This window comes from Methylobacterium sp. E-065 (assembly GCF_022829605.1).
In the GTDB taxonomy this organism is placed as follows: Bacteria; Pseudomonadota; Alphaproteobacteria; order Rhizobiales; family Beijerinckiaceae; genus Methylobacterium.
Genome location: NZ_JAKSYD010000235.1, coordinates 1 through 56,684, shown reverse-complemented (window position 1 = coordinate 56,684; position 56,684 = coordinate 1). Strand labels below are relative to the sequence as shown.

Annotated in this window: 51 protein-coding genes and 2 pseudogenes (1 of these 53 running past the window's edge); 27 read left to right on the top strand and 26 right to left on the bottom strand. The window is 68.8% G+C overall.

The genetic code is table 11. From position 1 onward, the window contains the following. On the top strand, window positions 1-1,119 hold the 3' portion of the coding sequence (locus MKK84_RS27590) for an O-antigen ligase family protein (protein WP_243925222.1). The gene continues 207 nt to the left of window position 1, outside the view; the window shows 1,119 of its 1,326 coding nt (coding positions 208-1,326); its start codon lies off the left edge, out of view; it ends in the stop codon at window positions 1,117-1,119. 48 nt (window positions 1,120-1,167) lie between these two features. Here MKK84_RS27590 and MKK84_RS27585 read toward each other — a convergent pair whose 3' ends face one another. The 3 genes from MKK84_RS27585 to MKK84_RS27575 all read right to left on the bottom strand — a co-directional run bounded on the left by MKK84_RS27585 (window position 1,168) and on the right by MKK84_RS27575 (window position 4,681). Further along, a complete protein-coding gene (locus MKK84_RS27585) occupies window positions 1,168-2,301 on the bottom strand; it encodes a carboxylate-amine ligase (protein ID WP_243925211.1) in 1,134 nt (377 codons plus the stop codon). Window positions 2,302-2,465: 164 nt separating this feature from the next. Further along, on the bottom strand, window positions 2,466-2,894 hold the full coding sequence (locus MKK84_RS27580) for an acyl-CoA thioesterase (protein WP_243925202.1): 429 nt from the start codon (window positions 2,892-2,894) through the stop codon (window positions 2,466-2,468). Window positions 2,895-2,950: 56 nt separating this feature from the next. Continuing rightward, the gene (locus MKK84_RS27575; protein WP_243925257.1) at window positions 2,951-4,681 is read right to left on the bottom strand and encodes a pyrroloquinoline quinone-dependent dehydrogenase; all 1,731 of its coding nucleotides are present in this window, start codon (window positions 4,679-4,681) and stop codon (window positions 2,951-2,953) included. A gap of 148 nt (window positions 4,682-4,829) precedes the next feature. On the opposite strand from MKK84_RS27575, the gene MKK84_RS27570 reads away from it, so the two are divergent. Next, entirely contained in the window at window positions 4,830-5,123 is a 294-nt protein-coding gene (locus MKK84_RS27570; protein WP_243925201.1) for a type II toxin-antitoxin system RelE/ParE family toxin, read from the top strand. A gap of 10 nt (window positions 5,124-5,133) precedes the next feature. Continuing rightward, on the top strand, window positions 5,134-5,475 hold the full coding sequence (locus MKK84_RS27565) for an addiction module antidote protein (RefSeq protein WP_243925199.1): 342 nt from the start codon (window positions 5,134-5,136) through the stop codon (window positions 5,473-5,475). A 2-nt stretch (window positions 5,476-5,477) separates the two neighbouring features. On the opposite strand, the gene MKK84_RS27560 is transcribed toward MKK84_RS27565, so the two are convergent. After that, window positions 5,478-6,011 carry an ankyrin repeat domain-containing protein gene (locus tag MKK84_RS27560; RefSeq protein ID WP_243925197.1) on the bottom strand — a complete coding sequence of 178 codons (534 nt, stop codon included), beginning with the start codon at window positions 6,009-6,011 and terminating at the stop codon, window positions 5,478-5,480. A gap of 154 nt (window positions 6,012-6,165) precedes the next feature. Here MKK84_RS27560 and MKK84_RS27555 point away from each other — a divergent pair, with 154 nt between their 5' ends. Beyond that, window positions 6,166-6,372, top strand: coding sequence for a hypothetical protein (locus MKK84_RS27555; protein WP_243925195.1), 207 nt, complete (start codon window positions 6,166-6,168; stop codon window positions 6,370-6,372). A gap of 18 nt (window positions 6,373-6,390) precedes the next feature. Here MKK84_RS27555 and uvrB read toward each other — a convergent pair whose 3' ends face one another. Then, window positions 6,391-9,135, bottom strand: a complete 2,745-nt coding sequence (uvrB, locus tag MKK84_RS27550) for an excinuclease ABC subunit UvrB (protein ID WP_243925193.1) — start codon at window positions 9,133-9,135, stop codon at window positions 6,391-6,393. Window positions 9,136-9,443: 308 nt separating this feature from the next. Between uvrB and MKK84_RS27545 the strand changes: the two genes are divergently transcribed. From MKK84_RS27545 to MKK84_RS27515, 7 genes are all read left to right on the top strand, one after another. Next, complete coding sequence (locus MKK84_RS27545) at window positions 9,444-10,061, top strand: hypothetical protein (RefSeq protein ID WP_243925256.1); 618 nt, start codon at window positions 9,444-9,446, stop codon at window positions 10,059-10,061. Continuing rightward, complete coding sequence (locus tag MKK84_RS27540; protein WP_243925191.1) at window positions 10,048-10,437, top strand: transcriptional regulator; 390 nt, start codon at window positions 10,048-10,050, stop codon at window positions 10,435-10,437. Before MKK84_RS27545 ends, MKK84_RS27540 begins: the two co-directional genes overlap by 14 nt. Window positions 10,438-10,514: 77 nt before the next feature. After that, window positions 10,515-11,240, top strand: coding sequence for a di-trans,poly-cis-decaprenylcistransferase (locus tag MKK84_RS27535; protein ID WP_243925189.1), 726 nt, complete (start codon window positions 10,515-10,517; stop codon window positions 11,238-11,240). A gap of 44 nt (window positions 11,241-11,284) precedes the next feature. Continuing rightward, window positions 11,285-12,505: a bifunctional phosphopantothenoylcysteine decarboxylase/phosphopantothenate--cysteine ligase CoaBC gene (gene coaBC, locus MKK84_RS27530; protein ID WP_243925187.1), complete on the top strand. Its 1,221-nt coding sequence runs from the start codon at window positions 11,285-11,287 to the stop codon at window positions 12,503-12,505. A gap of 323 nt (window positions 12,506-12,828) precedes the next feature. Continuing rightward, entirely contained in the window at window positions 12,829-13,245 is a 417-nt protein-coding gene (locus MKK84_RS27525; RefSeq protein WP_243925185.1) for an FKBP-type peptidyl-prolyl cis-trans isomerase, read from the top strand. A gap of 35 nt (window positions 13,246-13,280) precedes the next feature. Continuing rightward, complete coding sequence (locus MKK84_RS27520; protein ID WP_243925178.1) at window positions 13,281-14,651, top strand: Wadjet anti-phage system protein JetA family protein; 1,371 nt, start codon at window positions 13,281-13,283, stop codon at window positions 14,649-14,651. Continuing rightward, on the top strand, window positions 14,644-15,270 hold the full coding sequence (locus MKK84_RS27515) for a DUF4194 domain-containing protein (protein WP_243925176.1): 627 nt from the start codon (window positions 14,644-14,646) through the stop codon (window positions 15,268-15,270). Before MKK84_RS27520 ends, MKK84_RS27515 begins: the two co-directional genes overlap by 8 nt. Window positions 15,271-15,279: 9 nt before the next feature. Here MKK84_RS27515 and MKK84_RS27510 read toward each other — a convergent pair whose 3' ends face one another. Further along, the gene (locus MKK84_RS27510; protein WP_243925174.1) at window positions 15,280-16,956 is read right to left on the bottom strand and encodes a methyl-accepting chemotaxis protein; all 1,677 of its coding nucleotides are present in this window, start codon (window positions 16,954-16,956) and stop codon (window positions 15,280-15,282) included. 165 nt (window positions 16,957-17,121) lie between these two features. Here MKK84_RS27510 and MKK84_RS27505 point away from each other — a divergent pair, with 165 nt between their 5' ends. After that, window positions 17,122-20,559: an SbcC/MukB-like Walker B domain-containing protein gene (locus tag MKK84_RS27505; RefSeq protein WP_243925173.1), complete on the top strand. Its 3,438-nt coding sequence runs from the start codon at window positions 17,122-17,124 to the stop codon at window positions 20,557-20,559. A 337-nt stretch (window positions 20,560-20,896) separates the two neighbouring features. Here MKK84_RS27505 and MKK84_RS27500 read toward each other — a convergent pair whose 3' ends face one another. From MKK84_RS27500 to MKK84_RS27480, 5 genes are all read right to left on the bottom strand, one after another. Next, a complete protein-coding gene (locus MKK84_RS27500) occupies window positions 20,897-22,195 on the bottom strand; it encodes a flavin monoamine oxidase family protein (protein ID WP_243925171.1) in 1,299 nt (432 codons plus the stop codon). Between the two features lie 47 nt (window positions 22,196-22,242). Next, complete coding sequence (locus MKK84_RS27495) at window positions 22,243-22,527, bottom strand: hypothetical protein (protein ID WP_243925166.1); 285 nt, start codon at window positions 22,525-22,527, stop codon at window positions 22,243-22,245. A 91-nt stretch (window positions 22,528-22,618) separates the two neighbouring features. Continuing rightward, window positions 22,619-25,105 (bottom strand): ATP-dependent Clp protease ATP-binding subunit ClpA, encoded by a 2,487-nt coding sequence (gene clpA, locus MKK84_RS27490; RefSeq protein WP_243925164.1) that lies wholly within the window; start codon window positions 25,103-25,105, stop codon window positions 22,619-22,621. Window positions 25,106-25,143: 38 nt separating this feature from the next. Continuing rightward, the gene (gene clpS / locus MKK84_RS27485) at window positions 25,144-25,533 is read right to left on the bottom strand and encodes an ATP-dependent Clp protease adapter ClpS (protein ID WP_409566552.1); all 390 of its coding nucleotides are present in this window, start codon (window positions 25,531-25,533) and stop codon (window positions 25,144-25,146) included. A gap of 190 nt (window positions 25,534-25,723) precedes the next feature. Then, window positions 25,724-26,044: a hypothetical protein gene (locus tag MKK84_RS27480; protein WP_243925162.1), complete on the bottom strand. Its 321-nt coding sequence runs from the start codon at window positions 26,042-26,044 to the stop codon at window positions 25,724-25,726. Window positions 26,045-26,400: 356 nt separating this feature from the next. Here MKK84_RS27480 and MKK84_RS27475 point away from each other — a divergent pair, with 356 nt between their 5' ends. Further along, the gene (locus tag MKK84_RS27475; protein WP_243925161.1) at window positions 26,401-27,876 is read left to right on the top strand and encodes a D-alanyl-D-alanine carboxypeptidase; all 1,476 of its coding nucleotides are present in this window, start codon (window positions 26,401-26,403) and stop codon (window positions 27,874-27,876) included. Between the two features lie 102 nt (window positions 27,877-27,978). Here MKK84_RS27475 and MKK84_RS27470 read toward each other — a convergent pair whose 3' ends face one another. The 3 genes from MKK84_RS27470 to MKK84_RS27460 are packed head-to-tail and all read right to left on the bottom strand — an operon-like array spanning window position 27,979 to window position 30,193. Continuing rightward, window positions 27,979-28,806, bottom strand: a complete 828-nt coding sequence (locus MKK84_RS27470) for a J domain-containing protein (RefSeq protein ID WP_243925160.1) — start codon at window positions 28,804-28,806, stop codon at window positions 27,979-27,981. Window positions 28,807-28,808: 2 nt separating this feature from the next. Further along, window positions 28,809-29,060, bottom strand: coding sequence for a hypothetical protein (locus MKK84_RS27465; RefSeq protein ID WP_243925159.1), 252 nt, complete (start codon window positions 29,058-29,060; stop codon window positions 28,809-28,811). Beyond that, complete coding sequence (locus MKK84_RS27460) at window positions 29,057-30,193, bottom strand: S1C family serine protease (RefSeq protein WP_243925157.1); 1,137 nt, start codon at window positions 30,191-30,193, stop codon at window positions 29,057-29,059. Before MKK84_RS27460 ends, MKK84_RS27465 begins: the two co-directional genes overlap by 4 nt. Before the next feature lie 414 nt (window positions 30,194-30,607). On the opposite strand from MKK84_RS27460, the gene MKK84_RS27455 reads away from it, so the two are divergent. After that, the gene (locus tag MKK84_RS27455) at window positions 30,608-30,823 is read left to right on the top strand and encodes a hypothetical protein (RefSeq protein WP_243925156.1); all 216 of its coding nucleotides are present in this window, start codon (window positions 30,608-30,610) and stop codon (window positions 30,821-30,823) included. Window positions 30,824-30,882: 59 nt separating this feature from the next. On the opposite strand, the gene MKK84_RS27450 is transcribed toward MKK84_RS27455, so the two are convergent. Genes MKK84_RS27450 through egtB form a run of 3 tightly spaced genes read right to left on the bottom strand, consistent with a single transcriptional unit; the run spans window position 30,883 to window position 34,190 of the window. After that, window positions 30,883-31,920, bottom strand: coding sequence for an adenylate/guanylate cyclase domain-containing protein (locus MKK84_RS27450; protein WP_243925154.1), 1,038 nt, complete (start codon window positions 31,918-31,920; stop codon window positions 30,883-30,885). Window positions 31,921-31,943: 23 nt separating this feature from the next. Continuing rightward, window positions 31,944-32,903 (bottom strand): L-histidine N(alpha)-methyltransferase, encoded by a 960-nt coding sequence (gene egtD / locus MKK84_RS27445; RefSeq protein WP_243925152.1) that lies wholly within the window; start codon window positions 32,901-32,903, stop codon window positions 31,944-31,946. 18 nt (window positions 32,904-32,921) lie between these two features. Beyond that, window positions 32,922-34,190, bottom strand: a complete 1,269-nt coding sequence (egtB, locus tag MKK84_RS27440; protein ID WP_243925151.1) for an ergothioneine biosynthesis protein EgtB — start codon at window positions 34,188-34,190, stop codon at window positions 32,922-32,924. Window positions 34,191-34,452: 262 nt separating this feature from the next. Here egtB and murI point away from each other — a divergent pair, with 262 nt between their 5' ends. Both murI and MKK84_RS27430 read left to right on the top strand, forming a co-directional pair. After that, entirely contained in the window at window positions 34,453-35,328 is an 876-nt protein-coding gene (gene murI, locus MKK84_RS27435) for a glutamate racemase (protein WP_243925149.1), read from the top strand. Window positions 35,329-35,455: 127 nt separating this feature from the next. Next, window positions 35,456-36,166: a cache domain-containing protein gene (locus MKK84_RS27430; protein ID WP_243925142.1), complete on the top strand. Its 711-nt coding sequence runs from the start codon at window positions 35,456-35,458 to the stop codon at window positions 36,164-36,166. Window positions 36,167-36,185: 19 nt separating this feature from the next. Here the strand turns inward: MKK84_RS27430 and MKK84_RS27425 are convergent, their stop codons facing one another. Continuing rightward, on the bottom strand, window positions 36,186-36,461 hold the full coding sequence (locus tag MKK84_RS27425; protein ID WP_243925141.1) for a hypothetical protein: 276 nt from the start codon (window positions 36,459-36,461) through the stop codon (window positions 36,186-36,188). A gap of 133 nt (window positions 36,462-36,594) precedes the next feature. Next, entirely contained in the window at window positions 36,595-36,819 is a 225-nt protein-coding gene (locus tag MKK84_RS27420) for a hypothetical protein (protein WP_243925139.1), read from the bottom strand. Between the two features lie 545 nt (window positions 36,820-37,364). Between MKK84_RS27420 and MKK84_RS27415 the strand changes: the two genes are divergently transcribed. The 3 genes and pseudogenes from MKK84_RS27415 (at window position 37,365) to MKK84_RS27405 (ending at window position 39,013) form a co-directional block, all read left to right on the top strand. Then, window positions 37,365-37,574 (top strand): hypothetical protein, encoded by a 210-nt coding sequence (locus tag MKK84_RS27415; protein ID WP_243925137.1) that lies wholly within the window; start codon window positions 37,365-37,367, stop codon window positions 37,572-37,574. Between the two features lie 147 nt (window positions 37,575-37,721). Beyond that, a pseudogene (locus MKK84_RS27410) lies at window positions 37,722-37,871 on the top strand (MFS transporter); the annotation flags it as partial. Window positions 37,872-37,936: 65 nt separating this feature from the next. Then, window positions 37,937-39,013 (top strand): tartrate dehydrogenase, encoded by a 1,077-nt coding sequence (locus MKK84_RS27405; RefSeq protein ID WP_243925136.1) that lies wholly within the window; start codon window positions 37,937-37,939, stop codon window positions 39,011-39,013. 162 nt (window positions 39,014-39,175) lie between these two features. Here the strand turns inward: MKK84_RS27405 and MKK84_RS27400 are convergent, their stop codons facing one another. Further along, window positions 39,176-40,231 (bottom strand): zinc ribbon domain-containing protein, encoded by a 1,056-nt coding sequence (locus tag MKK84_RS27400; protein ID WP_243925134.1) that lies wholly within the window; start codon window positions 40,229-40,231, stop codon window positions 39,176-39,178. Between the two features lie 327 nt (window positions 40,232-40,558). On the opposite strand from MKK84_RS27400, the gene MKK84_RS27395 reads away from it, so the two are divergent. Then, a complete protein-coding gene (locus MKK84_RS27395) occupies window positions 40,559-40,864 on the top strand; it encodes a hypothetical protein (RefSeq protein ID WP_243925132.1) in 306 nt (101 codons plus the stop codon). A 14-nt stretch (window positions 40,865-40,878) separates the two neighbouring features. Here MKK84_RS27395 and MKK84_RS27390 read toward each other — a convergent pair whose 3' ends face one another. From MKK84_RS27390 to MKK84_RS27380, 3 genes are read right to left on the bottom strand one after another with little or no spacing between them, the layout of a single operon-like run. Beyond that, on the bottom strand, window positions 40,879-43,047 hold the full coding sequence (locus MKK84_RS27390; protein WP_243925130.1) for a hypothetical protein: 2,169 nt from the start codon (window positions 43,045-43,047) through the stop codon (window positions 40,879-40,881). Then, window positions 43,044-43,757 (bottom strand): class I SAM-dependent methyltransferase, encoded by a 714-nt coding sequence (locus MKK84_RS27385; protein WP_243925129.1) that lies wholly within the window; start codon window positions 43,755-43,757, stop codon window positions 43,044-43,046. The genes MKK84_RS27390 and MKK84_RS27385 overlap by 4 nt, the downstream gene beginning before the upstream one ends. Further along, complete coding sequence (locus MKK84_RS27380) at window positions 43,754-44,860, bottom strand: glycosyltransferase (protein WP_243925127.1); 1,107 nt, start codon at window positions 44,858-44,860, stop codon at window positions 43,754-43,756. The genes MKK84_RS27385 and MKK84_RS27380 overlap by 4 nt, the downstream gene beginning before the upstream one ends. A gap of 596 nt (window positions 44,861-45,456) precedes the next feature. On the opposite strand from MKK84_RS27380, the gene MKK84_RS27375 reads away from it, so the two are divergent. Then, window positions 45,457-46,614: a hypothetical protein gene (locus MKK84_RS27375; protein ID WP_243925126.1), complete on the top strand. Its 1,158-nt coding sequence runs from the start codon at window positions 45,457-45,459 to the stop codon at window positions 46,612-46,614. A gap of 97 nt (window positions 46,615-46,711) precedes the next feature. Here the strand turns inward: MKK84_RS27375 and MKK84_RS27370 are convergent, their stop codons facing one another. Further along, window positions 46,712-47,359: a hypothetical protein gene (locus MKK84_RS27370; protein ID WP_243925124.1), complete on the bottom strand. Its 648-nt coding sequence runs from the start codon at window positions 47,357-47,359 to the stop codon at window positions 46,712-46,714. 790 nt (window positions 47,360-48,149) lie between these two features. On the opposite strand from MKK84_RS27370, the gene MKK84_RS27365 reads away from it, so the two are divergent. The 5 genes and pseudogenes from MKK84_RS27365 to MKK84_RS27350 all read left to right on the top strand — a co-directional run bounded on the left by MKK84_RS27365 (window position 48,150) and on the right by MKK84_RS27350 (window position 52,223). After that, complete coding sequence (locus MKK84_RS27365) at window positions 48,150-48,386, top strand: hypothetical protein (RefSeq protein ID WP_243925123.1); 237 nt, start codon at window positions 48,150-48,152, stop codon at window positions 48,384-48,386. A 517-nt stretch (window positions 48,387-48,903) separates the two neighbouring features. Then, window positions 48,904-49,818, top strand: coding sequence for a hypothetical protein (locus tag MKK84_RS27360; RefSeq protein WP_243925121.1), 915 nt, complete (start codon window positions 48,904-48,906; stop codon window positions 49,816-49,818). A 247-nt stretch (window positions 49,819-50,065) separates the two neighbouring features. Further along, on the top strand, window positions 50,066-50,422 hold the full coding sequence (locus tag MKK84_RS27355; protein ID WP_243925119.1) for a hypothetical protein: 357 nt from the start codon (window positions 50,066-50,068) through the stop codon (window positions 50,420-50,422). Between the two features lie 223 nt (window positions 50,423-50,645). Continuing rightward, window positions 50,646-50,906 (top strand): annotated as a pseudogene (locus MKK84_RS35565) (lactonase family protein); the annotation flags it as partial. Window positions 50,907-51,062: 156 nt separating this feature from the next. Beyond that, on the top strand, window positions 51,063-52,223 hold the full coding sequence (locus MKK84_RS27350; protein WP_313899372.1) for an Ldh family oxidoreductase: 1,161 nt from the start codon (window positions 51,063-51,065) through the stop codon (window positions 52,221-52,223). Between the two features lie 588 nt (window positions 52,224-52,811). Here the strand turns inward: MKK84_RS27350 and MKK84_RS27345 are convergent. Then, window positions 52,812-53,456: a hypothetical protein gene (locus MKK84_RS27345; RefSeq protein ID WP_243925118.1), complete on the bottom strand. Its 645-nt coding sequence runs from the start codon at window positions 53,454-53,456 to the stop codon at window positions 52,812-52,814. Between the two features lie 369 nt (window positions 53,457-53,825). Here MKK84_RS27345 and MKK84_RS27340 point away from each other — a divergent pair, with 369 nt between their 5' ends. Continuing rightward, window positions 53,826-54,326, top strand: a complete 501-nt coding sequence (locus MKK84_RS27340) for a hypothetical protein (RefSeq protein WP_243925117.1) — start codon at window positions 53,826-53,828, stop codon at window positions 54,324-54,326. A 99-nt stretch (window positions 54,327-54,425) separates the two neighbouring features. Here the strand turns inward: MKK84_RS27340 and MKK84_RS27335 are convergent. Beyond that, window positions 54,426-56,684, bottom strand: a 2,259-nt coding sequence (locus tag MKK84_RS27335) for a type IA DNA topoisomerase (protein WP_243925115.1), incomplete at its 5' end; no start/stop codon positions are given.

Genomic DNA, 56,684 nt, shown 5'->3' with positions numbered 1-56,684 from the left:
CTCTCCGCCGGCACCGCCATGGCATTGGCGATCCGTCGGATCGGCGTCCGGCACCTCCAACCGCTGATGACCCGGCCGCTCGTGCTCTGTGCCGTCTGGCTCGGCCTGACGACGCTGCTGTCCATCGAGCCGAGCCTGTCGCTGCGTCGGCTGGCGCTGTTCGTGATCGCCGCGATGCTCTCGGCGGGGGTTCTGATCGTCGCCCGGTCGCCGCGGCAGCTCGCCCTGAGCCTCGCCGGGGCGGCCCTGGTGATCGTGCTCTCGTCCTATCTGGCGGTCGCCTTCGTGCCGAGCCTCGCCATCCATTCGGCCTTCGACGTCAATTCCGATCCGAGCCATCCGGGCCTCTGGCGTGGGATCTTCCCGCAGAAGAACGAAGCCGGCGCCGCCATGGTGATCCTGGTGATCGTCGGCCTCTACGTCGCCACGGCCGCCAACCGGTTCCTCGGCTGGGCCATCGTGCTGCTGGCGGGCGGGTTCCTGCTGGCGAGCGGCTCCAAGACCGCCATCCTGCTGCTGCCGGTGATCCTCGGCGTCACGGGTCTCTGTCAGGTGCTGACGGGCGGGTTCGCCCGGCGCCTCCTGCTGCTGGGCCCGGTGGTCGGGTTCTCGCTGGTCTCGATCGGCTCGGTGCTGGTGCCGCCGATCCAGGAGGCGGTCGGGTCGCTGCTGACCGACGCGACCTTCACCGGCCGCAGCGAGATCTGGCAGTTCGCCATCGACAATATCCTGATCCGCCCCTGGCGCGGCTGGGGGATCGGCGCGTTCTGGATGACCGAGCGGACCATGTATGGCGGCTCCGAAGAGGTGACCTGGGTCAACACCGTCGATCACGCCCACAACGCCTATCTCGACACGGCGCTGATCGGCGGCCTGCCCTTCCTCGTGCTGACCGTGGCGGCCTTCGTGCTCGCGCCGATGCGCGATCTGCAGCGCGTGGCCGGCGGCGCCCGGCTCGACGCGGAGACGATGCTGTTCCTGCGGCTGTGGTTCCTCGGGCTGGTCTCGGCCTCGTTCGAGACGGTGCTGTGGAACGGCAACAACGCCACCTGCTGCCTCTTCATGATGGCGGTGTTCGGCCTGCGCCTGCGGACGCGCTACCCGCTGGCGGCGGGGTGAGGAAAATACGGCCCTGTCGCGACCCGTTCACCGCTCTCAATCGATCGGTCAGCCCAGGGGCGCCGTCTCCCGTGCAAGCCAATCGATGACCGCTTTCAACGCCCCGCCCTCGCTGGCGCCGCCGTCGCGGGCGGTGGTGTAGGCGGCGAGCTGGCCGGCTGCGCTCGAGCCGTTTCGGGCGATCACGGTGGCGTGCGCCACCTGTGCCGTGCAGCCCAGCGCGGCCGCGTCCTCGGCGATCAGGTCCAGCAGTGCGTCCAGGGCTTCGGTGACGGAGACGGCGCGCTCGGCCGTCTCGTCGATCAGCGACGCGCCCGTGCCGTCGCGTTCGGCCCGCCACAGGTTCTCCATCACGAACCCGCGCGAGGCGCCGGTCAGGCCGGCGTGGATGTCCGGGCGCCGGTCGAGCAGACGGACGAGGCAGCGATAGAGCTGGGCGACGGTCAGGGTGTCGTCCAGCCGCGTGCAGCTGTCGGCGACGCGCAGCTCCAGGGTCGGGTATCGGATCGATGGACGGATGTGCCACCAGAAGTACGTCGGATCGGGCACGGCACCCGCTGTGGTCATGATCCGGACATACCGGGCGTAATCGGCGTCGTCGTCGAACAGCTCGGGGAGGCCGGTGCGCGGCAACTCGGCGTAGGCCCGCAACCGGTAGCCGTGCAGGCCGGTGCGACGGCGGTCATAGAACGGCGAGGACGTCGAGAGGGCCAGCAGCAGCGGCAGGAACGGATAGATCCGCCGCATGATGTCGACCCGCTTCTCGGGGCGCGGCACCTCGACATGGACGTGCATGCCGGCGACCACGGAGCGTCGCCCGGTGATCTGAAGGTCGTCCATCATCCCGCGGTAGCGCGGCTTGTCCGTCTCCTTCTGGATCGACCAGATTGCGGTGGGGTGCGTGCCGGCGGCGAACAGCTTGAGCCCGTGCGCGCGGGCGGTCGCTTGGAGCTTGTCGCGCAGGTCGCCGAGCGCCGCCCGTGCCTCATCGACGCTCGCCGTCGGCTTCGAACAGATCTCCACCTCGTTTTCGAGGAGTTCCCGCTCGACCGAACCCAGACGTTTGGCCGCGTCGTGGAAACCCTGGATCGACGCGCGCGGCGCGCCCCGCGAACGGGCGCTGGCGAGGAAGAACTCCTCCTCGATGCCGAACTTGAAGTCGTGTCCCGACCGCTGCGCCATCGTGTGGTTCCGATCCCTGGACGTGCGGCCGCCGGCCACGCGCGCCGAACCGGCAGCGCTGCGAAAGCCGAACTGATCGACATCATGCGCGATCCGGGCCAACGTGGGTAAGAGGCGATCCGCGGATCGGGCCGGGGATGCCGCCGACGGCTCTGCTGCCAGGCTCAGCGCCCCACCACCTCCGGCGGCACCGCCCGCGGGCGGCGGTCGTCGCCGATCGCCACGAAGGTGAAGGTCGCCTCCGTCACCTTCATGGTCGCCTCGCTGGCCCGCTCGCGCCGCCAGACCTCGACCTGGATGCGCAGGGACGAGCGCCCGACCTGGACGAGCCACGCGTAGAGGCTGACCTCGTCGCCCACGAAGACCGGGTGATGGAAGGTGATCGCGTCGACCGCGACGGTGGCGCAGCGCCCACGCGAGCGCCGCGCGGCGACATTGCCGGCGGCCAGATCCATCTGGGCCATCAGCCAGCCGCCGAAGATGTCGCCGGCCGGGTTGGTGTCGGCCGGCATCGCGATGGTGCGGATCACCGGCGGCCCGCGATCCGTCGGCTGGGCCTCCGCCCGGTCGCCCGCGCTCTGCGCCTCTGTCATGGTCCGGAAGAGTCCCCGCCTATGGCTCGAATTCTTCCGGTCAAGCTCGGCCGTGGTCAATCGGGCAGTGCGAAGACCAGCACTGCGTCGCCGGTCCCGAAGCCCGACGCCTTGGTGTAGGACGCGCCGCCCGCCGCCACCGCCACGTATTGCTTGCCGTCGAGCGCGTACGTCATGGCCGGTCCGCTGATCCCCGCGCCGCACTGGAATCGCCAGAGCACGCGGCCGTCGCGCGCGTCGTGGGCGTCCAGATTTCCATCCTCCTCGCCGGAGAAGACGAGACCGCCCGCGGTCGCCAAAGTACCCCCCGAAAGCCGGCTCGCCGACCGCACCGACCACGCGATCTTGCCGCCGTGGTTGAGATCGACGGCGGTGAGCGTGCTGAAGGACGGCTCGCCCTTGGCCTCGCCGGTCTCGGTGTAGCGGATCTCCGGCCGCCCCGCGGCGGCCGGCACGGTCTTCACCGTGTAGGTCGTCGCTCCGTGGCGGACCTGCACGTAGGCCAGCCGCCCGTCATAAGCGGTCGGCGGCCACGAGACCGCGCCGAGGGGCCCGGGCGCCACGACGGTGCCCTGCGGCGTCGGCGGCGCGAACAGGTTCTTCTGGTCGAGGAGCGGCGCCGAGCGCTCCAGCAGCTTCCCAGTCGCGCGGTCGTGGACGTAGATCCAGCCGGTCTTGCTCGCCGAGGCCACGGCCTTGGTGCCGTTCGGGCCATCGAGCAGGAAGGGCGGCGCGGCGACGTCGTAGCCCCACTCGTCGTGCGGCACCTGCTGATAGTACCAGCGCAGCTTGCCCGTTTTCACGTCGAGGGCGACGAGGCACATCGTGTAGAGGTTGTCCCCCGGCCGCGACAGGCCGAAATTCTGCGGTGCCGGGTTGCCGGTGCCGAGGAAGATCAGGCCGAGATCGGCATCGTAGGCCGGTGTCATCCAGAGTGAGCCGCCGCCGACACGCCACGCGTCGCGGTTGGCGGGGGCCGCGGCCTTCTCAGCGGCGATGTCCCGGTGAAGCGGCGTGCCGTCGGCGGTCTTCTCCACGAAGCCACCCTCCCAGCTCTCCGAGGGTGTGACGTACCAGCGCCAGCGCTCCTCCCCGGTCTTGGCATCGTAGGCGGCGAGCCAGCCGCGTCGGCCATAGCCGCCCTCGATCCCGACCACCGCGCCGCCGTCGAGGCCGCCCGCCGCATCCTCGATATGGAGGCCATAGCCGGCGCCGGTGACGCCAATGATCACCAGCCCGTCGGCGACGAGCGGCGGCATCTTGAAGCCGAGCCGGCTCGACCCCTGCACCGGCTTGCCGCCGAGTGTGGCCGCCAGGCCGGAGGCGGTCTCGGTCTCGCCCTCCTCCGGGCGGACCGCCTCCTTGTCCCAGACCATCGTGCCGGTCTTCGCGTCCAGCGCGATCAGCCGCCCGTCCATGGTCGCCTCGAAGACGAGCCCGCCGGAGACCGCGAGCCCGCGGTTGGACGGCGGCCCGAAGATTTTTTCCGTGCGCGGCTTGTGGGTGTAGGTCCAGAGCGGCTTGCCGGTCTTCGCGTCGAGGGCCGCGACGTTGTTCTGCGTGGTGGAGAGGAAGAGCGTCCCGTCCACCATGACGGGCTGGGCCTGGAAGTAGCCGGTCACGCCCGTCTGGAAGATCCAGGCGGGGCGTAAGCGAGCGACCGAATCGCGGTCGATCTGGGTCAGCTCGGAAAAATTGCGGTTGCTGGAATCATGCCCGAAGGCTGGCCAGGGCGTCTCGGTGGCGGAAGCCGCGAGCGGCGTGGCGAACAGCGCCAGGCAAGCCAGGTAGCATCCCCTACCCCTCAGGATGGCGTGATGAGGCACGGCGTTTCATCTCCCGGGTTCGCGCGGCTGCCCGTGCCGGCGTTGGACGATCGCCCGCTTCGGCGTTGATGGCTTTGTGGCGAGACGTATCTTATGGGATACTTTCCAAGTGCCGCGGATCGTGACGACGGCTTACTTCGATCAGTGGATCGAAGGCCTGCGCGACCGCGTCGGCCGAGCGAGAATCCTCCGGCGGATCGTTCGGTTCCAGGAGGGCAACCCAGGGACGGTCGCCCCTGTCGGTGGCGGGGTCAGCGAGATGAAGATCGATAGCGGTCCGGGCTACCGCATCTATTTCGTCCAGCGGGACGATGGCACGATCGTGATCCTGCTGTGCGGCGGCGACAAGGGTAGCCAAGCGCGCGATATCGCGCGGGCTCGTGAACTCGCATTGACAGTTTGAGGATATGCCCATGGCGGCTTCCGAGTCCCCTTCCGAGTCCCCTCCGAAGACCCCGACGCGGCCCTTCGAAATCGCGCTGCATCTCCGCTCGCCCGAGGATGCGGCTGCCTACCTCTCAGCCGCTCTGGAAGAGAAGGACCCGGCGGCTTTCCGCCGGGCGTTGGGCGATGTCGCCCGCGCCGGACGCATGTCGGCCGTCGCCGAAGCCACCGGCCTCGGGCGCGAGAGCCTATACAAGGCCCTTTCGCAAACCGGCAATCCGAGTCTCGAGACCGTGCAGCGGGTTGTCGCCGCGCTCGGCTTCAGCCTTGCAGTCGTGCCGAACAACGAAGCACCGGTCGATCCCGGCTGAGCTCACCCTGCCGGCCGCGCCGCCCCGTCGAGCTGACCCGGCGTCGCCTGCGCGCCCATGGCCCGGGCCATGTCGGCGGCGCTCTGGCCGGAGCCGTCGCGCCGGTCCGGGTCGGCCCCGTGCTGGAGCAGCAGGTCGACCATCTCGGTCCGGTCGAACATGGCCGCCGTCATCAGGGCGGTGCGGGTGCCGTCGCCGGTGCCATCGACCGTGGCCCCGTGCTGCAGCAGCAGCCGCGCGATCGCCAGATCGTTCTTGAAGGCCACGCCGGCGAGCGGGGTCTGGCCGCGGTCGTTGGCGAGTTCCGGGTCGCCGCCGGCTTCCAGGATCACCCGGGTCGCCTCGGCCTGCCCGTTATAGGCGGCCAGCATCAGCAGGCTGTCGCCCTTGTCGTTGCGCAGGTTCGCCGGAAGCCCCTGGCCGAACAGCTCCGCGAGCTCTTCGGCGTGGCCCATCCGGGCGTACTGGAAGACCCGGGCCGCGAAGGCCAGGGTGTCGTCGTCGAGGGCGGGGCGTGCGTTGGTCTCGGCTGTCATCGCGTCTTCGCTGGGATGGTTTCGAGGTTTGAAGGTCTTGGGCCGATCCGGGCCGGTGCGTCATCCGCGTCCACCCGTGCTGGGAACTGTTGGGCTGCGCTGTTCGTTGCAGCGGCCACTCGGTCCGTGACGGCCCGGTTTTTCCGGAGCGACGATGCCCCGTCCTTATGAGCCCTATGCCGATGCGCTGCGCCTCGCGCGCCAGATCGCCCGGGACCGGGTAGGCGATATCGCGGAGGCAGCCGTTCGGGCGGATCCCCATGCCTATGACGAGGCGTGCCATGCCCTCGTAGCCTGCATCGCGCAGGCCATCATGGATGCGTCGGAGGCTGCCCGGCACCGCGATATCGAGGCCGCCTGAGACCGCGGAGGCGGCCGGTCAGCCCCGCTTGCGACCGCCGCCGCCCTTGTATTTCGGCTTCTGGCCGCCGAGCCCCTGGGTCGAGCGAGGCTTGGGCCGCTCCTGCCACGGCACCGCGTTGGCCGGCATCTCGCGGTCGGTGCCGGGGCCCATATTGTCGAGGTCGGGCTTGGAAATGCGGCTTCCCCCTGCCCCGCGCGGGGCTTTCCGGCCGAACTTGCCGGCCTCGCGCTCCACGTCGCCCTGCCGGGCCATCGGGTCGTCCGAGACCAGGAGCTCGGTCGCCTGAAGCCGCTTGAGCTCGTCGCGCAGGCGGGCCGCCTCCTCGAAGTCGAGATCCGCGGCGGCCGTGCGCATCCGCTTCTCCAGATCCGCCATCACGGCCTTGAGGTTATGGCCGATCGTGACCGCATCCTTGGCGAGCCCGGTATCGACCTGGACGTGGTCGCGCTCGAACACGCTGCTCAGGATGTCGGCGATGCCGCGCTTCACGCTCTGCGGCGTGATGCCGTGCTCCGCGTTGTAGGCGAGCTGCTTGACGCGGCGGCGCTCGGTCTCGGCCATCGCCCGCTCCATCGAGCCGGTGATGTTGTCCGCATAGAGGATGCAGCGGGCATCGGCGTTGCGGGCCGCGCGGCCGATGGTCTGGATCAGCGACGTTTCTGAACGAAGAAAGCCTTCCTTGTCGGCGTCGAGGATCGCCACCAGGGCGCATTCCGGAATGTCGAGGCCCTCGCGCAGCAGGTTGATGCCGATCAGCACGTCGAAGGCGCCGAGCCGCAGGTCGCGGATGATCTCGATCCGCTCCAGCGTGTCGATGTCGGAGTGCATGTAGCGCACCCGCACGCCGTTCTCGTGCAGGTACTCGGTCAGATCCTCGGCCATGCGCTTGGTCAGCGTCGTGACCAGCGTCCGGTAGCCGGCCTGCGCCACCTCGCGCACCTCGCCCAGCAGGTCGTCGACCTGGGAGCGCGCCGGGCGGATCTCGATCACCGGATCGACGAGGCCGGTCGGGCGGATCACCTGCTCGGCGAACACGCCGCCGGTCTGCTCCATCTCCCACTTGCCGGGCGTCGCCGAGACGTGGACCGTCATCGGCCGCATCGCGTCCCACTCCTCGAAGCGGAGCGGGCGGTTATCGAGACAGGAGGGCAGCCGGAAGCCGTATTCGGCCAGCGTCGCCTTGCGGCGGAAGTCGCCCCGGTACATGCCGCCGATTTGCGGCACCGTGACGTGGCTCTCGTCGGTGAAAACGAGCGCGTTGTCGGGCAGATATTCGAACAGCGTCGGTGGCGGCTCGCCAGGTTTCCGCCCGGTGAGATAGCGGGAATAGTTCTCGATGCCGTTGCAGGCGCCGGTGGCCTCGATCATCTCGATGTCGAAGGTGCAGCGCTGGTCGATGCGTTGCGCCTCGATCAGCCGGCCCATCTTGGTCAGCTCCTCGATCCGGCCGTTCAGCTCGTTCTTGATGCCCTTGATCGCCTGCTGCAGCGTCGGGCGCGGCGTGACGTAGTGCGAGTTGGCGTAGACCTTCACGAACTTCAGTTCGGAGAGGGTCTTGCCGGTGAGCGGGTCGAACTCGACGATGCTCTCAATCTCGTCGCCGAACAGGCCGATGCGCCAGCCGCGATCCTCCAAGTGGGCCGGCCACAGCTCGATCGAATCGCCGCGTACCCGGAAGGTGCCGCGGGCGAAATCGGACTGGATCCGCTTGTACTGCAGGGCCACGAGATCGGCGATCAGCTGGCGCTGCTCGATCCGCTCGCCGAGGGACACGGTGAACGACATCGCCGTGTAGGTCTCGACCGAGCCGATACCGTAGATGCACGAGACCGAGGCGACGATGATCACGTCGTCCCGCTCCAGCAGGGCGCGGGTCGCGGAGTGGCGCATCCGGTCGATCTGCTCGTTGATCGAGGATTCCTTCTCGATGAACGTGTCCGAGCGCGGCACATAGGCCTCGGGCTGGTAGTAATCGTAATAGGAGACGAAATATTCCACGGCGTTGTCGGGGAAGAACGACTTGAATTCCCCGTAGAGCTGCGCCGCCAGCGTCTTGTTGGGCGCCAGGATCAGGGCGGGGCGCTGGGTCTCCTCGATGATCTTGGCCATCGTGAAGGTCTTGCCCGAGCCGGTGACGCCGAGCAGCACCTGATCGCGCTCATGGGCCTGCACGCCGGAGACCAGTTCGGCGATGGCCCTGGGCTGGTCGCCGGCCGGCGTGAACTCGGATTTCAGCGTGAACCTGAGGCCTCCCTCGGATTTCTGCGGCCGATCCGGCCGGTGCGGCACCCAGGTCTGGCCGTCCTTGAACAGCGGGTTGCCCTCGATGAGCAGCCGCTCCAGGGCCGAGACCGTCGCCGAAGCGCCGCCATCGCCGCCGGGATCGGGCAGGTCGGCGCCTTCCGGCGCCGGCCCGTCCTCGGGCGGGGTCAGTCCGAGGGCCTGTGCGAGGCGCGGATCGACATCCGCGGCATCGCCCAGCGCGTAGCCGGCCTGCGGTGCCTCCGCGAAGCCGTCGCGGGCGATCTCCGCCCGGCGCGTGGCGGCTTGCGGAGTCCCGCCCTTGCCGCCGCGCCCCTTGGGCTTGCCCGGGCGCGCGGGCGGCTCGGGCGGCGCCTCGATCGGCGCCGGCCTGTTGCGGTTGAGCGCCGGGTTCAGCAGCGCGGCGAGATAGGTGTCGAGCGGCTTCAGCTCGGGCTTCGACGCCTTGGCGGACGTGCTCGACACGGACGCGGCGCGCGATTTCTTCGGAGCAGGCATGAGCCCAATATGGGCCGGGCGGCCGCCGCGCGGAAGCCTGTTGGCCGGAGAGTTTTGCCGCGCCGCGCCCGATCGGCCGGGGCCCGGAGGAACCGTCCGAGTCCCGGTGCGCTGCCGCTCATCCCGGAAGAGATCATCGGAATACAACCGTCAGGTAGTTTTCGCGTTATTTTCGGATCGCTTCGCTAATCTCATGTTTGGAAAACCGGCCGTTGAGCCGGTCGAATTGGCTTGCGACGGATTGCAAGGACCGTTACTTTGCGGTGCAAAGCACGATCAAGTACGGCGCAGCCCGGGGCGTGAGGCGGATGCAGGACCTGGACAAGGCCTTGGCCGACATCGTGGCGATCCGCTCCCAGATCGCCCGCGATACGGCGTTTCGCGGCGTGGGGGCGGCGACGGTCGCCGGCACCGGCGGGCTCGCGCTGGCCTGCGCGGCGGGCCAGGCCCTGTGGCTCGGCGATCCGGCGGTCCGGACCGGCCTGTTCTTCGGTCTCTGGGTCGCGGCCGCTCTGGCGGCCTTCGCGATGATCGGCATCGAGGCGGTGCGGCGGACACGCCGCCTGCATTCCGGCCTCGCCGACGCCATGGTGTGGAACGCCATCGAGGTCTTCCTGCCGGCGGCCGGCGCGGGGGCCTGCCTCGCCCTGGTGATCGCCCGGTTCGCGCCTCAGGAGGTCTGGATGCTGCCGGGCCTCTGGCAGGTTCTGGTCGGCCTTGGCCTGTTCGCCTCGGCGCGGATCCTGCCGCGCGGCGTTCAGGGCGTGGGCGCGTGGTATCTGCTCGCCGGACTGGGCGTGCTGGCCTTCTCGGCAGAGACGCGCGTCCTCTCACCCTGGGCCATGGGCCTGCCCTTCCTGGTCGGTCAGATCTGGCTGGCTGCGGTCATTCATTACGGCGCCCGGGCCTACGATGATGGCCTCTGATCGCGACGTAGGCCGCTTCTCCTACGAGGGGCTCCACCGGATCATCCACGAGCGGGCGCGGCTCTCCGTGCTGACCTCCCTGGTGGCCCACCCCAAGGGGCTGCCCTTCCCCGATTTGAAGCGGCTGTGCGGCTTGACCGACGGCAACCTGAGTCGGCACCTCGCGGTTCTGAGCGAGGCCGACTTCGTCACGCTGCAGAAGGGGTTGTCGCAGAACCGCCCGCAGACGGTGTGCCGGCTGACCGCGAACGGGCGGCAGCGCTTCATTGGTTATCTCGGCGTCTTGGAGCAGGTCGTCCGCGACGCCGCGGAGGCCGCCGAGTCCGGCCCGGAATCGGGCCGGCGCGGCCTCGATCCGGCCACGAAACCGGCGTGAGACCGTTACACCGTTCCAAGACTGTTAATGTCGTCCTGATAAACTCCATCGATACGCTCTGGCCGGGAGACTTTACGATGCAAAGTGAGGCGGCGCCGAAGGCCCTGCACGCCGCGATCATCATGGACGGCAATGGGCGCTGGGCGACGCAGCGCGGCCTTCCCCGGCTCGCCGGCCATCACCGCGGCGTCGAGGCGATCCGGCGGACCGCCGAGGCCTGCCCGGATCTCGGGATCGGCACGCTGACCCTCTACGCCTTCTCGGCCGACAACTGGCAGCGCCCGGCCGAAGAGGTCGGCGGTCTGATGCGGCTTCTGCGTTCCTATCTGCGCAACGAGACCCAGAGGCTCGCCCGCACCGGTACACGGCTCAGCGTCGTGGGCCGCCGCGATCGGCTCCCGGCGGGCATTCCGGAGGCGATCACGGCCGCGGAGGCCGCCACCGAAGCGGGGCGCCGCCTGCACCTGCGGATCTGCGTCGACTATTCCGCCCGCGACGCGATCATCGCGGCGGCACGGCACCTCCAGGAGCAGGAGCCGGTGACACGCGAGGATTTCGGCGCGCTCGTGGCCGGCCCGATGCACGGCTCGCCGGTCGAGGTCGATCTGCTGATCCGCACCGGGGGCGAGCAGCGCCTGTCCGACTTCTTGCTCTGGGAGGCGGCCTATGCCGAGCTGCACTTCACCGAGCGGATGTGGCCGGACTACGGCCCGGAGGATCTCGCCGCCGCGATGGCGGAATTCCGGAGCCGGGAGCGCCGGTTCGGTGGCCTGAAGACGGCAGCCGTCCCCGCGGCGGCCTGAGCGGCGCTTGACGCGCGCGTCGCGCCGCGCAGAGGGTTTCCGCTATGAACGAGACCCTCGCCGACCGTCGCGTCCTCCTCGTCATCGGCGGGGGTATCGCGGCCTATAAGGCCCTCGACCTGATCCGGCGCCTGCGCGAGCGGGGCGCCAGCGTCTGCCCGGTCCTGACCGCGGGGGCGCAGGAATTCGTGACGCCGCTGGCCGCCGCGGCGTTGGCCGGCGAGCGGGCCCATACCGACCTGTTCGACCGCGCCAGCGAGGCCGAGATCGGTCATATCAAGCTAGCCCGGCAGGCCGATGCCGTGGTGGTGGCGCCTGCCACCGCCAACCTGATGGCCCGGATGGCGGGCGGCCATGCGGCGGACCTCGCCACCACCATACTGCTGGCCACGACCCTGCCGATCCTGATCGCGCCGGCCATGAACGTGCAGATGTGGGCGCATCCGGCGACTCGCCGCAACCGCGCGACCCTGGAGGGCGACGGCGTCCATATCGTCGGCCCCAATGCCGGCCGGATGGCGGAGCCAGAGACCGGCCCCGGCCGCATGGCCGAGCCCCACGAGATCGCCGACGCCCTGGAGCGGATGCTCGGGGTGGGCGTCGATCGGCCCCTCGCGGGCCGCCGGGTGCTGGTAACCTCCGGCCCGACCCACGAGCCGATCGACCCGGTGCGCTACATCGCCAACCGCTCCTCCGGCCGCCAGGGCCACGCCATCGCGGAAGCCGCCGCGCGGGCCGGTGCCGCCGTGACGTTGGTTTCAGGGCCTGTAGCGATCCCCGATCCGCCGGGTGTCGCCGTCATTCGGGTCGAGACCGCCCGGGAGATGCTGGACGCCGTCGAGGCGGCGCTGCCGGCCGATCTGGCCATCTTCGCCGCCGCGGTGGCGGATTGGCGCCCGGCGCAGGAGGCCGGCGCCAAGAAGATCAAGAAGGACGGCATCGGCCCCGCGCCGCTGCCGCTCGCCGAGAATCCCGACATCCTCGCCACGATCGCCCGCCGGTCCACGGGGCGCCCGCCCCTCGTGGTCGGCTTTGCGGCGGAGACCGACGCCGTGCTGGACCATGCCCGGGCCAAGATCGCCCGCAAGGGTTGCGACCTGATCGTGGCCAACGACGTCTCGGCGGAGAGCGGTGTGATGGGCGGGTCCGACAACGCGGTTCACCTGATCCACCGGGACGGCGCGGTGGAGACTTGGCCGCGACTCGGCAAGGACGAGGTCGCTCGGCGGCTGGTGATTTATCTCGCCGGGATGTTGGCGGGGTGAGGCCCCTTTTCCGAGGCTCATGGCAGATTCGAATGCACCGGTCCCTTTCCCGGGTACATACAGCACCAGCGGAATGTGACCCGGGAGCCAGCACAAGACGTCGCGAAGCGTCGATCTGGATCGACCCGGGCCGCTTGCGCGGCGCTTTTGGTGCTCGATCCCGGATCCGGTTCCGCTGCGCTGCACCTGTCCGGGAAAAGGCGGCGGTGCGCGGCGATCCGCACTGCGCCCTGGAAAAGCGGCTGCCCTGGCCTCAACCTTTGCGAGTCGCTAGAAGGCGCGGCGACGGCCGGCGCGCATGGCGCCGGCTCCAGGGAGAAACCATGCCTCGCCTGACCCTCATCGCCGGAGCCGCGTTGATCGCCATGAGCACAGCTGCAACTGCCGAGACTGTCACCCTGCCCTCCGGGCTGAAGTACCAGGACGAGGTCGTCGGGACCGGACCTGAGCCGAAGGCCGGCCAGCAGGTCACCGTCCAGTATACCGGCTGGCTCGATGAGGGCGGCAAGAAGGGCAAGAAGTTCGACTCTTCCCGCGACCGCAACCAGCCCTTCAGCTTCCCGCTCGGCGCCGGTCAGGTGATCAAGGGCTGGGACGAGGGCGTCGCCACCATGAAGACCGGCGGCAAGCGCACCCTGATCATCCCGCCGCAGCTCGGCTACGGCGCCCGGGGCGCCGGCGGCGTGATCCCGCCGAACGCCACGCTGATCTTCGACGTCGAGCTCCTCGGCGCGAAGTAACGTCACCGCTGCGCGACGGCGAGAGTCCCAAGAGAATGCTGTTCGCGCAGCTGCCCGACGAGCTGTTCAAGCCGCTGGCCGCCCCGAGCCGCGGCTTCAACGCGGCTCTCCTGCTGCACCTGCACCGGCGCGTCCTCGGGGCCGAGCCGGTGCGCAAGGCCGAATTGCTCGCCGAGATCGGCGATTTCGCAGCCGGCTGGAGCGATCCCGAGGTCAGCGGCGACGAGCCGATCTCCGCCGATCCGACCGAGCGCCGCACCGCGCTCTACCGGCGCCTGCTCGACACCGGCTGGCTGATCGAGCGCCGTGAGCGCTACGTGCCGGTGGTGGAGTTCGACCCCGAGGCGCGGCTCCTGCTGGAGGAGCTGTCGCGGCTCGAACGGGGCGAGACCCGCTCGTATGGCGGCGCCGTGCTGGAGGTGCTGGGCGGGCTGGAGAGCGCCCTTTCGGATCCCGGCAGCCGGTCCGAGGCCCTGGCGAACGCCGCCCGGGCCTCGGCGGCCTTTCTGGCCCACGTGCGCGGCCTCGCCGCCGGGATGCGCAAGGTCGAGGAGCGCATCCTGCGCGAGCCCGACCGGGCCAAGACCTTCCGGTTGTTCTTCGAGGATTTCGTCGAGCGCCACCTGATCAGCGACTACCGGACGCTGCACACGCGCTTCAACCCGTTCCGCTTCCGCGCCAGCGTGGTCCGCGAGGCCGGGCGGGCGCTCCGCGACGCCCTCACGGTCCGGGCGCTCGCCGAGGGCCTGATCCGCGAGGGCCGGAGCCCCGGTCTCGACGCTGCCCAGCGGGCGGTGCGCGCCGACCTCGCCCAGATCCTGTCGGTGTTCGAGGGGCTCGACAACCACCTCGACGCGGTCGATGCCGTGGTGGCGCGGCTGGAGCGCCGGATCGCCGCGGCGCTCCACGTTATGGACCGGCCGAACCCCGGCGGCGTCGAGCGGGCCGCCGCGATGCTCCGGGCCGTCGGCGGCGCCGAGATCGCCCCCGACGTGCCGGCCGACGTGTCACTGCTGCGCCCGCCGATCGGCCACGCGCATCTTCAGACGCCTCGCGCCCGCAAGCTCGCCATCGACATGGAGCCCCTGCCCGACATCGAGGACGATCCCGTGATCGATGCCTTTGCGGCCGCCAAGGCGGAGTTCCGCCGCCGCACCACGGTGACGCCCGAGGGCATGACGGCCTTCGTGGAAGCCCGGCTCGGCAAGGCGATCCGGCTGCGCGGCTCCGAGATCGCGATCAAGGACGTCGACGACTTCATCGTGTTCCAGCGCCTGCGTGAGATCGACGTGCTGTTCGATGCGCGGCTCGGCGAGCGCTACGCCGTCAGCCGCCTGACCGAGCGCGTGGCCAATGGCTGGCTCGACTGCCCGGATTTCGTGCTGGAGCGCCGCCCCGGTGCTTGAGGGATTCCGCGCCATCATCGACGGCGACGAGCCTGCGCCCCCCGGCGCCCGGGCGCCGGACGCCGAGGAACTCAGCCGCGCCCTCCAGGTCCTGCTGAAGGGACAGGTGATCTACGCCGACACCCCGAATATCGGCCGCTCCTACGAACTCGCCCGGCACTACGCGCCGTTCTTCACCGACTATTTCGCCTGCCTGGGCTACGCGCTGACGGTCTCGCACCGGGATCAGATGGTCTCCCTGAGCCCGGCCGCCGACGCGCCACGCCACGACATCATGTCGGAGCGCCTGCGCAAGGACGAGACCCTGGTGCTGCTGGCGCTGCGGCTGCTCTACGAGGAGGGCCTGCGCGACCACCGTGTCGGCACGGACGGGATCGTCGAATGCACCACCGATGAGATCGTGGAAAAAATCCGGACGGTGGCCCGCAATGAGCCCCCCGAGGAGGGCCGACTGGCTGACATCCTGCGGCTCTACGCAAGGCGCGGTGGCCTGCGGCTGGGCGAGCGCGACCGGGTCGAGCGGGTGACGCCGCTGTCGCTCCTGCCCGGCGTGGCGGTGCTGGCCTCGGACGCGTGGCTGGAGCGCCTGCGGGCGTGGTCCGAGGCCGGAGAGACCTGACGGGCCCGATCAGGCCGCCCGAACGGTCGCAAGAAATTGCTCGACCTCGGACCCGAGCCGGGCGGCCTGCTCGGCCATCTCGGAGGCCGCGCTCAGCACCTGCCCGGCCGCTGCGCCGGTCTCGTCGGCCGCGCCGGCGACCTCCGTGATGTTGGCCGTGACGATGTCGGTCCCGGACGCCGCCTGGGTGACGTTGCGGACGATCTCCTGCGTGGCCGCACCCTGCTGTGCCACCGCGCTGGCGATCGTGGTCGCCGTGGCGTTGATTTCGCGGATCCGGCTGGCGATGCCGTCGATGGCCCGGACGGCGTGATCGGTCGAACCCTGGATCTGGCCGATCTGCCGGCTGATCTCCCCGGTGGCCTTCGCGGTCTGCTCGGCGAGCTGCTTCACCTCGGCGGCGACCACCGCGAACCCCTTGCCGGCATCCCCGGCCCGGGCTGCCTCGATGGTGGCGTTCAAGGCCAGCAGGTTGGTCTGCCCGGCGATCTCCGCGATCAGCGTCACCACCTCCCGGATCGTCCGGGCTCCGGTGCTCAGCTCCTGGACCAAGCCGGTGGTCGTGGCCGCCTTGCGGACAGCGACCTGCGCCAGATCCGCCGAGGCCACCACCTGACGGCCGATCTCATCCACCGAGGATCCGAGTTCCTCGGCCGCCGCCGCCACGGTGTTGACGTTGGCGGCGGCCTCCGCGGCGGCAATGCGCGCATCGCCGGAGCGGTCGGCCGTCCGGGTCGCCGTCGCGGTGAGGGCCTGGGCCGTTGCCTGAAGTTGCGTCGCCGCGGCCGTGACCGTGCGGACGATGCCGCCGATGGCGGTTTCGAACCGCTCCGCGAGGTCGCGCATCGCCTGCCGGCGCTCTCCCTCGGCCTCCGCGCGGCTACGGGCCGCCGCGGCCTCCAGGGCGCGGGTCTGGATCAGGTTCTGCCGGAAGACCTGCACGGCGGCCGACATGGCGCCGATTTCGTCCCGCCGCGCCGCATAGGGCACCGCTGAATCCGCATCGCCCCCGGCGAGGCGGCGCATGGCGTCGGTCATCACGGTGATCGGGCGCGAGACCCCGAGCAGCGCATAGAGCGTCGCCCCCAGCCCGACCACCAGCATGCCGGCCAGGATCGCGACGGTCGTCGTGACCGCGCTGGCTTGGCTCTCCCGGGCGGATCGGCCGGTCTCCTCGACGGTCCGGACATGCCGCTCCACCAGCGCATGCGCGGCCTTCGACGCGTCCTGGTAATGGGCGTTCATGGCGCCCCGGTAATAGGACATCGCCGCCTCGCGCTGGCCAAGGCTCATGCCGCGCAACCGATCCCAATCGTAGGTCTGGGTCTTCAGCTTGGCGATCAGCGTGTCGAAGAGCGCCTGCTCGTCCGGCGCGACGATCCGGGCCTTGTAGGCTTCGACCCGTGCGGCCCGATCCTTCAGCATGTCTTCCACCGCCGCGCGGCCCGCATCGCGGTCGGCCTCCGTGTCCGCCGTGGCGACCCGCACCTGCAGCAGACGCGCCTTGACAGTCAGCGCGCTGATGGTTTCCGCCGCCTCCAAGGATGGCATCGCCCTGTCGAGCAGTTCGGTCAATTGATGATCGACGAATTTCATTCGAGTGATCGTCATTCCGCCTTGTATCGCAGCTGCGATAAGCAGAAACAGGAACAGGCTGCTGAGTTTTGTTTTGATGTTTGTGGGCATGTTCTTGTCAGTTCTCTAGCCTCCGGCAACGATACCGGGGGTGCTGGTCCGAGCAAGCTGGCGGTTCGCGCAGAACTTGAGGCGCCGCGGCCTCTGTCACCGGCTTGCATACGCGGCCGAGTCCGGCCAACTGAACCGATCGTTCTCCGCCCCGGCCCCGACATCGTGTACGTCCTCACCGATATCGCCATCGCGAACTGGTATCTGATCCGCCGTGAGCAGATCCGGCTGCGGGGCGCTGCCGCCCTGGTCGGGCCGACCGGGGCCGGCAAGTCGACGATCTTCGACGCGGTCGGCACGGTGCTGGCCGGCAACAACGCCAGCCGTCTCGCGCTGAACGCCTCCGCGTCCGGCCGCAGCGCCCGCACGGTGCGCGACTATTGCCTGGGCTGGATCAGCGACCCCGCGGAGGGCGGACGGCCGACCCGCGAATCCTGCGAGACCGTGCTGGCGCTGGTGTTCGAGAACCCGGCCTCGGGCCGGATCGTCACGGTCGGGCTGGCGCTCGCGGCCCGGGCAGTCGAGCCGAAGGAGACGGTCCTGTCGCGCTTCATCGCGGTCGGGCACCGGTTCGAGATCGCCGATTACGCCCGCACCGCCCCCGGCGGCACCTACACGGCCCCCTGGAGCGAGATCGCCGGGGATCTGCGGGCCCGGGCGTCGAGCTTCACCGAGTACCGGACCTCCGGCGAGCGCTTCACGGCCGATGTGCTGGCCACCCTGCGCGAGGGCGCGCCGGCGCCGGAGCCGCGGCACTTCCTGCGCAGCTTCGCCAACGCGGTGGCGTTCAAGCCGATCTTCGACACCAGCGCCTTCGTGCGCGCCTTCGTGCTGGAGCCGGAGCCGCTCGACGTGGACCGCGTCCGCCAGTCCGTCGCCAACTGGCGCCGGCTGCTGGAGACCATCGGCGAGCTGGAGAGCCGGCTCGCGCGCCTGCGGCGCCTGCGCGACCGCTACGAGGCCTGGAGTGAGGCGATCCTCGATACGGCGGCGCACGAACTGCGGGCGGCCTCCGCCGAGTTGCGCCGCCGCAGCCTCGACCTCGTCGCGGTCCGGCTGCGCCTGCGCGAGGGGGGCGACGCCCTGCGCATCGCCCGGGAGCGCGTGGCGGCGAGCCGCGGCTTCGTGCGCGACATCGACGGGGAGATCGCCGAGAAGAAGGCGCTCGCCGCCGCCAGCGCGGCCGAGGGACGGCTCGCCGCCTCGACGCTCGGCCTCTCCATGCTGGAGCGTGACCGGAAGGAGCTGGCGGGCCGGATCGCCGACCTCGTCGCGCTCATCAGCCAGATGGGCAAGCTCCAGCCCGTCGCCCCGCTCCTGCGGCAGGGCTGCCCGCAGGCGGCACGCTTGGCCGAATCCTGCGCCCGCGCCGGCCTGCGCCGGGAATCGCCCCCCGAGGAAATCCTGCGCCCCGAGGGCCCCCTGGCGGAACTGATCGACGGGCTGACGCGGCTGCCTGAATTCGACGAGATCCTGGAGCGGGCCGCCGAAGATGCGGCCCTCAAGGCCCGCGCCCAGGAGAGCGAGGCCGAGCGCACCGCGCCCCGCACTGGCGCCGGCCCGGCGGCGCGCCTGTCCTCCGACACGGTGGCGTTCCGCGGCGAGCTGGAGCGGCGCGGTATCGACGCCCTGCCAATCTGTGAACTCGCCGAGATCGTCGATCCGACCTGGGGGCCGGCGCTGGAAGGGCTGCTCGGGCGCGCCCGGGAGGCCCTGGTGGTGGCACCCGACCGGCTCCACGAGGCTTTAGGCGTGCTCCAGGGGGGGCGCGACCGGTTCCACCGCTGCATCTTGGTCAAGACCACCGACACCGCCAAGCAGCGCGCCCGCCGCTACGATGACGGCCCGCTCACGGTGATCGAGACCCGCGATCCGCACGCGGAGGCGTTCCTGGGGGTGCGGCTCGGCGGCTACGATCTCGCCAAAGATGATTCGGAACTCGCCCGCCTCGCCCGGGCCGTGGCGCCGAGCGGGCGGACCACCGCCGGCATGGCGTATTCGGTGACGCGGAGTGTCGATCTGCTCATGACGCGTGGCCATCGCGGGCCCACGGTCGACAGCCGGCGCGTCCACGAGGCCGCGGTCGCGGAGGCGCGACGCCTGCGCGGCGAGGCGGCGGTCTTGCGCGAGGCCGCCCGCACCGCCGCGGCGATCCGGGCGCGCATCGCCCGGGGCCTCGACGATATCGACACGCTGCGCGCCGAGCTCGACGGTCTCGACGGCCGGCGGCGCTCCCTCCAGACCGAGCGCGAGGGCATCGAGAAGCGCGACACCGCCGGGCTCGCCGCCGAGATCGCCGCGCTGACGACGGAGCGCGTCGCCTATCTGCGCGAGCTATCGGAGGAGCTGGAGCCGAAGCTGGACCGCCTGCTGGCCGACGAGGCGGCGCTCCGCGCCCGGCTGGTGACCATGCGCGAGGCCGCGCGCGCGGCGCTGGCGGCCCGGCGCGCGGCTCTGCGCCAGGTCCTGGGCGGCGACGCCGCCCGGGTCCGCCTCGCCCGCTCGGAGGTGTTCGATCTGCGCGTGATCGCCGAGGCCCGGAGCGCACTGGCGGGCCTCGACGCCAAGGCCGCCGGGTCCCGGGCCACCGCCGAGCGCGGGCTCGCCAAGGAGGCCGCCGAGGCGGCCCGCTCGCACGGGCGGGTCGCCGAGCGGGAATTGGCGGAGGCCTGCGCGGCGTGGCGGGTCGAGAACCCGCTCAACCAGGGCGACGCGCCGGCGATCGACGGGTTCGCCTGGGTTCGGCGGGAATACGAGGCGGTCGAAGGCCACGAATTGCGGCGCTACCGGGCCCAGGCCGAGCGGGCCGAGGTCGAGATGCGCCGCCTGATGACCGAGGATCTTCTGACTCGCCTCGCCGACCGGTTCGAGCGGGTCCACGCCCGGCTGGAGGCGCTGAACGAGCGGCTCTCGGCCCGCAGCTTCACGGGCCAGACCTACGCGTTCGAGGCGGCGGTGGACCGCCGCTACGCCGCCGTCCACGCGCTCGCCACCGAGACCGCACGCTCGCCCGAGGCCGCGCAGGCGCTGCTCGACGGCGCCACCGAGGGCCCGATGGCGTCGGCCCTCGCCGAAATCACCGCGCTCATCGCCGGCGAGGAGGATGCGGCGCGGCTGGCGGATTACCGCAACTACTTCGTGTACGAGATCGGCATGCGCGACCGGGCGGGCAACCGCACCACCATGTCGGCCCGGGCGCTGCGCGGCTCGGGCGGCGAGGCGCAGGCGCCGTTCTACGTGGCGATCGCGGCCTCGCTGGCCAGTGCCTATTATCCGGGCGACCGGCCGGGGGACGAGAATCCGGGCTTGGGTCTCTGCCTCCTCGACGAGGCCTTCTCGAAGCTCGACGTGCGCAACAGCCAGGCGCTGGTCGATCTCTACCGGGCCTGGGGCCTACAACTCCTGATCGCCGCGCCCGAGGACAAGCGCACGACGCTCACCGAGGTGATGGACACCATCGTCACCGTGTACAAGAGTCCGGACCTGACCTCCGTCCGGATCGAGGCCGAGCACCCGCTGGAAGCGGCCCGGCGGGCGCTGCACGCGATCAACCCCGATCAGATCGGGATCGAGGGGTTTCGGCAGGCGGACGCGGCTGAGTGAGGTGGGGCGCCTACCCCGCGGGGCTGACGCTCTCTCCTCCCCGTGTGGCTATGGCCTGAACATGTTTGCGGTGTGTCTCCGCTGACAAAGCGCGACCGGCCCCCTCTCCCGTGCGGGAGAGGGTTGGGGTGAGGGACGAGAAGGTTCAGGATCGAGCGCGCCAGCGACGCGCGGTCAGGGTGCGCCTCTTCCGGACAGTTCTCCGCCCTCACCCTGTCCCTCTCCCGCACGGGAGAGGGGACCCGCGCCCGATCCTGAAGCGGAATCGCCGGAGCCGAAATGGAAATCTGGTAGTCCGCAGAGAGGAGAGGGAGAGACCCGGACGCGCTCGCTCCGATCACGCTCCCAGCACCTTGAGCACGTCCCGCGCCGCACGCTCGCCCTCCAGTGTTGCGCCACCGACCGTCATGGCGCCGCCGCCGGCTAGAGCTTCCCCGGCGAGGAACACCCGGCCACCCACCGGTGCGCGCAGGCGCTCGCGCGCCTCCGCGTGGCCCGGTGCCGCGATGGAATAGGACCCGTGGGCGTAGGGATCCGTCCACCACGCGGCGAGCCGTCCCGCCAGTACCGCGCCTCGGGCCTTGCCGCCCAGGATCGCGCCCAGGCGCTCGGTGGCGAACGCCACCGCCGCCGCTTCGCCGGCCCGGCATAGGTCGCGGGCGCCGTCGCCGCCGAGATTGGCCACCGCCAAGGGCCGCCCGAACGGGCCCATCTCGAAATACAGAGTCGGGCCACCGGTCGCGATCGAGACTGCATCCCCGAACGCCGCCGGATCGATCTTGGCCGGGTCGAGGCGAAGTCCGATCTTGGTGTAGGCGCCCATGTGCAGCCCATCGAGCGCCGTCCGGTGAGGCTCGGGCAGGCCGGGCGTGAACCGGAAGGCGCCGCTGTGCAGCACGCCCACTGGCACCGTGACGATGACGGCCGCCGCCGATCGGGTTCCCCGCGCGGTCTCGACGCGAACCTCCGGCCCTGACCAGTCGATCGCCTGAACTGGGCAGCCGAGCATCACCGGCAGGTCGGCGAAGTGGCGCGCGAGGAGGTTGCCGTAGCCGTCGACCCACAGGTCGGTTCCGGACCAGAGCCGGTCGTAATCGACCGCCGAGACCCGCTCGGGATCCTCGCCGAGCGACAGCCGGCTCAGGCCCGCCGCAGCTCGTTCGGTATCGGGACCGCCGGCCCGGGCCGCCTCGGCGAGCGACAGGTCGTCACCCTTCGGTTGCAGCAGCGCGTCGAGACCGGAAAACCCCGCCCGGCGGGCGGCCTGCTCGGGCTCCGTGGCGGGGCGGCCGTCGATCGTGAGGGTGCGCGCCCAGCCGTCCTCGCGGGCGAACCGCGCGCCGGCCGCCCGGGCGATCGGCGCCCAGGGATTGCGCTCGGCCCAGTGGATGTACTCGGCGCCGGCGTCGAACGGGCAGTCGGGACCCAGGGCCGTATCGGTGAAGGCCCGGCCGCCGATGCGGTCCCGCGCCTCCAGGAGCGTGACGCTCTGGCCCGCAACTCGCAAGCGAGACGCCGCCGCCAGACCCGCTGATCCGGCGCCGACCACCACCACGCTGCCGCCGCTCGCCGCCGTGCGAAGCGCCGGGGCCGCGAGCAGCGGAGCGGCGAGAAGCGCGCGTCGGGTCGGTCGCATGGCGGCTCCTCGATCAGACCCCGGAGCCGGCGAACGGAGGGCTGGCTCTAGCCTCGCGCGCCCGGGGTACTGGAGCGCTTCTCCATCATCGCCTTGACCTGCATCAACTGGTCCCAGACCTGACCCGGCGATGTCCCGAAGAAGCTGAATCCCGCGCTGACGCCCAGGTAGAGGCCGACGCAGATCAGCGGCACGAGAAACCAGGCCAGAATCTCTTCACCGCGCTTCCGACGGCGTCGGCGCAGACGCCGCTCCTCCTGCCAGGTCGGCTTCCTGGACGGTGCCGTCTGCGCGACGGGCGAGAGCGGACCCTCGTGCAGGTTGTCGGTCATCGGACGCCTCCTCGCCGCGGCGCTGTCGCGTCGCGGCGGTCATAGACCGGCAATTCCTAGTCTGGAAGGCCGCCGGCCGGCATGCACACCATTAGGCGCGCACGAGTGGCACCTTCGGCACGGTCCGGACGCCGCCGCCCGAGCCGCCACCGCCGCCCTTGTCGTCCTTGGGCGTCTTCTTCCGCGTCGCGGTGCGGGGCTTGGCCCGCTTGTGGCGCTTGGCGGCGTTGGTCACGTCGGCCTCCGGCTTGGGCGTCACGGGACCGGCCGGGAATTCGAAGCCCAGGCTGTCTTTGGCACCGGCCTTGGCCTCCTCGTCCTCCGGCTTGCGCACGATCACCCGGACCGCGCCGCCATCCTTCAGCTTGCCGAACAGCACTTCGTCGGCGAGCGGCGTCTTGATGGTCGACTGGATCAGCCGCGCCATCGGGCGGGCCCCCATGGCGTCGTCATAGCCATGCTCGACCAGCCACGCGCGGGCCTCGTCGGAGAGCTCGATCGTGACGTTGCGGTCGGCGAGCTGCGCCTCGAGCTGAAGCACGAACTTGTCCACCACCTTCGCCACCACTTCCTTCGGCAGGTGGCCGAACGAGATGATCGCGTCGAGACGGTTGCGGAATTCCGGCGCGAACAGCTTGTTGATCGCCTCCACGTCGTCGCCCGTGCGCTTCGTCTGGGTGAAGCCGTAGGCCGACTTCGCGAGGTCCGAGGCGCCCGCGTTGGTGGTCATGATGATGATGACGTTGCGGAAATCGACCTGCTTGCCGTTGTGGTCGGTCAGCTTCCCGTGGTCCATCACCTGCAGCAGGATGTTGAACAGGTCCGGATGCGCCTTCTCGATCTCGTCGAGCAGGAGCACGCAGTGCGGGTGCTGGTCGATTCCGTCGGTGAGCAGGCCGCCCTGGTCGAAGCCGACATAGCCGGGGGGCGCGCCGATCAGGCGGCTCACCGTGTGGCGCTCCATGTATTCCGACATGTCGAAGCGCAGCATCTCGACGCCCAGCGACGAGGCGAGCTGCTTGGCGGCCTCGGTCTTGCCGACGCCGGTCGGACCCGCGAACAGGTACGAGCCGATCGGCTTATCCGGGTCGCGCAGGCCGGCCCGGGCCAGCTTGATCGCCGAAGTCAGGGCCTCGATCGCGTTCGGCTGGCCGTAAACCACGCGCTTCAGGTTTTCGGTGAGATGCTGGAGCACCACCGCGTCGTCCTTGGAGACGGTCTTGGGCGGGATCCGCGCCATCGTGGCGATGGTCGCCTCGATCTCCTTGATGCCGATGACGCGCTTGCGGCGCGCCTCCGGCACCAGCATCTGCGAGGCACCGGTCTCGTCGATCACGTCGATCGCCTTGTCGGGCAGCTTGCGGTCGTTGATGTAGCGGGCCGACAGCTCCACCGCGGCCTTCACGGCCTCGGTCGTGTACTTGAGCTTGTGGAACTCCTCGAAATACGGGCGCAGCCCCTTCACAATTTCGATCGTGTCCGGGATCGACGGCTCGTTGACGTCGATCTTCTGGAAGCGGCGGACCAGGGCGCGGTCCTTCTCGAAGTACTGGCGGTACTCCTTGTAGGTGGTCGAGCCGATGCAGCGCAGGGTGCCGGAGGCCAGAGCGGGCTTGAGCAGGTTCGACGCGTCCATGGCCCCGCCCGAGGTCGCACCGGCACCGATCACCGTGTGGATCTCGTCGATGAACATGATCGCGTTCGGGTGCGCTTCGATCTCCTTCATCACCTGCTTGAGGCGCTCCTCGAAGTCGCCCCGGTAGCGGGTGCCGGCGAGCAGCGTGCCCATGTCGAGGGAGAACACGGTCGCATCGGCCAGGACCTCCGGCACCTCGTGCTGGATGATCTTGCGCGCGAGCCCTTCCGCGATCGCGGTCTTGCCGACGCCGGGGTCGCCCACCAGCAGCGGGTTGTTCTTCTGCCGGCGGCACAGGACCTGGATCGTGCGCTCGACTTCAGTATGGCGGCCGATCAGCGGGTCGATCTTGCCGTCGCGGGCCTTCTTGTTGAGGTTGACGCAGTAGGCGTCCAGCGCGTCGCCCTTCTTCTTGGCGCCGCGGGGATCGCCGTCGTCGCTCGGACGCTCCGCAGCCCCCTCTTCCTCGGCGCCGCGCACCGGCTTCGATTCGGAAGCGCCGGGGCGCTTGGCGATGCCGTGGCTGATGTAGTTGACCGCGTCGTAGCGGGTCATGTCCTGCTCCTGCAGGAAGTAGGCGGCGTGACTCTCGCGCTCGGCGAAGATCGCCACCAGCACGTTCGCCCCGGTCACTTCCTCGCGGCCGGAGGACTGGACGTGGATCACCGCGCGCTGGATCACCCGCTGAAACCCGGCCGTGGGCTTGGCGTCCTGCCGGCCGTCGCCGGTGAGGTTGGACAGTTCCGTGTCGACGTAGTCGATCAGGCTCCGCTTGAGCGTGTCGACCTCGACGTTGCAGGCGCGCATGACCGCGGCCGCGTCCTGATCGTCCACGAGGGCGAGCAGGAGGTGCTCCAGCGTCGCGTATTCGTGCCGGCGCTCTCCCGCGAGCGCCAGGGCGCGGTGGAGAGCTTGTTCTAGGCTGCGTGAGAAGCTTGGCAAAGCTGGCCTCTGTCCTTCGTGCCTACCGCGAACGGCGCCTACTTTTTTTCCATAACGCACTGGAGAGGATGTTGGTGTTTGCGTGCGAAGTCCATGACCTGCGTCACCTTGGTCTCCGCCACCTCGTAGGTGAACACCCCGCACTCGCCGACCCCGTTCTGATGCACGTGCATCATGATCTGGTAGGCGTCCTCGTGGCTCTTGTTGAAGAAGCGTTCGACCACCAGCACGACGAATTCCATCGGCGTGTAGTCGTCGTTCAGGAGCAGGACCCGGTAGAGGCTCGGTCGCTTCGTCCGGGTCTTGGTGCGGGTGATGATCGCGGTGTTGGACCGGTCGTCGCCGCCCGGCGCGCGCGAGCCGGAGGCCGTGACCGGCCGCGCAATCCCCATCGAACGTGCGGTGCCCTGTAGGGGGACCTGAGTCATGTGCGTCGAACCGATCCCTCGATCGGAGCGGGCGTCGCCGACTGCGAAGGCCGATCCCGTCCTGGCCCTGCCGGGAGCAACGCGCGGCTCCTCTGTCACTAATCTACAGACGGTGAGCCGACTTCGCCAGACGCCTGCGCGCACTTGTCCGTCCCGCTGAGCTTGCGACTGCCGCACGGCCGCCGATCCGCTAATGCGCCCGGGTGGGGTGGGGTGCGGGCGACCGCATCAGATCGGCGGTGAGCACCCCGTTCTGGTCTGCCGTCACGGCCGAACGCGCGGTCGGGTGTAACCTGGCCCGCTCGAGAGACGCGGACTGGACCGCTGGCATCTTGGCCGGATCGCGGGTTGCGGCGCGGGTCCGGGCCGTTGCCGCACGATCGTCGAGGCCCTGCTTGATGGAAGTGGCCCACGCGATCCCGAGGGTCCGTCCGGTGATGCCGAGCCGCCGCCCCGGCGCGCCGACGCTGGCCGGATCCGGAAAAGACAGGTGGCGCGCGCGCGTCAGCATGGCCGAACTCCCGGCCGCCGGCGGCTCGTCGGGGCCGGGTGGCTGTATCGGATCTGACACCGACTGTGTGCGCCGCGTCCGGCAGCGTCAAGCGGCGACAATTCGGGTGTAGCGCGGACTCGGCGGGGCGCACTTCGCCCTCCCCGTTCTGCGGCTGGGGGCGTGTCGCGGGTTCGCTGCCCGGCCCGCAACCATCAGCAGAAACGCAACAACCCGATACGCGCGGCGATCGCATTAACGGGCCTGTAACTGCACTTGCCTAACTCTGCGGTGATGCAGCGGGGCCACGCGACCGGCGCCGCTCCGCTCTAGGGACACGACCGGCGCGTGCCGGTCTCGCGAGGCAATCAGGCGTGATGCGTAGCGTAGTAGGCCGCTCTCGGACGATTCCCGCGCTGCCGGCCGCGATCCTGGCCGCCGCGGTTCTGTCCACCCTCGCCGCCCCGGCCGAAGCCCGGCGTGGACGGCACCACCACCACGCCCGCGCGGCCGGTGGCGGCTACAACCCGCCCTACGCCGCCATGGTAGTGGACGTGAAGAGCGGCAAGACCCTCCACGCGGTCAACGAGGATGCGCTGCGCCATCCCGCCTCGATCACCAAGGTGATGACCCTCTACCTGCTGTTCGAGCAGATGGAGCGCGGCAAGTTCGCCCTCGATTCCGATCTGACCATCTCGGCCCATGCCGCCGCCCAGGCCCCCTCGAAGCTCGGCCTGCGGCCCGGCCAGACCATCGCGGTCGAGGACGCCATCAAGGCGATCGTGACCAAGTCGGCCAACGACGTGGCCTGCGCCATCGGCGAGAACATCGCGGGCTCCGAGGAGCGTTTCGCCCAGATGATGACCGCCAAGGCCCATGCTCTCGGCATGAGCCGGACGCACTACGCCAACGCCTCGGGCCTGCCCGATCCCGATCAGCTCACCACGGCCCGGGATCTCACCGTGCTGGCCCGGGCGATCCAGGACCGCTTCCCGCACTATTACCGCTACTTCCAGACCCGGTCCTTCGTGTTCCGGGGTCGGGTCATCGGCAACCACAACCACCTGCTGGGCAACGTCCAGGGTGTGGACGGGATCAAGACCGGCTACACCCGGGATTCCGGCTTCAACTTGATGACGGCGGCGAGATCCGAGGGCCGTCAGATCGTGGCGATCGTGCTGGGCGGCAAGTCCGGCGCGGGCCGCGACCGGATCATGGCCGACCTCGTCCGCTCCAGCCTGCCGCGCGCCTATGCCGGTGCCCGGATCTCGGCGCCCACCACCGAGGTCGCCGAGCGCGCCCGCCCGGCGGTCGTCGCCGACGGCGTGTCGCGGACCCGCACGCAGGTCGCCTCCGCGGACGACGAGGATGTCGAGACCACCGGCACCACCGGCGAGCCCCTCGATCTCGCGCCGAAGGGCACCACCACCACGCCCGGCGGCACGTGGAAGGTTGGACCGCAGGGCATCCCGAAGACCGCCCAGGCTTATGCCGGCGCGAGCAGCGCCCAGGCGCCCTTCCCCGGTGCCAGCAAGACGGTGGCGCGCGTGGCCTCGGTCGAGCGCGACGAGCCGCCGAAGGCGGTGTCCGGCGCCCGCGTCGTGCCGACCGCCTGGGTGATCCAGCTCGGCGCCATGGACGACGAGACCAAGGCCCGCTCGATGCTCTCGGAGGCCCGCGCCAAGGTCGGCGGCAGCCTGTCGAAGGCGGCCCCCTACACGGTCAAGGTCGAGCACGGCGGCACCACCCTGTTCCGCGCCCGCTTCTCGGGCTTCGCCGAGCAAGATTCCGCGCAGGACGCCTGCTCGGCCCTGAAGCGCAGCGGCTTCAGCTGCTTCGCGACCCGGAGCTGATCGACGAGGACCGGCCGGCGCGTCCAGCGCCGGCAGGATGTGCCGCGACGCTGTTCGCCCGCGGCCGAGACCCATCCATTTTCTGACAACGCGCGTGGAGTATCAGCGATGTCGGTTCAAAAGCCTGTCCCGGGCGGCGTTGACGCGCGCCGCACCCTCGGCGCTTCCCCCCTGGTCGGGGTGGGCGCGCTTCATCAGCGACCGGTGGGCCGTCCGGATCTGCTCAGCGGTCGCCCCGCGCTGAAGCCCCAGGATCTGGTACGCCTCCTCCTGCGTCAGCGCCCCTGGGTTCGGCGGGCGGCGCGACCCCGGGTCGCCATCACGCTCAGCGTCTACACGCCAACCGGGCGCCCGGCGGTCGAGATACGGCTCTAGCAAGGCGACGCCCATCGGGTCGCGAACCCGGCAGAGCCGCAGCAAATTGACGACCGCGTCGGTCGGCATGGCGTCGAGCCACACCCCCGCCTGAGGCCCACCGGTCACGCGGCCGGTGCGCAGGCTGCCGTCGGGGCGCAGATGCGCCTCGATCAGCGTCGTGCGGAAGCGACGATCCTGGGACTCGTAGGGATCGCGCGGCGCTTCGGGATCGCGCGGCGCCGGGGCCGTGTCGGAATAAAGGGGATTCTGAGGATCACGGGGATTGTTCGCGGCCCCCGACCGGATCAAGCGGCGCAGCCGCGCCGTCATCGAGTCCTGTCCCTCGATCATCCAGACGCCGCTCAGGCCGAGCAGCGCCGCCAGGACGAGGTTTCCGTGCAGGAGCAGAAAGCCGCCCGCCAGCAGCGACACCGCGCCGAGCGTCCGCGTTCCGCCCATCACGGCACCGAGCCCCTGGCCGAGGGCGCGTCTCAGCCGCCGGCCGAGGCCGTCTTTGTTCTTCGACAGCCACCAGAGCGTCAGGCATGCGAGCAGGCCGGCAAACAGCGCCATGGTCAGCGCCGCACGCCGTACGTGGCCGAGGCATGGCCGCCGATCCGCACGGTCGTGCCGTCGCCCAGATCGTAGACTCCCTCCCGGCGGGTCGGTGCGGGCCGGGTGCCGGCCGCGCAGCCGGGCTGCGGCGGCAGCCGCACGCCCTCGGGCAGGTCTTCCGGGCATAGGCGCGAGCGCGCCGGTTGCTCGGCGGCGCGCGCGGCTCCGGCGGCGCCGAGGGCGAAGAGGATCGGGAGCAGCAGGGCCTTCACTGGCGATTCTCCGCCACATCCGTCGTGGTGATCCGGACCTGCCGGATCCGGCCGTCGCGCTCGACCTTCAGGGTGACGGCCGCGCCGAGCCCCGCCTCCTCGATCGCCGCGGTGAGGTCGGCCAGCCGATGGACCGTATTGCCGTTGGCTTCCACGATCACGTCTCCGAGATCGCCGGTCTGCGAATTGACGCCGCGCAGGCCGGCCTGGGCGGCGGGCGAGCCGGGCAGGACCCGCACGATCACCACCCCGTCGATGCCGAGCCGCGCGGTTGCGGCCTCTTGGGCGGCGATGATGCCGATGCCGGGATTGCGCACCCGGCCGACCTTGATCAGCTCCGGAACGATCCGGTTCACCACGTCCACGGGGATCGCGAAGCCGATGCCGGCGCTCGCCCCGGAGGGTGACACGATCGCGGTGTTGACGCCGATCAGCCGGCCCGCGGAATCGAGCAGCGGCCCGCCGGAATTGCCGGGGTTGATCGCCGCATCGGTCTGGATCACGCCCGACACCTCCCGCCCCTCGCTGGTCGGCATCCGCCGCCGGACGGCGCTGATGACGCCGGTGGTCAGGGTGTGGTCGAGGCCGAACGGGTTGCCGATCGCGAAGGTCGATTGCCCGACCTTGAGGTCCGCCGAGGCGCCGATCGCCAGCGGCGGCGGCATGTGCGTCACCCGGCCCAGCCGCAGGACCGCGAGATCGTAGCTTGGCGCGAGCCCGACCAGGCTCGCCGACGCCACGGTGCCGTCGCTCAGCCGGACCGAGACGGAGCCCCCGCTCTGCGCCGCGTTCTGGACGACGTGGGTGTTGGTGACGATGTGGCCGGCCCCGTCCCAGACGAAGCCGGTGCCGGTCTGGGTGCCGCCGCCCTGCTGCTCGCCGCCCTCGTCGTCGAGGTCGAGCAGGTCGCGGTTCTGCGCCGCGCCTTGCGCGAAGACGTGGACCACCGACGGGCTTGCCTGCTCGAACAGCCGGATCGTGGCCTGCTCGGACTGCGCGAGATCGCCGCGGGCGGTCACGGCCCGGGGCGTGTCCGCGGAATAGAGCAATGGCTGCAGGTAGGGCTGGGCCACGTACAGCGCCAGCAGGACCAGAACCGCGGCGAGCACGAAGCGCACGGTACGATCCGGCACGGATGTCTCCGAGAGAGAACCGGAGGTCGGCTCCGGCAGGCGCGGGTCTTAAGTGCGCGTTCAGGATCGAAGCGTCAACACAGGTGCGTACCGCCGCCTGTGAGCCTCAGACGTGTTCTGGCACACACGGGCAGGCGGAACAGACTGGCTAACGAAATGGTCATCATTCGAGGACCACAATTCTCGCAAGTTCTCGGCAACGTGTACGCGCTTAATACGGACTGGGAAAACGCGACCGCTGCGTCCATCGTGCTTACGCGGAGGACGCTGGTTTCGAAAACCGCCCGAATTGATCGCAAAGCCGCCGCAGAGATGCTTGCTTTGACGCTCAGACCCTCGATCCCCGCGTCGAGCTGGCTCAGGCCGGCGGTGGGTATCTGAACGGTCGCACACGGTTCGGAAGGACGAGTACCGATGGAAACCGAAGCTCTGGAACGGCCCGCCGATCTGACGATCTGGCGTACGGTCCCGGCGAGCGCCCCGCTGGCGCAGCCCGAGCGGTTCAACACCCTGCGCGAGGCGATCAAGGCCGCCGCCGGCGCCCTGGGCGACCCGGCCAAGCAGCCCTGGATCATCACCGAGGAGGGCGAGATCCTGTCCCCCAACTGGATCCGCACCTACCTGAACTGACGGCTCCGCGCCGCTGACAGCGGGGATACCGGGGACAGGCACGTGCGCCCTCCCCGGCCTCACCTGGCCCTGACGACCTCGGATGGGCGGCGCCTGCTCGCCGCGACCGTCAGGGGTGCCTCCCGCCCGCGCAGGGTGTGGTCGCCGAGATCCTCCGCGACAAGGTTGCCGGGCAGCGGCCCGATCCGGTCGAGGAGATCGGCCGAGACCAGCACGTGGACTCCCAGCGTCTTGGACAGGGCCTCCAGCCGCGCGGTCGTGTTCACCACGTCTCCGAAATACGCGATCTTGTGTCGCTCCAGTCCGATCTCGGCGGTGACCACCGGGCCGCAATGCAAGGCCGCGCGGAATTCCGGCACCTGCCCGAAGCGGTTGCGCCATGCTTCGGCCTCGGCGGCGAGGCGTGCTTCGAAATCGAACACGCAACGCAAGCAGGCGGCATCGCGGACACCGCGCTCCATCGTCCACGTCACCAGCGCCAGATCGCCGATATAATCGTCGATCGAGCCGCGGGCCCGGGAGACCGGTAGCGCCAGGGCGTTGAACACCTGTCCGAGATAGGCCTGCGCCTCCCGGTCGCCGTGCTGGTCGGCGAACTGGGTCGAGCCGGTCACGTCGAGGAACAGGAAGATTCGCTCCTCGTTGATCGGCCGGTGGTAGCGCCCGATCAGCAGGTTGGCGAACACCCCCGGACCGATCAGGTCGCGGACCCTAAACACGAACACCACGACGGCCGAGATGGCGAGCGCGTAGAGCAGCCCGGTATCAGTCATCAGCATCGCGTTCCGCTCGCTGTACATGAAGCGGAACAGGCGGTTGAGCACGGTGCTGGCGAGCGCGTTCCCGGCCACGATCAGTGCGACGTAGAGCGCCACGGTGGCGAGCAGGAACAGCGGCGTGGCAAGCCCCCGGATCCGCTCCCGCAGGACCGGAAACAGGAGCCGCCGCTCGTACAGCATGATCGGCGTGCCGATGATCGCGCCGCGGATCGCCGCGCCGGCCAGGGGGCCGACGTCGAAGATCGCCCCATAGAGCAGGCCCGCCAGCGCACCGAGTGCGGGGGCGACGAGGATGAACCCGGGTGGCCCGAACCTCATCGGCCCGGCCGTGGCCCCGATTCTCAATCCAGCCGCAGGGCGTGGACCGAGAACAGGCCGTCCGCGTCCGTCCAAACCTGGATCCACCGCCAGCCGGCGCGCTCGGCCAGGGCCCGGAAGGTCTCGACCGTGTACTTGTAGCTGCTCTCCGTGTGGATCGTCTCGCCGGCCGCGAACGCGAAGGTGTCCGAGCCTATCGCCACGTCCTGGGCGTCGCGGGCGACGAGGTGCATTTCGATCCGCGAAGCCTGCGGGTTGAACACGGCCCGATGGGTGAAGGTGTCGAGGTCGAAGCCGCCCCCGAGCTCGCGGTTGATGCGTGTCAGGAGGTTGAGATTGAACGCCGCGGTGACGCCTTCGGCATCGTCGTAGGCGCTTTCAAGGGTGCCTGCGTCCTTCACGAGATCGACACCCACGATCATGTGAGCCCCTGATCCCAGGATCCGCCCGAACCGGGCGAGCAGCGCTTCGGCCTCCTCGGGCTCGAAGTTGCCGATCGTCGAGCCGGGGAAGAAGCCGGCCCGCGGCAGGCCCGCGAGGCTCTCGGGCAGGTCGAAATCCCGGGTGAAGTCGGCCACCACCGGCTCGACGCGCAGGTGCGGGAAATCGGCGCTCAAGGTCTCTGCCTGCGCGCGTAAAAACTCGCCGGAGACATCGACCGGCACGTAGGCCGCCAGCTTGTCGAGGTGCCGCAGCAGGCGGCGCAGCTTCACCGTCGAGCCGCTGCCGAACTCGACCAAGGCGGCGCCCGCCGGCAGCAGCGCGGCGATCTCCGGCCCGCGCCCGTCCAGGATCCCGATCTCGGTGCGGGTCGGGTAGTATTCCGGCAGCCGGGTGATCTTCTCGAACAGGTCGGATCCGGCCGCGTCGTAGAAGTACTTTGGCGAGAGCGCTTTCTGCGGGCGGGACAGACCTTCGCGCACGTCATCGAGGAAGGCCGGTGCGACCGGTGTCGGATCGGAAAACGTCGGGTTGATGGTCACGGGTCGCTCCGGGGCGCGTCAGGCGGCATCGGCGAGGCGCAGTCCGGTGAACTGCCAGCGCTGATGCGGATAGAAGAAGTTGCGGTACGGCAGCCTTGCATGACCGTCCGATGTGGCAACCGAAGAGCCGCGCAGCACGAACTGGTTATTCATGAACTTGCCGTTGTACTCGCCCAGGGCACCCGGCAACGGCCGGTAGCCCGGATAGGCGACGTAGGCGCTGCGGGTCCATTGCCAGACGAGGCCGAACGCGTCCGGCAGGCCGCCGTCCCGGGCCGCGACCTCCCACTCGAACTCGGTCGGCAGGAAGCGGCCGGCCCAGCGGGCGTAGGCGTCGGCCTCGTAGTAGCTGATGTGGGTGACCGGCGCGTCGAGATCCACCGGGCGCTCGCCGGCGAGCGTCATGGTCGCCCAGCCGTCACTGGTCCGGCGCCAATAGCCCGGCGCCTCCCAGCCCTCGGTCGGACCGGCATACCAGCCGTCTGACAGCCACAGCTCGGGCTTGGCGTAGCCGCTGTCCTCCATGAAGGCGAGCCACTGGCGGTTGGTCACCAATGCCCGGTCGATCCGACCGGCCTGAATCAGCGTCTCGTGGCGGGGCGATTCGTTGTCGAAGGAGAAGCCCGGTCCCTCGTGCCCGATCCAGCCGATGCCCCGGTCGAGCCGGGTCTGGCCCGGGTGCGCCGCAGCCTTCGGGAAGCGCCAGTTCGGGTCGTAGGCCGGATTCAGTGGGTTCTGCGCGAAGGCGTGCAGGATGTCGGTGAGCAGGAGCTCCTGATGCTGCTGCTCGTGGTAGAGCCCGATCTCCAGGATCGGCAGGATCGCCTCCAGTGCGCGCTCGGAGGTTTGGCCCAGGAGTGACTCGACCGCTTGATCGATATGGGCCCGGTAGGCCGTGACCTCCGCCATGGTCGGGCGGGTGATCATGCCCCGCTGGATGCGCGGCTGCCGGGGGCCGGCCGCCACATAGTACGAGTTGAACAGGTAGTGCAGCCGCTCGTCGTAGATGGTGTAGCCCGGCAGGTGCTCACGCAGCAGGAACTGCTCGAAGAACCACGTCACATGGGCCCGGTGCCACTTGGTCGGGCTAGCATCCGCCATGGACTGGACCTGCTGGTCCTCGGCGGAGAGCGGCGCCGCGCGGCACTCGGTCTCGCTCCGGACCTGTCGGAAGGCGGCGATCCAGGCGGCCCGGTCGATCGGACGAGCCGAGATGGGCGGCGGCGGGAAAGCCGGCGCTCCGGGCGCGTGTGTGTCGTCCGTGCGCAGTGCGGCCGTCGCTGCCATGAGGAGCGTTCCCTTTTTCTCGCCGCCCCGAGAACCGTTTCCTCGGTCCTGGGTTGGCGCGCAGAAGATATGTCTTGGCCGAGGTCAGACAACCTCCGCAGGCGGAGTCCGGCTGGCATGTGTCGTTCGACGGCGGTTCGCCGACGCCGCGGCGCGGTTAACACCGCGCGTTGGGGATCACGGGTCTTTCTCTCGCCGCAGTGACACCGCCTTAACCAGCGAGGCCGATTCTCGGGATCCTTGCGAGGAGTCCGGACGTCACATGCGGATCGATCTGATGGCCGGCGCCAGCCTCTCTGCCGCGGCTCTGCGCGGCGCCGCCGAGCCGACCATCCTGGTGTTCGATTCCGGGCTCGGTGGCCTCACCGTGCTCGATGCCGTGCGGCGCGCCCGGCCGGACGCCCGCTACGTCTATGTCGGCGACGATGCCGCCTTCCCGTACGGCCGCCTCACCGAGGCGGCCCTCGTCGCCCGGGTGCTGACCGTGATGGAGCGGCTGGTCGCGACCCACCGGCCCGATCTCGTGGTGATCGCCTGCAACACAGCCTCCACCGTGGTGCTGCCCGCCCTGCGGCAGCGCTTCACGACCCCGTTCGTCGGCGTCGTGCCGCCGATCAAGCCGGCCGCTGCGGCCACGCGCTCGCGCCTCGTCTCCCTGCTGGCGACCCCCGGGACGGTGGCCCGCTCCTACACGCGCGACCTGATCGCCACCTATGCCGAGGCCTGTACGGTCACGCTGGTCGGCGCGCAGAACCTCGCCAGCTATGCCGAGGCCGAACTCGCCGGTTTTCCCGTCGACGATGCCGTTCTCGCGGCCGAGATCGCGCCCTGCTTCGTCACCGAGGCGGACGGGCGGCGCACCGACGTGGTCTGCCTCGCCTGCACGCACTATCCCCTGCTGCTGCCGCGCCTCGAAGCCCTGGCGCCCTGGCCGGTGACCTGGATCGATCCGGCGCCGGCCATCGCCCGGCGCGTCGTGCAGCTGATCGGCTCCGCGCCGCGGGCGGCGGAGGGGTACGGTGCCGCACACGGGGCGTTCACGGCCGGGACCTGCCTGACCGATCCCCTGCGCACCGCGCTGGCGGCCCACGGGATCGGCGAGGTCGCGGTCGAGGCGATCCCGCTGCCGCTGCAATAGGCCGGCCTCGAATTCAGCTGGACCGACGATCGCATGAAAACTGTCTTCGCCGCTTGCCAAGCCAGCGAATGCAGTCTCTGATGGCGGCGATTCGCAGGAATATGCTGCTTTCGAGGGGCGCGTCGTGATGCTGAAAGCTGTAACGCTTGCGGCCGGGCTGCTGCTCGGGCTGGCATCGACGGGCTCCGCCTGGGCATGCGGCGACGGCGAGGCGCCCACCGCCTGCGACGATCCGAGCCCGAACGGATTCGCGTCCTGGATGCTCCATCGGGTCGATCGGGCGCTCGCTGCCGACAGGGCGCAGGCCTTGCAGGACTTCACCGACGGGGCCCGGGGCTTCCGCACCGCCGACACCTACGTGTTTTGCGTCGGACCGGACGGCGTCATGTCGGCTCACCCGAACCCGATCCTGAAGGGTCACGATGTCCACGACCTGCATGACAGGACGGGCAACCACTTCATCCGGACCATGATGGAGACCGCCAGGCCCGGACAGATCGCGGTGATCCGCTACCTGTTCCCGAAGCCGGGCAGCACCGTCGAAGAGCCCAAGACGACGTATTACACCAAGGCCGGTGATCAGACCTGCGCGGTCGGCGTGTACGACGCCGACGTCGCGGCTCCCCAGGCGACGGCGGACAGCCGGGTCGCCGAACTCCGCCAGCGGCTCGACGGGGTGATCCCGACGACTGCCCGAGCCGACTGGACCGCGTTCCTCGAAGCGCTCAACGCGCAGCGGGCCGAGAAGACCACGGCGATCGCCCAGGCGCGGCGCGATCTGGTCGCCGCCGCAACCGCCCTCGATAAGGCCGGCGGCCCCCGGGCGCCGGGCGAATAGGATCCGCAGTGCGGTCGATCTACGGCTGCGGGCTGAGGATTGCAGCCGGGGTGGCCCCGGCCGGATCCTCGGAGGCGTCGGCGGGAACAACCAGATGGACGAACAGCATGCCGGCGGCGACGATCAGCGCGAGCGCCAGGATGCGCCAGGGCTCCAGGATCGGGCCCTGCGTCTCGGAGACGGTTCCGATCGCAGCTGTATCGCGGATGGCTCCAAAACCGTGTCGTGACGCGTTCCCGTGCACCGAACCAACGTCACCTTCGGCGGAGAGCGCTCTCATCGTGTCGCTCGGCATCGCGTCCTCGTTTCGGCCTCTGAAGACCGGATGGGACACCCGGAGCATGAACGCTTCGTAAATTCTCCGGGACCCGATCGTCCGCCTCACGCGCGACAGCAGAAGGGCCGCATCCCGCCGTGTCCGGACAGGTTCAGCGGAAAAACCGGCCGCCGTTCATGATCTCGACCCGGTATCGCTCCGGGCTGAGGACGTGTCCCAGGGGGTCGACGATCTGCACCGCCTCATAACCGGCGGCGATCCAGGTTCTGGCGAGCACAACCGCACTCGCGGCCCGGACCCTGGTCTGGCGGATATGACCCGTCTGCCCCCGGGCGGTGATGACGTACTGCGATATCGGGGTACCCGCACTTGCCATGGATCAGGAATTCCATGACCGCCGTTAATGTGCGCTATCTTACGTTTAAATAACGTCGGATTTCCGCGTTCGAAAGCAAGGATCGAACACAACAGATCTCGGCCGGATCAGCCCGCGAAAGCATCTATGCAGGTGGCAGACCTCACGTGAATGAGGCGCGCGTGAAGCCCTCGCGCGCACAACGGCTGCAATTTTAGTCGCGCCGGTGCCGTCTTCCGATCCGTCGAACTGGAGACCGGTTTGGTGCATGAGAGCGTCTTCCCCGGATCGGACATCACGCGCCGGTCCGTCGAGGCCAACGGCCCATCTTGGGTGGGCCACAGAGCGAGCCCCGGAATCGACGATCAGCCCTGCGCCCCGCCCGGCGTCATCGGCTTGGGCTTTGCAGCCGAGCCTCGCATCTGATCCGGGATTTGCGTGCCAGCGTGGGACATCGTGCCGATATCCACAGATGGTCGACGAAAACAGTGTTGTCACTGCCGACGAGAGGCGAACGTCTGTGCTTTAATATCGATGAGGCAAGCTCCTCGGCGGCGGTACGCGGGATGTTCGAGAACCTGTTCTGGGGCGCGACGCTGGTCGCCCTGATCGCCGTCGCGGCACTGGTGGCCATCGGCGCCGCCCACGCGCCGCGGGCTGTCGGGCGGTTCGCGCACGCGGCTCAGCCAGATCCGCGCCGCTCGTTCGGGCGCAAGAGGGGCTGGCGCCGCTTCCCCTGGCCGGCGCGGCATCGGGGATCCCTGCGGGTGCGGTAGGCCGGCGCTCGGTCCGCAGCCCATGACGCGCTACAGGTGCTTGAGCCCGCAGCGTTCCAGCAGCAGCTCGTTCAGGGCCCGGATGCGATGCTGGCGCATGGCCTCGAGGGCCGCGTCGGCCGTATTGATGCGGATGGTCTGTGCGATCCGGCGATGTTCCTGTCCGGCCCGGCCACGGCGGCCGGCATCAAAGCGATCGGCAATCTCGGCGTCGTCGTCGGACCGTGGATGATCCGCTGGATCAAGGACCGGACCGGTAGCTTCGCGGGCGGCCTGATGGTCGTGGCCGGCCTGCTCCGTTCTCCGCGAGCCTGACCTTCGCGGTCGCCCTGCACGGAATCCTTTTGACTCGGAGACCCACCATGAAGACCTACACCATCGCGGCCATTCCGGCGGACGGCATCGGCGTTGAAGTCATCGCCGCCGGCATCGAGGTGCTCGATGTGCTGGCCGAGAAGACCGGCACCTTCCGGTTCCAGTTCGACCATTTCGACTGGGGCTCGGATTACTACAAGGCGCACGGCGTCATGATGCCGGCGGACGGCCGCGACCAGATCCGCAACCACGACGCGATCTTCTTCGGGGCGGTCGGCGCGCCGGACGTGCCCGACCACATCACCCTCTGGGGCCTGCGGCTCGCGATCTGCCAGCCGTTCGATCAGTACGCCAACGTCCGCCCGACCCGCATCCTGCCGGGCATCACCAGCCCGCTGCGCCACGTCTCGGGGCCGGAACTCGATTGGGTGATCGTGCGCGAGAACTCGGAGGGCGAGTATGCCGGCGTCGGTGGCCGGGTCCACCAGGGCCACGCCAACGAGGTCGCCACCGATGTCTCGATGATGACCCGCTCCGGGGTCGACCGCATCATCCGCTACGCGTTCCGGTTGGCTCAAACCCGCCCGCGCAAGTTACTGACCGTGGTGACCAAGTCGAACGCCCAGCGCCACGCCATGGTGATGTGGGACGAGATCGCCGCCGAGGTGGCACAAGACTTCCCCGACGTCACCTGGGACAAGATGCTGGTCGACGCCATGACGATGCGCATGGTGGTGAAGCCGCAGACCCTCGACACGATCGTGGCGACGAACCTGCACGCCGACATCCTCTCGGACCTCGCGGCGGCGCTGGCGGGCTCGCTTGGCATCGCGCCGACCGCGAACATCAACCCCGAGCGCACCTTCCCGTCGATGTTCGAGCCGATCCACGGCTCGGCCTTTGACATCACCGGCAAGGGGATCGCCAACCCGGTCGCGACCTTCTGGACGGCGTGCCAGATGCTGGAGCATCTCGGCGAGGCGCCCGCCGCCGATCGGCTGATGCGCGCGGTCGAGCGGGTGACCGCGGATCCGAACCTGCACACGCCGGATCTTGGCGGCACGGCCACAACCCGGCAAGTCACCGATGCCGTGATCGCGGCGATCCGGGGCGACAACGCCTGAGACGGGCCGCCGGGGGTGAAGCCTTCCGCTCTCCGGCTCCACCGGCTCGACAGAGCAGCCCAGCGCTCGAGCCGCTGTTTTGGGGCGCGCGCTCTCCGCCGAACCGGCGTCCACTCCGGCGGAGTGCGCTCATAAGCGCGCGGATCTAAGCCGGAAGCCGACTTACGGAACGGTGCCGGGAAGGCCCGGGCTTCGGGTTCCGCAGGCCCGACAGAAGCGCTCGAAGGTGCTCTTGCGCTGTGCGCAGGCCGGGCAATCCGCGAAGAGGCCGAGGCCGCAATGGGGGCAGAAGTTCGTGCTCGCTTCGTCCAGGGCGATCGGCCGTTCGCAGCCGGGACATGCCTTCCTGGCCAGCCGCGCAAGGGCCTGATCGGTAGCGATCTCGGTGCGCCGTTCCGCGTCCGGACGGTCTTCCACCGCGGCCAGTCGCGCGCGGTAGGCGTGGAGCGCATTGATCGTTGCGCGGCCCGCGACCAGCGTCGCGATCACGCCGACGCCGTAATGCACGTAGCCGCCGTAGCTCGGCGTATACGGCACGAGTTCGACGAAGAAGGCGAAGGCCGCCGCTATGGCGAAGCCCCAGACGAACGGCCAATTGCGGGTCTGCCGCCGCTTGAGCAGGAGCCATCCGGCCAGGGCCAGCAGCGGCAGCGTCAGAGCGAGCCTGTAGGCGAAGACGCGCAACTCCTGGCCGTGCTCGGCCGCATCGAGCCGCGTCTGCGCAGCTGATCGCAGGGTGTCGTCCCGCTGCACTTGCTCCGCTTCGCGTGCGGACAGGTCGAGCCCTGTCCGCGTCAGAGCTGCGAGCCGTTCTTCGATGGCGCGCTCGGCGGCCTTGAGCGCGTCGAGCTGCTCCGTGCGGGCGATCAGGCCGGGGTCCTGATCGACCCGCTGCGTGGCGTCTCGGGTCTTCAGCCAGTTGGCGAAAGTCTCGCGCGCGCCCTCGGAGGCCGATCGGGCCGCGTCCAGGGCGAGTTGATCCTGCTCGACCTGCCGACGGCTTTCATCCTGTTCGCGGCGGATCTGCTTCAGAGCCTCGGTCGAATTCCGGGTCTGGTCGGCGTCGAGGAACTGTTCGAGCGTGTAACGGTGCTCGACCTGAGGAAGATCTCCCACGACCAGTGAGCCAAGCCCGATCAGGAACCAAGCGAAGACCAGGGCAACGATCCAATGCGCCAGCGTCAACCAGCGCTCGGAGAGCCTTGAACCGGAACGCACGCGAGACAACTCCACCAAAGTTTGCGGTTGGCCTTTAGAGCATCATGTAGCCGGTCGGAACCGGCACGATGCTCTAGGTCAATGGTGTTGCATCATCTTCCACTGAAGGTCGCTGGCCGCTGTTTCGAAGGCTCTCGCATCGTGCGGCCGAACGGACTGCGTTTCGGCAGGGCCGCTTTTCAGCCCAGGCGGACGTACACAAGCGCGTCGGCGCCAATCCGTCCGCGTGCGGCGGGCGCGAACTCCGCGGTCCGCATCCGAAAACCCCGGTTACGAAAGCCTCGCCTGCGCGTTGTCAGCATGGTCCGACCCTGCCTGGAGCGCCCGATGCTCGCCCGATCCGCCCTACTCTTCGTCGTCCTCACGTCGAGCGCGCAGGCTGCCGCCTTCGATGACCTGAAAGGCTACCTCGCCTCCTGCCTCCGGTTCGAGATGAGCGGCGCTCCGGCGGCGCGGGCGGCGCCCCTGTCGTCGCGGATTCGCGAGGCGCTCGGCCGATGCTCCGACGACGTCGCGCGCCTCGAACGGGCGGATGGCCGCCGCCTGCGCGGCGATGGCGGGCTCAGCCCATCCACCAAGGACGTGATCCAGAGCGTCGTGGGCCGGAGCGGGTTCACCACCGTCCGGTATTGAGCCCTCCCCGGACCTCAGCCCGGAAGGCGGTGCGGTCTCAGCCGGCGCGACAGCATGAGGCCGACCAACGCGATCGCGGCAAGCGCCGAAACGGTGAGGCCCGTGCGCAGACCGGCCGGCACGTACTGCATGGTCAGCACGCCGTCTCCGGCCGGGATGAGTGCCGACAGCAGGAAGTCGTTGACGGTCTCGACGGCCAGCGGTGCGCCGTTCCAGGCCGCGGCGTAGCCCGGATACCAGGCGCGCGCCCAGACGACGCGTCCGCCGCCCGGTGAGGTGACGGCGTAGCGTCCCGACGCCGCGCCCTCCGCGGCCGCGGTGACGGTGAAGCCCGGTGGCCCGGCCGAGAGCGTTCCGGGCAGGGTAGAGCCGCCGCCCACCCGCTCGAACAACTCGGCCGCCACGCCGCTGCGCCGGGTCCAGCCCGGTCCGGCGACGGCAGCGAAGCCGTCCGCGCGCGGCCCTCGTTCCACAGCGACCCGCGCCACGCGCGCGAGATCGAGGGTGCTGGCGCCGGTCACGGGGTCCGGGCGCGCCAGCCGCTCGGCGGCCTCCGGGCAGGTCGCCCCGCCCCGCCACATGCAGATCGCACGGAAGCCCCGCATCGGCATCGGCGAGTAGCCGCCGACCACTGCGGCGTCGGTCAGCAGCGGCGTGTTGGAATGCGGCAATTCGGTGAACAGGGCGCCCTGGGCCGGCGGTGCCATCGGGGTGCGATGGTAGTCGGTATCGTGGAGGACCAGCATCGTGTCGCCCGGGCGCAGGGGTGGAGCGACATAGGCCGAACGCGCCATCGGCGCGGGCCATGTGCCGACCTGCTCGTTGACCGGCATGGTCGTGGTGAGGATCGCGAACACGACCGCGTGGCTTGCAGCGATGATCGCGAGACGCGTCGTCCCCTCCGCCCGCAGCGCCAGCGCGGCCGTGAGGGCGATGAGCGCCGTCAACCCGATCTGGAGCGTGAGCAGGCCTGGATCGCGGACGAGCGCGACCGCGCCGCCGATCGCGATGAGCCCCAGGGTCCGGCCCGGCGCCCAGCGGTCCCGGGTCGCAAACCAGGCGGCCACGATGGTGCAGCCAATCTGAACGTAGGGCAGGAAGCGGAACGGCCAGCGCAACTGCGATACGCCGGGTGAGATCGCGAGCAGCGCGATCACCGCCGTCACGGCCAGCAACAGGGCGACGCCGCGGCTCTCCGGCTCGTTCAGCCGTGCCCGGGAGGCGTTCACCAGGGCGACCGGGACCCACCAGGAGACGTACTGGGCCGGCGGCCCGACATGCATTTTCAAGCCGCGGAATCCGAGCCAGGTCTCCGGCCAGACCGGCACGCCCATCGCCAGGATCACGGCGAGCGGCGTAGACAGCATGTCGTGGAACAGGACCTCCGGCTGGCGGGAACTTGTCCCGATCGCGGCCGCGAGCGGCATCCAGGCCGGGGCGGCGAGTAGCCCGCCGAGCCCGGCAGCCAGGGCAATACGGGCGCAGGCCCATCCGTCGCGGCCGGCCCAGAAGGCCAGGGGGAGAGCGACGCCGAGGCCGGCGAGGAGCGCCGCGTCGGAGAACGGCCAGCCGCTCGCGATGGTCATAGAGACGGCGCCCGCGGCCGCGGGCACGAAACCCGGTGCCCGATAGGCCCGGATCAACGCGGCGGTCGCCCAGGACAGCCAGGCGGTGCTGACAAGGCCGGGGATCCACGTGATCGCGCCCCAATAGATGATCCATCCGCTCGTCGCGGCTGTCAGCCCGGCCAGCATGGCGGCCGCCTGGCTGACACCGACCACGCGCGCCAGGGCGTAAGTCCCGCCGGCGAGCAGGCCGACATGGACGAGCACGAAGAAGGCCGCCGCCTGATCGAGCCGCGCGAACCCGTCGAGTACGAGGTAGAGCAGGAGGCTGACGGGGTTGAACAGCGCGTACTGATACTCGGCGAGGAACGCGCCACCCTGGAACAGGCGCGGCGTCAGGAACGGCAGCTCCCCCGCCTTGATCAGCCGGGCGATCTCCAGGAACCCCGGCATGAAGTAGGCTTGATAATCGTCCGTGAAGTAGAAGGTCGGGGTGTGGGCCAGCGGAATCGCCGCGGTCGCAACGGCGAGACAGGCGGTCAGCAGGCCCCAGCCGAGTTCGGTGCCGCGCGACAGGCTGACAGGCGGCGCCGCACCGGTGATCAGCCCGGCGCTCATCGCGTCCAGACCCCGACGACCGACTTTCCGGCGCGGAACCCCAGCCAGGGATCGAGGCGGCGCGAGATCGGAACCATCAGGCGGTCCCAGGCGGAGATCTGGCCCGCGCTCGGCATCGCGCTCCGCAGGACCAGACGGTTGCCCAGTGAGGCGCCGAACCCGACCGCATCGAGGTAGTCGAGCCGCACCCGCCGCAGGCCGTCGGGCGCAGCCGCGCGCAAGGTCGCACGGGTGTAGCGCCGCTCGTGTCCGATCGCGGCATCGAAGGGCGCGTAGAGGAACGGATGGGCCGGCGAGAGCACGATGAGGTGGCCGCCGTCTGCCAGGCGCGAAGCCGCCCCCGCAAGCTCGCCGTGATCGTCGCGGATATGCTCCAGCACGTCGATGTACAGGATGGTGTCGAAGCGCTGAGCGGGGTCGAGGTCACGGCTCGTTCCGCGCAGCACCCGTGTCCGAGCCGGCAGCCCGCCCGACGCGATCCGCGTCGCGAGGTGCGCAGCGAAGCGTGCATCAGGCTCCAGACAGGTCCAGGCCGTGATGCCTGTCCGCGGGGCGAACACCTCCGCCGTCGCGCCCAGTCCGGCGCCGACATCGAGGACGCGGCCGCCGACGAACGGCGCGATCACGTCGGACCAGTAGCGCTTCCAGTTGCACGCGGTCGCGAACAGCTCGAGTTCGGTCCCGACATACGCGGCGTGCGGGGCCGTCACGCCGCGCGCTGATCCGCTGGCCACTTCGCGTCTCCGTCTTCGGTTTTCTCCGCGGCGGGAGCCAGCAGGAACCAGTGCGCATCGCGGGCCGGCACGGTCTCGGGCAGTGCGCGCCGGTTGAGGTGGGCCGCCGCCGCCGTCGCCGCGAGCAGGGCCGCCTGGAACAGAACAACGAGGAGCAGGCCGCCCGCGTTCGTCGCCCAGCCGGGCATGGCGAGGTCGGTGCAGAAGCGGACGAGCACCACGCCGATCATCGCGACGACCACGCCGCATCCGAACACGGCCAGGAGCACGAGCAGGCGTACGAGGCAGACATCCTCGAACACCGCGATGGCGTTGAGCCCGTGCCGGATCAGCGCCGTCGCGTTCATGGTCGAACGCCCGACGTAACGCTGGCCGCGGTCGAGGGGGATGCGGCGGAGCGGCAGGCCGGAGCGGATCAGGCTCGCGGCGAAATGGCTCCACAACGCCGGGGCATGGACGAGCCGCGGCAGATGCGCCGGTGGAATCGCGCAATAATGTCCGAAATCGATGCGCCGCCCCGTGCAGAGCCGGAAGACCAGTTTGAACAGCCCGTAGCCGAGCGCGAAACGGGCGCCCTCGAAGCGGCGTCGGCGCTGGGCGCAGATCACGGCCTCGGGGTGGGCCGCGGCTTCCGCGACGAGCCGCGGGATATGCTCCGGCGGATCCTCGCCGTCGCCATCCATGACGAGGATCGCGCGGTAGGCACTCGCCTGCTTACTCGCCTGGACGAGACCGACCGCGATCGCACGCTGATGGCCGAGATTGGTGGCCAGGACCGCCGGGCGCAGGCGCAGCCGGCGTGCCGCGTTGGCGACCTCGGCCAGCACGCGCTCCCCCGATTGCCAGGATCCGTCATCGACGATGATGAGGTCGGCGTGAAGATCAGCCTCGACCAGAACTGTGTCGATCGCCTGTGCCAGGATGCGGAAGGCGGCCCAGTCGTTGAAGACGGGCACGACGATGGCGATCGGGCGGGAATCGTGTGGCGAGGCCTGCGGAGGTTGGCCCAGGGCGGTCAGTTCGGAGGCGACCCGCGCGAACCGCTCGACCTCGCTCGGCTCCATGTTGCTCTCCGCCACGTCTCCGCGTGCAACCGCCGCGTCAGACCGTCGAAGACTGGTTGGGCAGCGTAAACATTCGATTAAAAGCGGCGTGACCGCTTTTATACCGCGAGACCTTTGGCAACGTCGCTGCCTTGATCCGGTCGAAGCTTGATGTGCTCACGGGGGCGATCGGGACCGGCGCGATCACTCGTGCTAAGCTTGTTCTCGCCGATGCAGCCAAGGCCGTCAGCGGCCTTGAAGCCTGCCAGTAAGGGAGCAGCCGTCGCCCGGCACATTCAGGATCGCCACCGAGCGTCCAGCGCCCGCACGGATCGCGAGCTATCTCGATCGCCTACGAGGCGTCGGCAAACCCGCACCCCGGAAAAGATAAAGCCCGCCAACGACTTGGCGGGCTCACATCTATCAATTGGTGCCCAGGAAAGGACTGGGCGACTGCCCGAGTAAGGCATCGATATTACAGACACTTAAGCGCTGACCGAACCCGCCTTGTATACCGGTGGTGCATGCCGGTCGCAAGCCCTAAAGCTTCAGCTTTCGCTTGCGCAAACGGATGTTCCTTCCCCAATCGGAGTGCGATCTCCCAGGTTGTACTCCGAGCGAGTGAGGCGGCTGTGACTAATAAAAATCGACCACCCCAAAAATTGACGAGAGAACAAATCAAGGGCAGATCGCTGGGGCAATCCAACAGAATTGATGGAGACATCAACCCTTGCGGAGCGGCTACGAGCGATTTTAAAAGTGCAGAGGACTACAGCGCTGATAAGCAACGATATACCGAGGCCCTGCGGAATGAAATTGGATCTGAAGCAATTTGTACCCACCCTGCGGTCAACCCACTTAGCATCATGCGGGAAGCAGATGACCGGCCGATGTCAGCCGCAATCTTGGCGAAGAAAGCGTGCGCACTAATTGGTATCGGGCATCATTCACGCGTTCATGAGATGTTGATCGTCGCTTACTACATCGCTCTCAAATTTATACTTCACGATCACTGTTATTCACTACTAGCTTCTGAAATATCTGACGCAAGATACACCAATGGGCCGCCTGTGGTTCTTATCAAAAAAAATTTCTTGCACTACCTATTCCTATACATATTTTACCAAAGCGGTATGGAAAGCCGAGATCGTGCCACGCAATACGCTCAATCTCTGCAGTATTATTTCGACCTAGACACACCCCTAGCTGAAGTTGACCGGCTTTTGAAAAAGCATGGCCAGAACAACTTGCGCAAAGCAGCTCAGTATCGCGCTAAGATCTTGGCCGGCGCACGCGAGTGGCTCGACCAAGGGGGCGACCCAACCTCTGTGACGATGGAGGAAGTACTTGAGGCTTTGGTGAAAGACAGGGAGCAAAGCACATTAGCCGAGAAGAACGGTGCGCCCTTGATTGACAGTGATATCAAGATCTCCGCAGGCGATCAAAGATTTAAGCCCAGGATCGACGAGATCAGCGGCGATGCCGAATGGTTAGAGGCGAATGATCCGGCTCGAAACCCAGATGCCAGCTACGATGATGAACACAATCAGTCTGAATTACTCGACGATATCTCCATAAACGTCAAGTCACTGGAGCAGACTAAAATACTTTGCGAAGAGATGCTGACATTGACGGCACGTATGATAGATAATGTTATGACTTTCGAGACTAACGATTTTGAGAGGGATGCGATGTTGACGTTGATACGGCAATCTTGGGTCAAACTGATGATGTTGCACGTCCGAATCAACGAGCCGCACGGGGCACCGTTGGACCCTGAAGCCACATAGACGTTGTTGCGCTTACCCCCGCATCGTGGGGTTACACCACGATGCGGGGGCGATCCGATGCTGCTTCGCGCCCGCATGCCGGCAACCAGTCTGCGCTTCAGCACAAGGCACGGTCGTCCGACAGATCCCGCATACCGAGCACTGCCCCCGCACCGCGCTGTCCCTTAAGCAGGCCGCCCCGCATCGGCAGCTCCGACCGGCTGCGGGGGAGGATGAACACCCCATCCTCGCCGAGCAGCCCCCGGCGTAGGGCCTTCAGCGTGTAATCGACGACGGCGCCGAGGTCGTGGGTGATCGGCACAGCATGCAAGCGTAGCAGGGGGTAATCCGAGTGCACGTAGATGCCCTGATCGCTCGCAAAATGGTCGGCGATAGGCACGGGCAGCCGGGAATGGGCGGCGGGGGGCTGAAAATCGATGACGTGCAGATGGCGCCCGTCGTTGACGGTCACGTCGGCCAAGCTCTGCTTAGCATGCTTGAAGACCGGGTAGTCGGGGCTGCAAATCCACAGCGGGAGGCGGCCGATGCTCGACAGGGCATGCGGATTGCGGCGCACGCGGGTGATGAAGCGCCCGTAGACCCGCTCCGTCTCACGTTCCATCTGGCGCGCGACGGCCGTAGGCGTGCCGCGCAGCTGGCGGAACATGAGGGTCAGCAGGGAGGGCGTCCAACCGTCTTCCTGCAAGCGCAGGGCCCAATCCCCGTAAGCGGCGGCGATCTGGCGGGCGGCGGCGGTGCTGCTCATGGGATTCATGGTCTCCAAGGTTGCTCAGGAGGTTTTGCTTCCTAAATTGGGCTGATTGGGCTCGTATCTTGTCGTTCAGCAGGGGCTATACTGCACATGCTTTTCAGCGCTGACATGGTGATCAAGGCATGGGTATTCATATACAGGCGCCGTTTTTGAGCATCTGCAGTAAGCATTCTGAAGTGACTTTGCTGCGCCTTGGCTTTGCTCCAACGGCATTGCATCGGTCACATTTTCAATTGGTATTTACCTGAGACGCCAGACCTGGGTGCGGATGACTGCTACATTGTGATCGGCAGCCCCGCGCCGGATCCCGCTTGTTTTTGGACGCGCCGATAGCGGTTGAAACCGCCACGCTCGCCTCCCCGGTGCTGCCGCCTATCGCTATCTCCTCGACGCCGTCGCATCGCTTGGCGCCATTAGGCAGCCAGAAAGGACATCACCGCCGCGGCCCACTCTTGCTGATGGCCTGATGCTGTTCGGTGTCGACGAACGCGGGCGGATAGACGCGAGCTGAGGGGACCCAGCGAGGCTGCTGACGCCGTTTCCGCCCTCGGCAGCAGGCAGATAGCGGGAGGCGTGGGCTGAGCTATCAAACCCCTGGTGAGCGTCCTACAGGCCGACAATTTGGCCAACACGCCTCCGGCAAGCTCGTGTTGACTGGCGGCGCCGATGAGGAGGGCTGCAGCGCTGTAAAGGTCGCTGCAACGATGCGTACCGGCTGCGTGAGGCGTCTGTCTCGTCACGTAAAGGCTCTGTGATGGCACTCTGCCATCGTTGGAGAAGAACGATGACCAGACTCGAACAAGTCCGAACTCGGCGCGTGAAACTGCGCGTGTCGCAGGATCAACTCGAAGCCGCTTTGGATGATGTGATTCCAACTCTGTCCCTGCCGCCCACGGCGGCTTTTGAGGCAGTGCTCGCCTACGCCATCGACGGCTTGGTGGCGCAGAAAACCTTCCGGAATAAGGAACAAGCGCTCCGGTGGGTTTCCCGCGCGCTCAGCAAACGGGGCCTGATTGGCTGAGGGGGTTACCCCGGACACAAGCGGTGTCCGGGGCTGCTCACTGCCGACATCGTCGAATTTAGAATTAAGTGACCACGACCTCTCGTTTCCTTGGGGCAGTGACGCTGCACGAGTGAAGGCGTCTTCGACTGTGCTGATCATCGACGCTTGCCGGCGCCGGGTAAAGCGCCGAGCCGGGCCGAAGATGGTCTTGGATGTTCGCGCGGATACAGGTGATACGGTGATGGCGAAGCTAAAAATTCCCCATATATCATGGCGGCGCCCCGGGACGGGCGCATCGGTGTTTCGTGCGTGCCTAACCCAGCGCGCCGATCAGGCGCATAGAGGTGCTTGCCCCCTTGTAACGCAACACACCCCGCCAACCCCTCGCCCCACGGCCTCAAACGGCCCACAGAGCCCCGCTACAAGCCCGCCTGAGGCCCTTTCGCCCCGAACCTGCCCCGAACCCCCGAGTGCCCCTTCAAGACGCTCACGGCCCCGCCGGCGCCTGAAACCGCGCAAGCGGTCGCCGGCCCGGTTGCCTTGCAACACCTGGCCGAGGTTCCTCGCGTACCACACCGATGACCCGCGCAGCATCGCCCGCAGCGAGGAACGTCGGCTTGCCGCCGCTCGGCTTTCGCGTGCAACGCGCGACGAAATCGACCCCGAGGCGGCGTTCCGCTTGTCGGCCTGCAACTACGCGGCCCGAATCGCGTATGCGCAGCTCGCGACGGATCACGTCACCAGCTTCACCGCCGCGCTCCCCCGGAGCGCGCCGATTTTCTGGGTTACCCTGATCCGCGACACCTACACCCTTCCCTATGACACGGCCGCCGATCTCGACCTCTTCAAGCTTCAGCAGTGGGCGCGTGCTGAGTTGCGGGGAGCCAGCTTCGTCGGCATGGTGGAGGCCGCCCTCTACACCAATGCTGATGCTGTTCGGACCAACTGGAAGCGGGCGATCTCTTGGCACCTGCATCTGCTGGTGTGGGGCATCTCCAAGCAGCGGATGACGGAGATCCGCGACAGCCTCAACAGGCGCTGCCGCACCCTCATCCCCGGCGTTGCGGCCGCCCACTTTCGCCCCGTTCGACCCGAGAAGGTGGAGGGTCAAGTCCTCTACATGCTGAAGGCGCCCGTCAACGAGTACCGCATCATCGCCGAAACTCGTGGGGTCGCCGATCCAGCGCCCGGTGAGCCGCTGCGCGAGTTCACCGGCAAGTTCGCGAGCAAGAAGTATCAGCTGGGCCCTGGCGACCTCGTTCGCATGGCGAACATGCTGGCGGGCAAAAGGCTCGACAGGCTGGCCTTTGCCGCCGGCGACGGCCGGGCGGTCCTCAGCGCCCTCAATTGCGCGGCGCGGGCTACCGAGCGGGCTTTCGCGGCTCAGGAGCGTGATCGCGCCGCGAGCCAGCGGAGCATGGCTCGGGCGCAACAGCGGCGACGCCGCTAGGGGGGGGCTGCATCGTTGCTGGCCGGTGCGGGCGCGAGTGCACCGAACGCAGGGGCCGTCCTCCGCGGCACGCAGTGACTGTCGTGCCGCACCCCGTCGCCCGCCGACGCGGGATATCATGGGACTTGGGAGCGAGTCAGTTTCGAGGCGCGCCCCTCATGACCGCCTGAGCCTGCTGCTCGCCCCGCGGAGCCGGCGCGTAAACATACTCGCCGACGGCCTCACGCCGCGGTGTGAGCGGAGTCGCATGATGACCGAAGGGCAGTACCGCAATGAACTAAAGCCGACCTTCCAGGCTCTGTTGCCAGCCTACGCCACGGGACGCCCACATCGAGCGGGCTCGCCTGCGGCACAGGTGTTGACCGAGGATGATGGCGAGCGGGCGCGCGATGCCCGCGCCCTGCTGTTGAGCGATGAGATCCGGCGCGCCCATGCCAACGCCTGTGACCTGAGGGTTGTCGAGCACGAGTGCGAACACCTCACCCGCCTCGATGAGTGGGACGCCGCAGCCGGTGTGCTGGATGTCGCCCTTACCCTGATGTGCGAGTTGCTCGGCACACAACTTCGCCCGCGCCCTAGCAGACATCGCCGCCTATACCGCTGAGGATGGCCAGCATAGTAGCGAGAACGTCTATAACGTCCTCGACAACCTGCGCCACGAATAGCTGGCGGCACCAGGTCCGTCGTCAACTGCGCAGCCCGATGCGGTCGTTTGAGCGCGTCCGGTTGCCTGCTGCGTGACCTTCGAGCGGACAGCGTCAAGCGCGGCGTGATTCCGTCGTGCAAAACGGTTCAAGGCTGCCGATGGCCTCGACCGGCTCACCTATGAGGCGGGCAGCGGCCGCCTCTCGCCGCTCGAGATCGTCTCCACGCTGCCGGCCAGCTGCCTCAAGACCAGCCACGCCGCCGGCATCGCGTTGACCCCGTGCGGGCGCTGGCTCTACGTGTCGAACCGTGGCGACGACAGCATCGCGGTCATCGCGGTAGACGCCGCGGGCCTGAAACCGACGGTCTGGATCCCGACCGGAGGCGCGAAGCCGCGTTTCATCACGCTGGACCCCACCGGGCAGACGCTGCTGGTCGCGAACGAGGACAGCGAACGATCGTATCCTTCGCCGTGGATCAGGTCACCGGCGCTCTCGCCCGAACCGGGCAGGCGGTCGAGACCGGATCGCCCGTCTGCGTCGTGTTCGGCAGCCCGGCGGCATGATGGATCAGCGCTCCGCGCCAGAGCCGTTCGCTGCATGTCGGCGCAGGGCCGCGCGCCGCCACGGCCTGCCGAACCCGGCGATGGCTGGTGGCCTTCCTCCTCACAGATCGAATCCCCGTCCGATCTCGGATCCGCGCCCATGACCGACGAGCGAATTTCCCCAGACCGGCTGCGCGCCTTCGCGACGGCCGCCTACGCGACCACCGGTATGCCGGAGGATCGGGCAACGCTGTGCGCCGACACGCTCGTGCAGGCCGATCTCTGGGGGCACCAGTCGCACGGCGTCATGCGGTTGCCCTGGTACATGGCACGGTTGCGGGCCGGCGTCTGCGATCCGCTCGCCGAACCCGAACTCGTGGTCGACGGCGGTGCGATCGCGGTCCTCGACGGCCGCGAGGCCATGGGACAGATCTCGGCCGCCCGCGCGGCGCAGGAAGCGGTCGATCGAGCAAAGCGGCACGGCATCGGCGCCGTGGCGGTCCGCAACTCGAACCACTTCGGCACCGCGATGTACTTCACGCTGATGGCGGCGCGCGCGGACTGCGTCGGTTTTCTCTCGACGAACGCCAGCCCCGCCATGGCGCCCTGGGGCGGGCGGCGGAAGGTCGTGGGCAACAATCCGTGGTCCTGGGCCGCACCCGCCGGCACCCACGCGCCTCTGGTGCTCGACATCGCCAACACGGGCGTAGCCCGCGGCAAGATCTACCTCGCGCGTCAAAGGGGGCAAACGATCCCGGAAGGCTGGGCGATCAACGCTGAGGGCGCGCCGACCATCGATCCGCAGGAGGCGATCGACGGCATCATCCTGCCCATGGCGCAGCACAAGGGCTATGCCATCTCGGTCGCGATGGACATGCTCTCGGGTGTACTCACCGGCAGCGCCTTCGGACCCGGGGTGCACGGGCCGTATCAGGCCCGGGAACGCAGCGGCGCCGGTCACCTGATGATCGCCCTCGGTATCGCGGCGTTCCAGTCGATCGAGAACTTCGGCGCGCGCATGGAAGAGATGATCGCGGGCCTGAAGGCCGTCCCGCTGGCACAGGGATACGACGAGGTCTTCTATCCCGGCGAGATCGAGGCTCGGAACGACGCCGATCATCGGCGCGCCGGGTTGCAACTGCCCGACGACACGCTGGACGACTTGCGAACACTCGCGGGCGAGATCGGGCTCGCGGACCGGCTTCCGTTCTCCTGAGCGGTGCGGCGTCCGGGGCTGGTCCGGGAGCGCTCAGGCCCCCGTGGAGCGTCGCGACGTTTCGGGATCGAGCAAAGTCTGCTGGCGCGGCGAGACGGCCACGGATCCTGTCCCGGTCAGCCCGCAGAGCGGCGCGGGGAGCCTCCTTTGCCGCACGCCGCTCGGCCCGCACACGCCGAGCCCGTTGCGGTGGGTGGTGTTCGATTGCGGCAAGGCCTGTTTAGTCCAGCCGTCTTCGACGCGCTTTGCTCCAAATCAGGCCGGCCGCTGTAGATGAGGACTGTCCCAGCTGGCGCAAGCGGCTTTGCAGGCCTCTCAGCGTCCGCTTCGGGGCCAATGCCCTCATCGGTTGAATGACCGAGATGGGCGCATTGCAGAATGTCTGCTTGCGGGCGGCCCCTCAACCTCTACGATCCATCCTGAGCCAACGTTGTCGACGTTGGGCACACGACCTCTTTGGGGAAGCTACGGCAACCGTCCGCATGCCCGACGCCGGTGCCATCTGATCGTAGAAACTCCCGCCTCATCGAAGCTCGTCGGCCGGCAAAGCTTGAGCCCTGCCGGCCAATTTGCACATTCGCGTTGAGTTCAGGCTTCGGCTGCTGCCGCGGCATTAGGGTGCAACAAGGCCATCTCATCGCGTCGGCGCATCAGCAGTGGCAGATCCGGCCAGTCGCGCCACTGCAGGGTGAACTCGCCGCCTGGCTTCGAGGCGACTACAACCGCCTCGTACCAGCCGTCTTCGTCGCCCTCGGTGATCAGTACAAGGCTGCCGATCGCGATGCCGGCCCAACTTCGCGGGTAGCGGGGATTAGGTGGGCCTGACCCGCCAGGGCAGCCATCATCGCCGTCAGCAAGCTTCTCAGGACTTTGCGCGGCCGACCTGATGCTGCTGATGGTAGGCCCCGGGGATCCGCCAGCGAAGGCTTGCAGGCGCTCATAGACCTCCTTGGCCACGAACGGCACGTAGGTGCGACCCGAGCTGAACACTCGGCCCTGTAGTAGTTCAGCGGCGGCTGAGCGCTGGGCATCATCGCACAGCACGAGCGCGCGGAACCCGATGGTCGCGGCGGCCTTCGTCGCCAAGCTCACATCCGGGGTTGGGAACCAAGCGGCGTGGGGTTTGCCGCCCTTGTCGGCGCCGAACACGATGAGGGCCGGCGTCGGCTTGGCGAGCGGGCTCTCGGCTGGGGTCAGCGCGCCTTTGGTCTTGGTGGCGGTGGCTGCGGTCATAACAGTCTCCAGAAAAGCGAAGGGGGCCTCGGATGAGACCCCCTCGGGATGGTTGAGGTTGGTGCGGAAGGCTGGGCGAAGGCGTTAAGGCAATTTCGCATCAGCGTGGGTGGTGGGTGCCTCATGACGGCCCTCGACGAAGGCTGCGAAGCAGCGGCCCAGCGCCTAGTTAGCAGATTATATTCCTATTCGTCAAGTGGGCTGTAGGCAAGGCGCGGCACGTCACGCCGCCAAGCCATTGCAGTCGCTAGCCGCAGGCAGTGGCAATGGGTTCAGGGCGATCGTCTGAATTCACGCGAGGATCTGATGTGGCCAACTCGTAAAAGCTCAGTGGATGCACCTCAGCATCTCCAGACGATGAGTGAAAATATGGAAAAGGTCAGCAATCTGAGCAAATGGCATCTTAAACGCGAGGCCGAGCTTGAGGTCATGCGCCGTGAAAGCGAGATCAACACTCTGCGGGACTCAATTACGGAGCGGATTGGTAAGCTCGCCTTGGCGATCGGTCCCTGGCAAGCTGCGGCCGAGGCGGCGGCGATGAGCAGCGTCATGTTGGAAGCCTACATGGAAGCAGGTAAGCCGAAGGCGAAGCCGATGGCAAGATTCGGCGCCTTTTTCGAACGCATCGACGGCAAGTCGCCTCGCACTGGTGTGCATGAGATCGACGCGCTACGTCGCTCGCTTTGGCGCTGTGTTCTGAAGCTAGCCGATCAGATCGAGCCTATCCCAACCATGAAGCAACTAGTTATGCGAGTCGATGAACTAATCGACACATCTGAGAAGCGGGGCCAATGGAACGTGGACCGGAAGTCATCATTACTGATTTCTTCAAGCGCGCGGATGGAACGAGCCTCATTTAGATCAAATTGAGCGCTGAGGCCGCACGGATCTCACACTCTGTGCGGCCCGGTCATCACCGACCTTCAACAACCGGTTCATGAAAGGGCTGTTTTACCCCCTTCGGTCGCTTCATGCTTGACGTTGTGGTGCTGGCTGTCGCGAAGTCGGTGCCGCCCTGCCCCGCCGCTTGCCTCGCCCGGCAGGCTCCCTGGCTTTGGCTGCGCCGGAACTCGGCGTCTCCGCTCCACGCTGCGGCCGAGCGGCGTGCGCGTCGAGGAAGCGCCGGCATGCGCCGAAGTCGGTCTCAGCCTCCGGCGGGCAAGTGATGCCACGCTGCTGGGCCAGATTGTGTGCGTACTTGAGCATCGCCGCGCTCGGAGTCCGGCGGTCACGGGATTGATCGGCGTCGCCCTCCTGAGGTACGCGTGGCCCGGCGTGGGTGTCGAGAAAAGCCCGGCATACGCTGATACTGCTCTTGCAGCCACGCGGCAGCTTCACGCCCTTTCTCTCAGCTAAGCTCGCCGCAAACGACACCATGGCCGGCGTCGGAGGCCGGTTGTCGGACTGACCGGGCGGGATCAGGCTCGGATCGAGGCTGACGACGGGCGAGTTCGCGATCGCGGCGATCAACTCATCGAGGCGCGCGCGCGTGCGTTGCCGGAAAGCGTCGGCGCGCTCGACGGCCTCGGCCCGCGTGGCCGCGCGACCGATCTCGGCCAACTCCGCCTCGAACAGGGCGCGCCCGACCGGGTCGCCGTAGGCTGGGAACACGCGTCGCACCGCCGTGATGAAGGCAAGCCCGACCTCGGTCATCTCAATGGCCGGATCCTTACCGCTGGACAACGTGATGTAGCGGCTCTTCAGGAGCTTGGGCAGGATCGTGTCGCGGGTGGCGGCCGTGCCGAGACCCTTGGGCTCGTTCGGGTTGACCGGATTCTCCAGGGCACGCTTGACCGCCGGGTCATCGACTTGGTCGATCAGTCGCCCCATCACCACCGGCAACTCGCCGCGGGTGATCCGCCGCGGCGGTTCAGTCGTCGCGGTGGCGACATCCGCGCTCGCGGCCGAGGCTCTCTCGCCATCGTTCACGAGCGGCAGGCGCGCGGACGTGGCCTCCGCCTCGCGCTTGGCCTTGCCGGGCACGACGTCCGCTTCCAGCTCGGCCTCGCTGCCGTAGATCGCGCGCCACCCGGGGGGCCGTATGACACTGCCTGAGACGGCAAACCGCTTCAGGCCCAGCGGTGTCCCGACCTCGACCGTGACGCTCGTGCGCGCATCGATTCCGTCGTGCAGGTGGGCGGCGAGGTACGCCTTCGCGACGAGTTCCCACAGCCGGAATTGATCGGCTGACAGGCGGCTGCGCTCAGGCACCTTGCGCAGGGGTACGATGGCGTGGTGCTCGCCCGGATCTTTGACGTAATGCCCCTTCGCACCACGGCGGATTACCGGCACACCGTCCCGTGAGATGAGGCTGCCCAAGTCGGTCAACACGGAAGTCACCGCTGCGACCACCGTCGCGGCGTCAGCAGCCTGCCCCTCTGGCAGGTATTCGGACTCGGTGCGGGGGTAGCTGAGATAACCCTGATCGTACAACTCCTGGGTGAGCCCGGCCGTGTGCTGCGGGTCCCAGCCGAACCGCTTGGCGCAGCGCCGCGCCAAGGTGTCCTTCGAGAACAGCCGCGGCGGTGCACGGCGCACATCCTTGTGCTCGACGGCCAGGGGGCCCGACCATGCCGCGGCGACGGCTCGGATCGTCTCAGCGACGCCCGCGTCGAAGATCCGCTCCTTCGGCGCATGCCACAGGGTCAGCGTGGCACCGGACTGGGTCCCGAGGTGCAAGGCAATCTTGAAGAAGTCCTGCGGCACGAAGGATCGGATGCGCTCCTCCAGGTCGGCCAGGATGGCGAGGGTGGGCGTCTGTACGCCGCCGAAGCGCCAGGGTTCCCGGAACGCGGGCGGGCGCAGGCGCAGCGAGATGGCTCGCGTGCCGTTCAGGCCGAGGTGATAGTCCTCGTACTGCCTGCACAGCGCTTCGAGGTAGGCGGCGTAGTCGCGCTCGCCCGAACCCGGCTCCTTGGCCAGGGCCGCGAAGGCGCGGCGGATCGAGACGTCGTCGAGTGCGCCGAGCTTGAGCCGGTCGACGCGGCCGCGCCAGCCCAGGTGTTCCAGCACCTCCCAGGCGATCATCGAGCCCTCTCGGCCGGGATCGGTGGCGATGATCACACGCTCGACGCCGCTCAGCGCCTGCCGGATGGCGGCAATCTTCGGCTCGTGCGACTGGCCGGACCGGTTGGTGCCGCAGCTGACCGGGATCGTGGCGAGCTTGATGGGCAGGGCGTCGAAGCGCCAGGGCTTCCACTCGGGCCGGATGCTGCCCGGCTCCTCGGC

Coding starts and splice junctions, on each gene's coding strand:
- coaBC (WP_243925187.1), top strand. CDS start 11,285: ATGAACGAGACCCTCGCCGACCGTCGCGTCCTCCTCGTCATCGGCGGG.
- MKK84_RS27565 (WP_243925199.1), top strand. CDS start 5,134: ATGGCGGCTTCCGAGTCCCCTTCCGAGTCCCCTCCGAAGACCCCGACG.
- MKK84_RS27430 (WP_243925142.1), top strand. CDS start 35,456: ATGCTGAAAGCTGTAACGCTTGCGGCCGGGCTGCTGCTCGGGCTGGCA.
- MKK84_RS27420 (WP_243925139.1), bottom strand. CDS start 36,819: ATGGCAAGTGCGGGTACCCCGATATCGCAGTACGTCATCACCGCCCGG.
- MKK84_RS27475 (WP_243925161.1), top strand. CDS start 26,401: ATGCGTAGCGTAGTAGGCCGCTCTCGGACGATTCCCGCGCTGCCGGCC.
- MKK84_RS27390 (WP_243925130.1), bottom strand. CDS start 43,047: ATGAGCGCCGGGCTGATCACCGGTGCGGCGCCGCCTGTCAGCCTGTCG.
- egtB (WP_243925151.1), bottom strand. CDS start 34,190: ATGGCAGCGACGGCCGCACTGCGCACGGACGACACACACGCGCCCGGA.
- MKK84_RS27365 (WP_243925123.1), top strand. CDS start 48,150: ATGACCAGACTCGAACAAGTCCGAACTCGGCGCGTGAAACTGCGCGTG.
- MKK84_RS27525 (WP_243925185.1), top strand. CDS start 12,829: ATGCCTCGCCTGACCCTCATCGCCGGAGCCGCGTTGATCGCCATGAGC.
- murI (WP_243925149.1), top strand. CDS start 34,453: ATGCGGATCGATCTGATGGCCGGCGCCAGCCTCTCTGCCGCGGCTCTG.
- MKK84_RS27585 (WP_243925211.1), bottom strand. CDS start 2,301: ATGGCGCAGCGGTCGGGACACGACTTCAAGTTCGGCATCGAGGAGGAG.
- MKK84_RS27560 (WP_243925197.1), bottom strand. CDS start 6,011: ATGACAGCCGAGACCAACGCACGCCCCGCCCTCGACGACGACACCCTG.
- MKK84_RS27355 (WP_243925119.1), top strand. CDS start 50,066: ATGATGACCGAAGGGCAGTACCGCAATGAACTAAAGCCGACCTTCCAG.
- MKK84_RS27340 (WP_243925117.1), top strand. CDS start 53,826: ATGGAAAAGGTCAGCAATCTGAGCAAATGGCATCTTAAACGCGAGGCC.
- uvrB (WP_243925193.1), bottom strand. CDS start 9,135: ATGCCTGCTCCGAAGAAATCGCGCGCCGCGTCCGTGTCGAGCACGTCC.
- MKK84_RS27415 (WP_243925137.1), top strand. CDS start 37,365: ATGTTCGAGAACCTGTTCTGGGGCGCGACGCTGGTCGCCCTGATCGCC.
- MKK84_RS27395 (WP_243925132.1), top strand. CDS start 40,559: ATGCTCGCCCGATCCGCCCTACTCTTCGTCGTCCTCACGTCGAGCGCG.
- MKK84_RS27370 (WP_243925124.1), bottom strand. CDS start 47,359: ATGAGCAGCACCGCCGCCGCCCGCCAGATCGCCGCCGCTTACGGGGAT.
- MKK84_RS27450 (WP_243925154.1), bottom strand. CDS start 31,920: ATGAGGTTCGGGCCACCCGGGTTCATCCTCGTCGCCCCCGCACTCGGT.
- MKK84_RS27510 (WP_243925174.1), bottom strand. CDS start 16,956: ATGCCCACAAACATCAAAACAAAACTCAGCAGCCTGTTCCTGTTTCTG.
- MKK84_RS27520 (WP_243925178.1), top strand. CDS start 13,281: ATGCTGTTCGCGCAGCTGCCCGACGAGCTGTTCAAGCCGCTGGCCGCC.
- MKK84_RS27345 (WP_243925118.1), bottom strand. CDS start 53,456: ATGACCGCAGCCACCGCCACCAAGACCAAAGGCGCGCTGACCCCAGCC.
- MKK84_RS27580 (WP_243925202.1), bottom strand. CDS start 2,894: ATGACAGAGGCGCAGAGCGCGGGCGACCGGGCGGAGGCCCAGCCGACG.
- MKK84_RS27350 (WP_313899372.1), top strand. CDS start 51,063: ATGTCGGCGCAGGGCCGCGCGCCGCCACGGCCTGCCGAACCCGGCGAT.
- MKK84_RS27495 (WP_243925166.1), bottom strand. CDS start 22,527: ATGACCGACAACCTGCACGAGGGTCCGCTCTCGCCCGTCGCGCAGACG.
- MKK84_RS27500 (WP_243925171.1), bottom strand. CDS start 22,195: ATGCGACCGACCCGACGCGCGCTTCTCGCCGCTCCGCTGCTCGCGGCC.
- clpS (WP_409566552.1), bottom strand. CDS start 25,533: ATGACTCAGGTCCCCCTACAGGGCACCGCACGTTCGATGGGGATTGCG.
- MKK84_RS27425 (WP_243925141.1), bottom strand. CDS start 36,461: ATGCCGAGCGACACGATGAGAGCGCTCTCCGCCGAAGGTGACGTTGGT.
- MKK84_RS27405 (WP_243925136.1), top strand. CDS start 37,937: ATGAAGACCTACACCATCGCGGCCATTCCGGCGGACGGCATCGGCGTT.
- MKK84_RS27480 (WP_243925162.1), bottom strand. CDS start 26,044: ATGCTGACGCGCGCGCGCCACCTGTCTTTTCCGGATCCGGCCAGCGTC.
- MKK84_RS27535 (WP_243925189.1), top strand. CDS start 10,515: ATGCAAAGTGAGGCGGCGCCGAAGGCCCTGCACGCCGCGATCATCATG.
- MKK84_RS27455 (WP_243925156.1), top strand. CDS start 30,608: ATGGAAACCGAAGCTCTGGAACGGCCCGCCGATCTGACGATCTGGCGT.
- MKK84_RS27555 (WP_243925195.1), top strand. CDS start 6,166: ATGCCCCGTCCTTATGAGCCCTATGCCGATGCGCTGCGCCTCGCGCGC.
- MKK84_RS27540 (WP_243925191.1), top strand. CDS start 10,048: ATGATGGCCTCTGATCGCGACGTAGGCCGCTTCTCCTACGAGGGGCTC.
- MKK84_RS27545 (WP_243925256.1), top strand. CDS start 9,444: ATGCAGGACCTGGACAAGGCCTTGGCCGACATCGTGGCGATCCGCTCC.
- MKK84_RS27470 (WP_243925160.1), bottom strand. CDS start 28,806: ATGGCGCTGTTTGCCGGCCTGCTCGCATGCCTGACGCTCTGGTGGCTG.